This is a genomic window from Kitasatospora indigofera (assembly GCF_014655955.1).
GTDB lineage: Bacteria > Actinomycetota > Actinomycetes > Streptomycetales > Streptomycetaceae > Kitasatospora > Kitasatospora indigofera.
The window spans coordinates 113,678-171,348 of the sequence record NZ_BNBO01000005.1 but is presented as its reverse complement, the minus strand read 5'-3'; the positions used below and the strand labels follow the sequence as shown (position 1 = coordinate 171,348).

48 protein-coding genes, 3 tRNA genes and 1 pseudogene (2 of these 52 running past the window's edge) are annotated in these 57,671 nt (G+C 73.5%); 37 read left to right on the top strand and 15 right to left on the bottom strand.

Translation table 11 applies throughout. The features are described 5' to 3' along the window. The 5 genes from IE329_RS07415 to IE329_RS07395 all read left to right on the top strand — a co-directional run. A protein-coding gene (locus IE329_RS07415; RefSeq protein WP_190210005.1) for an LCP family protein crosses the window boundary here: on the top strand, positions 1–971 show its final stretch. The gene continues 997 nt to the left of window position 1, outside the view; 971 of the gene's 1,968 nt are visible here — the last part of the coding sequence; the start codon falls outside the window, past its left edge; its stop codon occupies positions 969–971. A 202-nt stretch (positions 972–1,173) separates the two neighbouring features. Then, complete coding sequence (gene rsfS / locus IE329_RS07410; RefSeq protein WP_229912535.1) at positions 1,174–1,650, top strand: ribosome silencing factor; 477 nt, start codon at positions 1,174–1,176, stop codon at positions 1,648–1,650. Then, positions 1,647–2,294 carry a histidine phosphatase family protein gene (locus tag IE329_RS07405; protein WP_190210102.1) on the top strand — a complete coding sequence of 216 codons (648 nt, stop codon included), beginning with the start codon at positions 1,647–1,649 and terminating at the stop codon, positions 2,292–2,294. Before rsfS ends, IE329_RS07405 begins: the two co-directional genes overlap by 4 nt. 116 nt (positions 2,295–2,410) lie before the next feature. Then, positions 2,411–2,483, top strand: a tRNA-Ala gene (locus IE329_RS07400). Positions 2,484–2,520: 37 nt separating this feature from the next. Beyond that, positions 2,521–2,593: transfer RNA gene (locus IE329_RS07395), tRNA-Ala, on the top strand. Between the two features lie 87 nt (positions 2,594–2,680). On the opposite strand, the gene IE329_RS07390 is transcribed toward IE329_RS07395, so the two are convergent. Then, positions 2,681–3,595, bottom strand: coding sequence for a helix-turn-helix transcriptional regulator (locus IE329_RS07390; protein WP_190210004.1), 915 nt, complete (start codon positions 3,593–3,595; stop codon positions 2,681–2,683). A gap of 101 nt (positions 3,596–3,696) precedes the next feature. On the opposite strand from IE329_RS07390, the gene IE329_RS07385 reads away from it, so the two are divergent. The 8 genes from IE329_RS07385 (at position 3,697) to IE329_RS07350 (ending at position 16,795) form a co-directional block, all read left to right on the top strand. Then, positions 3,697–5,148 carry an MFS transporter gene (locus tag IE329_RS07385; RefSeq protein WP_229927238.1) on the top strand — a complete coding sequence of 484 codons (1,452 nt, stop codon included), beginning with the start codon at positions 3,697–3,699 and terminating at the stop codon, positions 5,146–5,148. 314 nt (positions 5,149–5,462) lie between these two features. After that, positions 5,463–5,535, top strand: a tRNA-Ala gene (locus IE329_RS07380). A gap of 198 nt (positions 5,536–5,733) precedes the next feature. Beyond that, complete coding sequence (locus tag IE329_RS07375) at positions 5,734–7,023, top strand: hypothetical protein (protein ID WP_190210003.1); 1,290 nt, start codon at positions 5,734–5,736, stop codon at positions 7,021–7,023. Between the two features lie 244 nt (positions 7,024–7,267). Further along, the gene (leuS, locus tag IE329_RS07370) at positions 7,268–10,207 is read left to right on the top strand and encodes a leucine--tRNA ligase (protein WP_190210002.1); all 2,940 of its coding nucleotides are present in this window, start codon (positions 7,268–7,270) and stop codon (positions 10,205–10,207) included. 429 nt (positions 10,208–10,636) lie between these two features. After that, entirely contained in the window at positions 10,637–11,407 is a 771-nt protein-coding gene (locus IE329_RS07365; RefSeq protein WP_190210001.1) for a hypothetical protein, read from the top strand. A 193-nt stretch (positions 11,408–11,600) separates the two neighbouring features. Further along, complete coding sequence (locus IE329_RS07360) at positions 11,601–12,446, top strand: DegV family protein (protein ID WP_190210000.1); 846 nt, start codon at positions 11,601–11,603, stop codon at positions 12,444–12,446. Positions 12,447–12,959: 513 nt separating this feature from the next. Next, positions 12,960–13,634, top strand: coding sequence for a ComEA family DNA-binding protein (locus IE329_RS07355; protein ID WP_190209999.1), 675 nt, complete (start codon positions 12,960–12,962; stop codon positions 13,632–13,634). A gap of 434 nt (positions 13,635–14,068) precedes the next feature. Continuing rightward, the gene (locus IE329_RS07350; protein ID WP_373311104.1) at positions 14,069–16,795 is read left to right on the top strand and encodes a ComEC/Rec2 family competence protein; all 2,727 of its coding nucleotides are present in this window, start codon (positions 14,069–14,071) and stop codon (positions 16,793–16,795) included. 42 nt (positions 16,796–16,837) lie between these two features. On the opposite strand, the gene IE329_RS07345 is transcribed toward IE329_RS07350, so the two are convergent. Continuing rightward, positions 16,838–17,074 carry a hypothetical protein gene (locus IE329_RS07345; RefSeq protein WP_229927250.1) on the bottom strand — a complete coding sequence of 79 codons (237 nt, stop codon included), beginning with the start codon at positions 17,072–17,074 and terminating at the stop codon, positions 16,838–16,840. 223 nt (positions 17,075–17,297) lie between these two features. Here IE329_RS07345 and holA point away from each other — a divergent pair, with 223 nt between their 5' ends. Continuing rightward, entirely contained in the window at positions 17,298–18,293 is a 996-nt protein-coding gene (holA, locus tag IE329_RS07340; protein ID WP_190209997.1) for a DNA polymerase III subunit delta, read from the top strand. A 93-nt stretch (positions 18,294–18,386) separates the two neighbouring features. Here the strand turns inward: holA and IE329_RS07335 are convergent, their stop codons facing one another. Together IE329_RS07335 and IE329_RS07330 are read right to left on the bottom strand one after the other, a co-directional pair. Continuing rightward, positions 18,387–19,157, bottom strand: a complete 771-nt coding sequence (locus IE329_RS07335; RefSeq protein WP_190209996.1) for a hypothetical protein — start codon at positions 19,155–19,157, stop codon at positions 18,387–18,389. Positions 19,158–19,441: 284 nt separating this feature from the next. Next, on the bottom strand, positions 19,442–20,506 hold the full coding sequence (locus IE329_RS07330; RefSeq protein WP_190209995.1) for a cobalamin-independent methionine synthase II family protein: 1,065 nt from the start codon (positions 20,504–20,506) through the stop codon (positions 19,442–19,444). Positions 20,507–20,937: 431 nt separating this feature from the next. Here IE329_RS07330 and IE329_RS07325 point away from each other — a divergent pair, with 431 nt between their 5' ends. After that, positions 20,938–21,345 (top strand): YciI family protein, encoded by a 408-nt coding sequence (locus IE329_RS07325; RefSeq protein ID WP_190209994.1) that lies wholly within the window; start codon positions 20,938–20,940, stop codon positions 21,343–21,345. A gap of 8 nt (positions 21,346–21,353) precedes the next feature. Continuing rightward, a pseudogene (locus IE329_RS07320) lies at positions 21,354–22,542 on the top strand (RNA polymerase sigma factor). 584 nt (positions 22,543–23,126) lie between these two features. Here IE329_RS07320 and rpsT read toward each other — a convergent pair. Together rpsT and IE329_RS07310 are read right to left on the bottom strand one after the other, a co-directional pair. Continuing rightward, positions 23,127–23,396: a 30S ribosomal protein S20 gene (rpsT, locus tag IE329_RS07315; RefSeq protein WP_190209993.1), complete on the bottom strand. Its 270-nt coding sequence runs from the start codon at positions 23,394–23,396 to the stop codon at positions 23,127–23,129. A 223-nt stretch (positions 23,397–23,619) separates the two neighbouring features. Beyond that, positions 23,620–23,925 (bottom strand): antibiotic biosynthesis monooxygenase family protein, encoded by a 306-nt coding sequence (locus IE329_RS07310; RefSeq protein WP_190209992.1) that lies wholly within the window; start codon positions 23,923–23,925, stop codon positions 23,620–23,622. A gap of 200 nt (positions 23,926–24,125) precedes the next feature. On the opposite strand from IE329_RS07310, the gene lepA reads away from it, so the two are divergent. Beyond that, entirely contained in the window at positions 24,126–25,994 is a 1,869-nt protein-coding gene (lepA, locus tag IE329_RS07305) for a translation elongation factor 4 (protein WP_190209991.1), read from the top strand. Between the two features lie 120 nt (positions 25,995–26,114). Here the strand turns inward: lepA and IE329_RS07300 are convergent, their stop codons facing one another. The 3 genes from IE329_RS07300 to IE329_RS07290 all read right to left on the bottom strand — a co-directional run bounded on the left by IE329_RS07300 (position 26,115) and on the right by IE329_RS07290 (position 30,805). Beyond that, positions 26,115–26,708: a hypothetical protein gene (locus IE329_RS07300; RefSeq protein ID WP_190209990.1), complete on the bottom strand. Its 594-nt coding sequence runs from the start codon at positions 26,706–26,708 to the stop codon at positions 26,115–26,117. A 267-nt stretch (positions 26,709–26,975) separates the two neighbouring features. Then, entirely contained in the window at positions 26,976–28,877 is a 1,902-nt protein-coding gene (locus tag IE329_RS07295) for an ABC transporter ATP-binding protein (protein WP_190210099.1), read from the bottom strand. A 194-nt stretch (positions 28,878–29,071) separates the two neighbouring features. Continuing rightward, complete coding sequence (locus IE329_RS07290; protein WP_190210098.1) at positions 29,072–30,805, bottom strand: ABC transporter ATP-binding protein; 1,734 nt, start codon at positions 30,803–30,805, stop codon at positions 29,072–29,074. A 276-nt stretch (positions 30,806–31,081) separates the two neighbouring features. Here IE329_RS07290 and IE329_RS07285 point away from each other — a divergent pair, with 276 nt between their 5' ends. After that, complete coding sequence (locus IE329_RS07285; protein ID WP_229927237.1) at positions 31,082–33,004, top strand: AMP-dependent synthetase/ligase; 1,923 nt, start codon at positions 31,082–31,084, stop codon at positions 33,002–33,004. A gap of 77 nt (positions 33,005–33,081) precedes the next feature. Then, positions 33,082–34,311: a radical SAM family heme chaperone HemW gene (hemW, locus tag IE329_RS07280; protein ID WP_190209989.1), complete on the top strand. Its 1,230-nt coding sequence runs from the start codon at positions 33,082–33,084 to the stop codon at positions 34,309–34,311. A gap of 145 nt (positions 34,312–34,456) precedes the next feature. Here hemW and IE329_RS07275 read toward each other — a convergent pair whose 3' ends face one another. The 3 genes from IE329_RS07275 to htpX all read right to left on the bottom strand — a co-directional run bounded on the left by IE329_RS07275 (position 34,457) and on the right by htpX (position 37,056). Next, positions 34,457–35,293: a DUF3097 domain-containing protein gene (locus IE329_RS07275; RefSeq protein ID WP_190209988.1), complete on the bottom strand. Its 837-nt coding sequence runs from the start codon at positions 35,291–35,293 to the stop codon at positions 34,457–34,459. Between the two features lie 193 nt (positions 35,294–35,486). Further along, positions 35,487–36,071 carry a PspA-associated protein PspAB gene (gene pspAB, locus IE329_RS07270; RefSeq protein WP_190209987.1) on the bottom strand — a complete coding sequence of 195 codons (585 nt, stop codon included), beginning with the start codon at positions 36,069–36,071 and terminating at the stop codon, positions 35,487–35,489. A gap of 64 nt (positions 36,072–36,135) precedes the next feature. Next, positions 36,136–37,056: a zinc metalloprotease HtpX gene (gene htpX, locus IE329_RS07265; protein WP_190209986.1), complete on the bottom strand. Its 921-nt coding sequence runs from the start codon at positions 37,054–37,056 to the stop codon at positions 36,136–36,138. 253 nt (positions 37,057–37,309) lie between these two features. On the opposite strand from htpX, the gene hrcA reads away from it, so the two are divergent. The 4 genes from hrcA (at position 37,310) to IE329_RS07245 (ending at position 44,112) form a co-directional block, all read left to right on the top strand. Then, on the top strand, positions 37,310–38,401 hold the full coding sequence (gene hrcA, locus IE329_RS07260) for a heat-inducible transcriptional repressor HrcA (protein WP_079198337.1): 1,092 nt from the start codon (positions 37,310–37,312) through the stop codon (positions 38,399–38,401). A 73-nt stretch (positions 38,402–38,474) separates the two neighbouring features. Further along, a complete protein-coding gene (gene dnaJ, locus IE329_RS07255) occupies positions 38,475–39,617 on the top strand; it encodes a molecular chaperone DnaJ (RefSeq protein ID WP_190209985.1) in 1,143 nt (380 codons plus the stop codon). 329 nt (positions 39,618–39,946) lie between these two features. Next, positions 39,947–40,696, top strand: a complete 750-nt coding sequence (locus tag IE329_RS07250; protein ID WP_190209984.1) for a 16S rRNA (uracil(1498)-N(3))-methyltransferase — start codon at positions 39,947–39,949, stop codon at positions 40,694–40,696. Positions 40,697–40,884: 188 nt separating this feature from the next. Then, positions 40,885–44,112, top strand: a complete 3,228-nt coding sequence (locus IE329_RS07245; RefSeq protein ID WP_190209983.1) for a S41 family peptidase — start codon at positions 40,885–40,887, stop codon at positions 44,110–44,112. A 110-nt stretch (positions 44,113–44,222) separates the two neighbouring features. Here the strand turns inward: IE329_RS07245 and IE329_RS07240 are convergent, their stop codons facing one another. Beyond that, complete coding sequence (locus IE329_RS07240) at positions 44,223–44,510, bottom strand: hypothetical protein (RefSeq protein ID WP_190209982.1); 288 nt, start codon at positions 44,508–44,510, stop codon at positions 44,223–44,225. A 48-nt stretch (positions 44,511–44,558) separates the two neighbouring features. Here IE329_RS07240 and IE329_RS41420 point away from each other — a divergent pair, with 48 nt between their 5' ends. The 13 genes from IE329_RS41420 (at position 44,559) to IE329_RS07175 (ending at position 54,529) form a co-directional block, all read left to right on the top strand. Then, the gene (locus tag IE329_RS41420; RefSeq protein ID WP_190209981.1) at positions 44,559–44,948 is read left to right on the top strand and encodes an RDD family protein; all 390 of its coding nucleotides are present in this window, start codon (positions 44,559–44,561) and stop codon (positions 44,946–44,948) included. 42 nt (positions 44,949–44,990) lie between these two features. Continuing rightward, on the top strand, positions 44,991–45,350 hold the full coding sequence (locus tag IE329_RS07230) for a histidine triad nucleotide-binding protein (RefSeq protein WP_190209980.1): 360 nt from the start codon (positions 44,991–44,993) through the stop codon (positions 45,348–45,350). 4 nt (positions 45,351–45,354) lie between these two features. Further along, the gene (locus tag IE329_RS07225; protein WP_190209979.1) at positions 45,355–46,272 is read left to right on the top strand and encodes a ribonuclease Z; all 918 of its coding nucleotides are present in this window, start codon (positions 45,355–45,357) and stop codon (positions 46,270–46,272) included. Between the two features lie 229 nt (positions 46,273–46,501). After that, on the top strand, positions 46,502–47,641 hold the full coding sequence (locus IE329_RS07220) for a PhoH family protein (protein ID WP_190209978.1): 1,140 nt from the start codon (positions 46,502–46,504) through the stop codon (positions 47,639–47,641). A 14-nt stretch (positions 47,642–47,655) separates the two neighbouring features. Continuing rightward, positions 47,656–48,150 (top strand): rRNA maturation RNase YbeY, encoded by a 495-nt coding sequence (gene ybeY, locus IE329_RS07215; RefSeq protein WP_073927627.1) that lies wholly within the window; start codon positions 47,656–47,658, stop codon positions 48,148–48,150. A gap of 19 nt (positions 48,151–48,169) precedes the next feature. After that, complete coding sequence (locus IE329_RS07210) at positions 48,170–49,510, top strand: hemolysin family protein (RefSeq protein ID WP_190209977.1); 1,341 nt, start codon at positions 48,170–48,172, stop codon at positions 49,508–49,510. A 99-nt stretch (positions 49,511–49,609) separates the two neighbouring features. Further along, complete coding sequence (locus IE329_RS07205; protein WP_190209976.1) at positions 49,610–49,846, top strand: hypothetical protein; 237 nt, start codon at positions 49,610–49,612, stop codon at positions 49,844–49,846. A gap of 149 nt (positions 49,847–49,995) precedes the next feature. Continuing rightward, positions 49,996–50,535 (top strand): DUF4383 domain-containing protein, encoded by a 540-nt coding sequence (locus tag IE329_RS07200; protein WP_190209975.1) that lies wholly within the window; start codon positions 49,996–49,998, stop codon positions 50,533–50,535. 127 nt (positions 50,536–50,662) lie between these two features. Continuing rightward, positions 50,663–51,016, top strand: coding sequence for a cytidine deaminase (locus IE329_RS07195; protein ID WP_073927916.1), 354 nt, complete (start codon positions 50,663–50,665; stop codon positions 51,014–51,016). A gap of 118 nt (positions 51,017–51,134) precedes the next feature. Further along, the gene (locus IE329_RS07190; protein ID WP_190209974.1) at positions 51,135–51,296 is read left to right on the top strand and encodes a hypothetical protein; all 162 of its coding nucleotides are present in this window, start codon (positions 51,135–51,137) and stop codon (positions 51,294–51,296) included. Between the two features lie 53 nt (positions 51,297–51,349). Then, the gene (gene era, locus IE329_RS07185) at positions 51,350–52,300 is read left to right on the top strand and encodes a GTPase Era (protein WP_373311101.1); all 951 of its coding nucleotides are present in this window, start codon (positions 51,350–51,352) and stop codon (positions 52,298–52,300) included. Positions 52,301–52,410: 110 nt separating this feature from the next. Beyond that, entirely contained in the window at positions 52,411–53,889 is a 1,479-nt protein-coding gene (locus IE329_RS07180; RefSeq protein ID WP_190209972.1) for an insulinase family protein, read from the top strand. A 52-nt stretch (positions 53,890–53,941) separates the two neighbouring features. Next, complete coding sequence (locus IE329_RS07175; protein ID WP_190209971.1) at positions 53,942–54,529, top strand: hypothetical protein; 588 nt, start codon at positions 53,942–53,944, stop codon at positions 54,527–54,529. Between the two features lie 79 nt (positions 54,530–54,608). Here IE329_RS07175 and IE329_RS07170 read toward each other — a convergent pair whose 3' ends face one another. Then, complete coding sequence (locus IE329_RS07170; RefSeq protein WP_190209970.1) at positions 54,609–54,875, bottom strand: protealysin inhibitor emfourin; 267 nt, start codon at positions 54,873–54,875, stop codon at positions 54,609–54,611. Positions 54,876–54,943: 68 nt separating this feature from the next. Continuing rightward, positions 54,944–55,963: a M4 family metallopeptidase gene (locus IE329_RS07165; protein WP_190209969.1), complete on the bottom strand. Its 1,020-nt coding sequence runs from the start codon at positions 55,961–55,963 to the stop codon at positions 54,944–54,946. Between the two features lie 311 nt (positions 55,964–56,274). Between IE329_RS07165 and leuA the strand changes: the two genes are divergently transcribed. Further along, positions 56,275–57,671, top strand: partial view of a 2-isopropylmalate synthase gene (gene leuA, locus IE329_RS07160; RefSeq protein ID WP_190209968.1) — the 5' portion only. The gene runs 400 nt beyond the window's last position; the window shows 1,397 of its 1,797 coding nt (coding positions 1–1,397); the start codon lies at positions 56,275–56,277; its stop codon lies off the right edge, out of view.

Below are 57,671 nucleotides of genomic sequence, written 5' to 3'. Positions count from 1 at the left end.
AGGTCTCGACCGCGCTGCTGGTCAACGACGCCTCCGGCCACAAGGGCTCGGTGCTGCTGCTGCCGGAGGGCCTCAAGCTGCCCGGGGTGGGCGACTCGGCGACCGTCGCGCTCGGCCAGGCGATGGACACCATCGGCACCTCCAGCACCCGCGACGGCCTCGGCACCGTCCTCGGGGCCGGCGTGGCCGGCACCTGGCGGCTGGACACCCCGTACCTGCAGCTGCTGGTCTCCCAGCTCGGCGGCGTGCGGGTGGACACCGACGTGGAGCTGCGCGACGGCGGCAAGGCGGACGGCAAGGTGCTGGCGGCGGCGGGCAAGAACGTCCTGCTCAGCGGGCAGGCGGCGGTGCTGTTCGCCACGTACCAGGCGGCCGGCGAGAGCCGGGACGTGCAGCTGGCGCGGTTCGGCAAGGTGCTGGAGTCGATCATCCGGACGATGCCGACCGATCTGGCGGACGCCACCGACGTGGTGAAGCGGGTGGGCGCGGTGCTCGACCCCTCCCTCCCGCGGGACGCGCTGGCCGGCGTGCTGGCGCAGCTCTCCCAGCAGGGCAAGGACGGCCACCTCGCCACCTCGGCGCTGCCGGTCAAGCCCGACGGCACGCTGGACGACGCCACCGCCGGCAAGCAGGTCAAGGAGGTCCTCGGCAGCACGGTGCGCAACGCCGACAGCGCCGGGGCAGCCGCCCGGGTCGCCATCCAGGACGCCTCCGGCAACGACCAGGCGGCCGCCGCGGCCCAGGTCCAGGTGCTCAACGCGGGCCTGACCTTCGTCCCCGGGACGGCGAAGAGCACCCCGCAGGCGGCCACCGAGATCCGGTACAGCGACGACGCCCGGCTGGAGGCCGCCAAGTCGCTGGCGACCAGCCTGAACCTGCCCGCCACGGCCGTGAAGAAGGTCACCGAGGCGCAGAACGCCGACCTCCTGGTGGTGCTCGGCAAGGACTACCAGGTGCCCAAGCCGCAGTAGCGCCCGCACGGCAGCCGCACCGGCGCCCGCAGGGCGCGCCGCTCCGGCCACGCTCCGCACCGCCGCGGCCCCACCGTTAATCGGTCCGGGGCCGCGGCGGCGGCGTGAGATCCTGGACTGGGGTCCTCCTGCCCTGGAGCCGGCGCAGCCGCCGGCGGGCGGGGCGAGGGCGCCATCTCTGCAGCCGAGCCGGAAGAACACAGTGACCGTCACCGACCACAGCCAGGAACTCATCAACGTCGCCGCCCAGGCGGCGGCCGACAAGCTGGCCCACAACATCATCGCGTTCGACGTCAGCGAGGTGCTGTCGATCACCGACGCCTTCCTGATCGCCTCCGCGAACAACGACCGCCAGGTGAAGTCCATCGCCGAGGAGATCGAGGACCAGCTGCGCGAGCAGCTGGACGTCAAGCCGGTGCGCCGCGAGGGCGAGCGCGAGGGCCGCTGGATCCTGCTCGACTACCTGGACATCGTGGTGCACGTCCAGCACTCCGAGGAGCGTTCCTTCTACTCCCTCGACCGGCTCTGGAAGGACTGCCCCGAGCTGGCCCTGCCCGAGGACGCGCTGGCCTCCCGAAACCGCCCCGAGGGTGCCGAGACCGACGCGGCCGGCAACGTCACCGCCCCGCCGGCCGACGACTTCGGGGTGGGCATCTACGTCGCCGAGGACCACAGCTGAGCCGGGAGGCGCGGGGACCGCGCATCGTCTTCTGGCGGCACGGCCAGACCTCCTGGAACCTCGAATCGCGCTTCCAGGGCACCACGGACATCGAGCTGACCGGCCAGGGCGTGCAGCAGGCGCAGCGCGCCGCCCGGCTGCTCGCCGGGCTCCACCCGGACCTGCTGATCTCCTCCGACCTCCAGCGGGCCGCTCGTACGGCCGCGGAGCTGTCCCAGGTGACGGGTCTGGAGGTGCACCACCACGAGGGCCTGCGCGAGACGTACGCGGGGGAGTGGCAGGGCCTGACCAACGCCGAGATCCGGGCCCGCTTCCCGGAGCAGTACGAGGCCTGGGCACAGGGCGAGCCCGTCCGGCGCGGCGGCGGCGAGCTGTCCACCGAGGTCGCGGACCGGTCCGTCCCGGTGGTGCTGGAGGCGGTCCAGAAGCTGCCGGAGAACGGCACCCTGGTGGTGGTCAGCCACGGCGGCACCATCCGCACCATGCTGGGCCGGCTCCTGGGCCTGGACCCGGAGCTCTGGGAGTGCTTCGGGGGCCTGTCCAACTGCTGCTGGTCGGTCCTCGGCCGGGGCGCGCGCGGCTGGCGCCTGCTGGAGCACAACGCGGGCACCCTGCCGCAGCCGGTGATCGGTGACGACACCTGAGGCCGGCGGGTCTGCCGCAGGCGGGATTTCGCAGTTCCGGGCCTGACCAGCTAGAGTCTTCCTCGTTCGCAGGTGAGAACGCGGCCCGGAAGGGAAGCGGGAAAACCCACGAGTGCGGGGCTGTAGCTCAGTTGGTAGAGCGCTTGCATGGCATGCAAGAGGTCCGGGGTTCAATTCCCCGTAGCTCCACTCCGCACCACCGGTCCGCGAGGGCCGTACGTGTCGCGGGGCTGTAGCTCAGTTGGTAGAGCGCTTGCATGGCATGCAAGAGGTCCGGGGTTCAATTCCCCGTAGCTCCACAACAGTTCGGAAGGCCGTCACCCCCGGGGTGACGGCCTTCGGTGCGTCCGGGGCCCGGACGCCCCCGGAGCCCCGTGTGCGGAGCCTCAGTGCGGGCAGCGGGCCGACGGGCGCGGGGGGAGCGCCGCCATCCGCTCCACCCGCTCCCGGTCCTGCGGCCCCTGCGGCGTGTAGACCACCATGTAGTGCTCGGGGACGGCCGGCAGCGTCAGGTAGGCCGCGGTGAAGCGCAGCTCCCCCACCACGGGGTGCCGGAACACCTTCAGCGCGCTCCTGGCCGGGGCCACCTGCTGCCGGGCCCACAGCTCTCGGAACTCCTCGCTCGCCAGCGTCAGCTCCCGGATGTAGCACTCCCAGACCGGCTCGCCCACGTGCTTGCCGTACGCGGCCCGCAGCACCCCGACCATCCGGGGCAGCTCCTCGTCGCGGTTGAGGAACGGATTGCAGCAGACCGGCGCGGTGACGGTGCACCACAGGCTGTTGAACGTCCCGTGCGGGGCGGTCGGGCGGTCCGCCCCGAACAGCGACTCGTACGGCGCGTTGTGCAGCAGCACGTCGTAGCGGGTGTTGCAGACCGCGGCCGGCAGCGGCGCCAGCGCGTCCAGGATCACCTGCACGGACGGGTCGAGGTTGGGGTGCGCCGGGGACGGCCGCAGCTCGACCCGCACCCCCGCCAGCCGGAACATGTGGTCCCGCTCGGTGGCGTCCAGCCGCAGCGAGCCGGCCACCGCGGCCAGCACCTGCTCGCTGGCGTTGATCGGCCGCCCCTGCTCCAGCCAGGTGTACCAGGTGACCCCCACCCCGGCGAGCTGCGCCACCTCCTCGCGCCGCAGCCCCGGGGTGCGGCGGCGCAGGCCCGGCGGCAGGCCCACCTCCTCCGGGGTGACCCTGGCCCGGCAGGCCTTCAGGAACCCGGCGAGTTCGGTCCGGCGGCGGTCCTGCGGCTGCGGCCGGACCTGCGGGCCGCGGGCCGGCGGGGCGCTCTCCTCGAAGGTGGTCATCCCGTCATGGTGCCCCAACCCGGGCCGCGGTCCCAGGTGTTGCCAGTACCAGGATCAGCAGGCTCTAACCACCAGTACCCGTACCCGCGCACGCTGGCCCCATGACGGACCTTCAGACCCGACCCGCCGGCTCCGGCGGGCCCGCCCGGCCCCCGGCCCGGGCCACCCGGCCCGGGCTGCTCCTCGCCCTGGTGCTGAGCGGCCAGTTCATGGCCGTCCTCGACATCTCCATCGTCAACGTGGCGGTGCCCACCATCCGCACCGACCTGCACGCCTCCGGCGCCTCGCTCCAGCTCGTCATCGCCGGCTACACCATCGCGTACGCCGTGCTGCTGATCACCGGCGCCCGGCTGGGCGCCCGCTACGGGTACGACCGGCTGTTCCGGGCCGGCCTGGCGGCCTTCACCGCCGCCTCGCTGGCCTGCGGGCTGGCCCCCGGCACCGGCTGGCTGATCGCGTTCCGGGTGCTCCAGGGGCTCGGCGCCGCGCTGATGGTCCCCCAGGTGATGAGCCTGATCCAGCGCACCTTCACCGGCGCCGCCCGGACCAGGGCGCTGGGCCTGTACTCGGCGGTGCTGGCCGGCGGGCTGGCGGTCGGCCAGGCGGCCGGCGGGCTGCTGGTCAGCGCGGACCTCTTCGGGACGGGCTGGCGCCCGGTGTTCCTGGTCAACGTGCCGCTCGGGCTGGCCCTGCTGGTGGCCGGCGCCCGCCTGCTGCCCCGGCTGCCGGGCGACCGCGGCCGCGGCTTCGACCTGCCCGGCCTGGTGGTGCTCGCGGTGGCCCTGGGCCTGCTGGTGGTGCCGCTGGTGCTCGGGCACGAACTCGGCTGGCCGGCCTGGGGCTGGGCGATGCTGGCCGGGAGCGGGCTGATGCTGGGCGTGTTCCGGTCGGTCGAACGGCGGGTCGCGGCGCGCGGCGGAGAACCGCTGATCTCCGGCCGGGTGCTCGCGGCGCCCGGGCTGCTGCCGGCCGCCGGGGCGATCTTCACGATCATGGCGGCCTTCTCCGGCTTCATGTTCGCCTTCGCCCTGCACCAGCAGGCCGGCCTCGGCAACAGCGCCCTGCGGGCCGGGCTGCTCTCCGTGCCGGTCTCGGTCGGCTTCGGGGTCTCCAGCCTGCACTGGCAGCGGCTGCCGGCCCGCCTGCACCCCGTGCTGCCGCTGCTGGCCACCGTGGTGGTCGCGCCCGGGTACCTGCTGCTCGGCCTGCTGCTGCGCGGCGGTGCCCCGATCGGGCCGCTCGCGCTGGCCCTGACCACGGTGCTCGGCCTGGCGGCGGGCTGCGCGTACGCCCCGCTCTTCGCCCGGGCCCTCGGCCGGGTGGCGCCGCAGGACGCGGCCGACGCCAGCGGGGTCGTCGTCACCGTCATCCAGCTGGGCCAGGTGGTCGGGGTGGCCCTGCTCGGCACGGTCTTCCTCGGGGCGGCGCACCTGCCGGCGACGGCCCGGGAGTCCGGGCACGCGCTGCTGGTCACCAGTGGTGCGATCGCCCTGGTGGTGGCGGCCGCGGGCGTGCTGGCGGCCCGCACCCGGCGGGTGGCGGACGACGGGTGACGGGCGATGGGCGGGTGGCGGGTGGCGGGTGGCGGACCGCGGTGGACGGGGCCGCTCGGTCGTCCGACGCCTCGTCCCGGGCCCCGTCCCGCCGCTGCGACTTTCGCTCCGGCTGTCACTCGCCGCGCCGTCGTCCGGTCCGCCCGCCCCGGCGCTCACTGCGCCCCCGGGGTGGCGGCGCAGGGCGGGCATCCGGCCGTGGCGGGCGGCCCCGGGATATGGATTCGTGGAGCACCCCTTCGACCGTGTAAAGTGGGCGATGTCGCCGAGGGAAACCACCGAAAAGTGGGGCCAGCGGTGACATCGCAGGTCAAGGGGCTGTAGCTCAGTTGGTAGAGCGCTTGCATGGCATGCAAGAGGTCCGGGGTTCAATTCCCCGTAGCTCCACAGCAACAAGGGCCGCCTCCCGCACAGGGAGGCGGCCCTTGGCGTTTCCCCGGCCGGGCCGCGTTTCTTCGACCGCGCAGCACCGGCCGCACCGTTTCCCGTTTCCCGCCTCCCGTCGCCCGCCACGTCCGGTGGCCGCGCCGTCCCGGGGAGAACCGGCCTACCGGGCGGCGCGCACCGCCCGCTACCGTCGTGCCCATGGCCGACCTGGCGCGCAAGCGGAACGAAGAGCTGGCCCGGATACTCCACCAACTCGGCTGGAGCCCGGAACGGCTCTCCCGCGAGGTCAACCTCACCCTCCCGAACGGGCTCGCGATCAGCTCCACCGCGCCCTACAAGTGGCGCGACCGGGGCATGGTGCCCCGCGCCCCGCACGACCAGACGGTGTGCGAGGTGCTCAGCCGCACCCTCGGCATCGCCGTCACCTACGAGCAGCTCTGGGGCCGGATGGGCGGCAACCGGGGTGCCAAGATCCTCTCCCCGGGCCTGCTCACCGACCCGTGGACGGCCGACACCGCGCAGACCGCGCTGCGCGAGGCCGGCGTGCACGGCGGTCCGGTCCGCCTCACCGCCCTGTTCCGCGGCGACGAACTCGAACAGGCCGCCCGGCTCTGGGCCTCGCCCCCGCCGCCCGTCACCGGGGGCGAGGGCGCCCTGCGGATCGCCCCCGAGCAGCTCGTCGACCTCAGGCTCGGCTACGACAGCAAGCAGCGGCTGGAGCGGGCCTGCGGCGGCGGGCTGATCCTCGACCCGGCCCGGGCCGAGCTGGCCATGGTCGGCAAACTCCTCGAACTCGGCTCGTACGGCGAGCCGCTCGGCCGCGAGCTCTACGCCGCCGCCGCCCGGCTCGCCCGCCTGGTCGGCTGGGCCGCCCACGACATGGGCTACGAGGCCGCCGCCCAGAGCGCCTTCGTCGCCGCCCTGCGGGCCGCGCACGTCTGCGGCGACCCCCGCCTGGGCGTGAGCGTGGTCGGCTGCCTGGTCGTCCAGGCCACCCACAGCGCCGGCGGGCGCGGCCTGGACGCGGTGGCGATGCTCGCCGCCGCCCTGCGGGCCGCCGACGGCCGGCTGAGCCCGTCCGAACTCGCCCTGCAACTCGGCCGGATCGCCCGCGCGCACGGCCGCCGGGGGGAGCGCGCGGAGGCCGAGGCCGCCGCCGACCGGGCGTTCCGGGCACTGGACGGCGTGCCGGGCCACCGGCAGGAACGCGCCGACCTGGACGGCATGGTGGGGGAGGCGTACCTCTACCTCGGGGAGCACGAGCGGGCCCGCGTCCTGCTGGCGGGCGCGGTGGCGGTGCTGGAGCCGGCCCGGGCCCGGGCCCGCGCCCTGCTGATGGTGCGGCTGGCCGACTCCTACCGGCGGACCGGCGACCAGGAGGACGCCGCGCGGACGGCCGACCGGGCCCGGCGGCTGGCGGCCGGCATGCAGTCCGAACGGGTCGCCCGGGCGCTGCGCGACTTCGACTCGGCGACCAGGGCGGGATAACCGCCGGGCCGCCGACGGGCTTGCGGTACCCTGAGCCCATGCGAACCGTGTGCCTGCTCCTTAGCCGGCCGCGCTGACCAGAGCCGGCCGCGCCCCCGGGCGGGTGCCGGAGTCGGCGTGGCGTCCCCTCCTGCGAGGGGCCTTTTTGCTTTCCGGGGCCGTTTCCGGCGGACACAGCCCGATTTCGCAGCAGCCGAGACCGGCCGCTGGTTCGCGCACCGACATCGATGGAGCCTGAAGGACCATGAGCGAGACGACACCTGCCTCCGGCCCGGCCGAGGACGCAACCGAGCCCTTCCGCGCGGAGTCTGCTTTCAAGTACACCGCCGCGCTGGCGGCCGACATCGAGTCCCGCTGGCAGGACGTCTGGGAGAAGGAGGGGACGTTCAACGCCCCCAACCCGGTCGGCGCGCTGGCCGACCCGGCCGCCGGTGACGTGGCGGCGAAGCCGCACAGCTTCATCATGGACATGTTCCCGTACCCGTCGGGCTCCGGCCTGCACGTCGGCCACCCGCTGGGCTACATCGCCACCGACGTGTTCGCCCGCTACCAGCGGATGACCGGCCACAACGTGCTGCACACGCTGGGCTACGACGCCTTCGGCCTGCCCGCCGAGCAGCACGCGGTCGCCACCGGCGAGCACCCCCGGGTCTCCACCGAGGCGGCGATGGCCAACATGCGCCGCCAGCTGCGCCGGCTGGGCCTGGGCCACGACTCGCGCCGCTCGATCGCCACCATCGACCCGGACTACTACCGCTGGACGCAGTGGATCTTCCTGCAGATCTTCAACTCCTGGTACGACGGCGAGGCCGGCCGGGCCCGCCCGATCGCCGAGCTGGTCGCGCAGTTCGAGGCCGGCTCGCGGCCGGCCCCCGACGGCCGGCCCTGGGCCGAGCTGACCGGCGCCGAGCGTGAGGACGTGCTGGGCGAGTACCGGCTGGCGTACTCCAAGGAGGTGCCGGTCAACTGGTGCCCCGGGCTGGGCACGGTGCTGGCCAACGAGGAGGTCACCGCGGACGGCCGCTCCGAGCGCGGCAACTTCCCGGTGTTCAAGTCCAACCTGCGCCAGTGGATGATGCGGATCACCACCTACTCGGACCGCCTGATCGCCGACCTGGACCTGCTGGACTGGCCGGAGGCCATCAAGCAGCAGCAGCGGAACTGGATCGGCCGCTCCGAGGGCGCCCGGGTCGAGTTCGCGGTCGACGGGCAGGGCGCCGGAGGCCGGGCGATCACCGTCTTCACCACCCGCCCCGACACCCTGTTCGGCGCCACCTACATGGTGCTGGCCCCCGAGCACGCGCTGGTCGACGCGATCGTCCCGGCCGCCTGGCCGGCCGGCACCCACGACGACTGGACGGGCGGCGCCGCCACCCCGGCCGAGGCCGTGGCCGCCTACCGCGCGACCGCCGCCGCCAAGTCGGACGTCGAGCGCCAGGTCGACGCCAAGGTCAAGACCGGTGTCTTCACCGGTGCCTACGCGACCAACCCGGTCAGCGGCGAGCCCGTCCCGGTGTTCATCGCCGACTACGTGCTGATGGGCTACGGCACCGGCGCCATCATGGCCGTCCCCGCCCACGACCACCGCGACTTCGCCTTCGCCCGCGCCTTCGACCTGCCGATGCGCTGCGTCGTCAGGCCCACCGACGGCCGCGACCAGGACCCGCACACCTGGGACGACGCCTTCGACACCTACGACTCCGTCATCGTCAACTCGGCCCATTCCACCGACGACGTGGCCACCGAGGACCGCATCTCGCTGGACGGCCTGAGCGTCGTCGAGGCCAAGCAGGCCGTCACCGCCTGGCTGGCCGGCCGGGGCATCGGCGAGGGCACCGTCAACTACCGCCTGCGCGACTGGCTGTTCAGCCGCCAGCGCTACTGGGGCGAGCCCTTCCCGATCGTCTACGACGAGGACGGCGTGATGCACGCGCTGCCCGACTCGATGCTGCCGGTCGAGGTGCCCGAGGTCGAGGACTACTCGCCGCACACCTACGACCCGTACGACTCCACCTCGTCGCCGAAGACCCCGCTGTCGCGCAACGAGGACTGGGTCAACGTCGAGCTGGACCTGGGCGACGGCGTCAAGAAGTACCGCCGCGAGACCAACACCATGCCCAACTGGGCGGGTTCCTGCTGGTACGAGCTGCGCTACATCGACCCGGCGAACGGCGAGAAGGTCGTCGACCCGGCCAACGAGCGGTACTGGCTGGGCGCGACCGCCGAGAAGCCGGCCGGCGGCGCCGACCTGTACGTCGGCGGTGCCGAGCACGCCGTGCTGCACCTGCTGTACGCGCGGTTCTGGCACAAGGTGCTGCACGACCTGGGCCACGTCTCCTCGGTCGAGCCGTTCCACAAGCTGTTCAACCAGGGCATGATCACCGCCGACGTCTACCGCGACGAGCGGGGCTTCCCGGTGCCCGCCGCCGAGGTCGAGGACGACGGGCACGGCGGCTACACCTGGAACGGCGAGGCGGTGAAGCGCGAGGCCGGCAAGATGGGCAAGTCCCTGAAGAACGCCGTCGCACCGGACGAGATCGCCGACCAGTACGGCGCCGACACCCTGCGCCTGTACGAGATGTCGATGGGCCCGCTGGACGTCTCCCGCCCCTGGGACGACCGCGCCGTGGTCGGCTCGTACCGCTTCCTGCAGCGGCTGTGGCGCAACATCGCCTCCGAGTCCACCGGTGAGCTGGTGGTCACCGACGAGCCCGCCGACGAGGCGACCCTGCGGGCCCTGCACAAGGCCATCGACGGCATCCGCGGCGACATGGCCGGCCTGCGCTTCAACACGGCCGTCGCCAAGGCCATCGAGCTGAACAACTTCCTGGTGAAGCGCGGTTCCACGCCGCGCGAGGTGGCCGAGCAGATCGTCCTGCTGGTCGCGCCGCTGGCCCCGCACATCGCCGAGGAGCTGTGGCGCAAGCTGGGCCACGCCGAGTCGCTGGCGTACGCCGACTACCCGGTCGCCGACCCGGCGTACGTGGTCGACGAGTCGGTCACCTGCGTCGTCCAGATCAAGGGCAAGGTCAAGGCCCGGCTGGAGGTCTCCCCGGAGATCACCGACGCCGACCTGGAGACCCTGGCGCTGGCCGACCCGGCCGTGGTCGCCGCGGTCGGCGACGCCGCGGTGCGCAAGGTGATCGTGCGGGCGCCGAAGCTGGTGAACATCGTCACCGGCTGACGGACCGTCAGTGAGGTCGGCCCCGCCGGATGTCCGGCGGGGCCGGCCTTTTTCGTCGGCGCCTCGGGTTTGCGGTGCGGGTCCGCTGCTCGGGTCCGCTGCTCCGGTTCGCGGTGCGGGTGCGGGTGCGGCACCTTGCCGCTTCCGGGAGTCCGGCGGTCTTCCGTGCCTGGGCCTGTGCCCGCGTCCAGCCCGTGCCTGTTCCGGAGCCCTCGCCCGGGGCGAACCGCCCCTGACGGCCCCGGCCGGGGCTGGGGGAGAACCCCGATCTGTCCCTGATCTCGGCCGGGGTGCCCGGTTTGCCCCGCCGGAGGACGGGCCGGGCGGTTACCGTGGAAACCTCGGTGACCGCTGCGGGCCGTGGCCCGGCGGCGGGCGGTCCGGTGCGGCCGGGTCGGCGTGCTCGGTTTCGGTGGAAGGTGGCTCGTGATGGACGCGGTCGGAGTGGTGCTGGGCCTGGTCCTGCTGATCGGTGTCGGCCTGCTGAGCCTTGCCGTGGTCGGCACGGTCAAGGCGGCCAAGGCGATGGCGGCCAAGGTCGAACGGCACGAGGCGAACGCCCGGCGCGCCGTGGAGAACGTCGCGCTGAAGGCGAAGACGTACACCAAGCCGGGCGCGCAGGGGCAGATCTCCGCCACCCGGCTCTCCCTGCGGACCTCGCTCGACGGCACCCGCCTGGTGCTGGAGTCCGGCCTGGCCGAGGACGGCCAGCTCGCCGAGTCGCTGCAGCTGCTGGGCCGGCTGGACGTGCACGCGGCCGAGCTGGACGGGGAGTTGCGCATCCTGGAGCGCGAGCCCGACGCCGGCCGGATCAGCGCGAAGCTCCCCGAGCTGCGGGAGCGCGCCGAGCGGATCACCCACTCCGCCGAGACCATGCGCTGGGCCGCGCAGGACCGCATGCACCGCTTCGCCGAGGACGAACTGACCAGGCTCAGCAAGGAGTGCGAGAGCGAGGCGGGCGCCCTGCGGCACTGGGACGCGGCACCGCAGGGGCCGGGCGCCGCCGGCTCCCCGGCGGGCGGGTCCGGGGCGGCCCCGGGGGCCGGTCCCGGGGCGGGGGCCGGTGCGCAGCCGCGCCGGGCCGGGCTGACCTCGGGCCCGGGCGGCCCGGGCGCGGAGGAACTCCTCGGCCTGGGCGACCCGCTCTCGCGCCTCGCGCAGCGTCTGCGCAAGCCGTCGACGGGGTCCTCGGCCGGCTGAGGCGTCCGGGGGCTCATGGGCCCCGGAAACGGACAGGGGCTTGCGGTGGGCTTGCGGTCTCCCGTCCCTGCCGGGGCGTCGCCACGTCCTCGGGACAGGCCGATACGGCTCGTTCGAGCACGAAGGCCGGACAGGACGGCCAGAGCCGGTACGGCGCTGTCCTCCGGGGCGTACGGGGAGTAACCTCCGGCTCATGCCCGCTGACCTCGCCATCGTCACCGATTCCACGGCCTACCTGCCGCAGGACGCAGTCGACCGCCACGGGATCACCGTGGTGCCGCTCAGCGTCGCGGTCGGTGACGAGGTGCTCGACGAGGGCGTGGAGATCTCGCCCAAGGACGTCGCGGAGGCGCTGCGCGGCAAGCGCCGTGTGACGACCTCCCGGCCCAACCCGGAGACCTTCGCGGCGGCGTACCGGGCGGCCGCCGAGTCGGGTGCCGCCGGCGTGGTCTCGCTGCACCTGTCGGCCGAGCTGTCCGGTACCTGCGAGGCCGCCCGGCTGGCCGCCGCCGAGGCGCCGATCCCGGTCCGGGTGGTGGACAGCCGCCTGGTCGGCATGGCCCTGGGGTACTGCGTGCTGACGGCCGCCCAGGGCGCCGAGTCCGGCCTGAGCCTGGACGAGGTGGCCGCCTCGGCCACCCGGCGGGCCGGTCTGACCAGCGGCTTCTTCTACGTCGACACCCTTGAGCACCTCCGCCGGGGCGGCCGGATCGGGGCCGCCCGGGCGCTGCTCGGCTCCGCCCTCGCGGTCAAGCCCCTGCTCCACCTCTCGGGCGGCCGGATCGAGCCCCTGGAGAAGGTCCGCACCGCGTCCAGGGCGATCGCCCGGCTGGAGGAGATCGCCGTCGAGCGGGCGGCCGACCGTGAGGTGGACATCGCCGTCCACCACCTCGCCTCCGCGGACCGGGCCGAGCCCCTCGCCGAGCGGCTGCGCGAACGCGTGCCGGGGCTCCGCGAGCTCTACGTGGGTGAGGTGGGCGCGGTGATCGGCGCGCATGCCGGTCCGGGCCTGCTCGCGGTGGTGCTCTCGCCGCGCTGAGCGGTCCTCGCGTTACACCCGGGGCCGCGATTCCCTCCTGTGGGTGACACCGGATATCCACAGGCCGGGGTTGTCCACAGGCTACGGACGGTTTCCCCGCAGGCACCGGTGCGGTGCGTACCGTCCTGGGCCATGAGAACCCTGACCCCCGGCGCCACCAGGCGCCGCGAGACCGCCGAGACCGTCCGCGCCCGGATGGCGCAGCTCCTCGCCGCCGGGCCGCCGGGCGGGCCTTCCGCCTCCGCCTCCGTCCCTGGCCCTGACCCGGACCGCGGGCCCGATCCGGCCCCCGCCTCCGCACCCGCTTCCCCCGACGGGGCCGGTGCGGCCGGGCTTCCGCCGCCCCACCTGGACCCGCTCCGCCGGATCTCTCCTGGCGGGCTGCCTCCACCCGTCCTTCCGCCGGGCCTTCCGCGGGCGCCGTCGGCAGCGCCTTCTCCGGTGCCCCCGGCGGAGCCGGGCGCGGCGGAGCACCCGGCCTGGGCAGACGACGCGCCGGACGGGACGGCAGCCATGACTCCTCGTCCCCCGCTTCGCCTGACCCTGCGTCCGGCCTTCGGGTTCGACCGCCGGGCGGTGCTGGGCCTCGCGGTCCTGCTCGCGCTGGCCGTCGCGTACGCGGTGCAGCACTTCTGGTTCGGCCGGCCCGAGGCCGTCCAGGTCCCGGCGGCGTCGCCGTCGGTGCGAGCGGGCCCCGAACTCACGGCCGCCCCGGCGCAACCCGGGCCGTCCGCGCAGTCCGGCGGGGCAGCCGCCGAGCCGGGGCCGTCCGAAGGGGGCGGCTTGGTGGTGGTGGACATCGCCGGCAAGGTCCAGACCCCGGGGATCCGCTCCCTGCCGGGCGGCTCCCGGGTGGCCGACGCCCTGAGCGCGGCAGGCGGCGCGCTGCCCGGCACCGACACCAGCGCACTCAACCTGGCCCGTGTCCTGACGGACGGTGAGCAGGTCCTGGTCGGCGGGCCACCTCCGCCGCCGGCCACGGGCCCCACCACCAGGAGCCCGGTCAGTCTCAACCGTGCGACGACCGAGCAACTCGACGCACTGCCCGGCGTCGGGCCGACGCTCGCCCAGCGCATCCTCGCCTACCGGGAGGCGCACGGCGGGTTCCGCTCCCTGGACCAGCTCCGCCAGGTGAGCGGCATCGGCGAGCGGACGTACGCCGAGTTGAAACCGTTGCTGACCCTCTGACCCGGGCCCGGTGCCGGGCGGGGCCCCGGCCGCCGCACCCGGCCGCCACATCCGGCCGCCGCACCCGGCCGCCACATCCGGCCGCCGCACCCGGGCGATCCGGCAGCAGCTGTCCGGCAGCGAGGAGGTGCACCATCGTCGATCCCGCCGTACGTCCAGACCCCGCCCGCGCGGCCGGCCCGGGTGATCCCGTACCCCGTCCCGCCGCTGCTCCTGCCCCCGGCCCCGCCCTTCCTCCTGCTCCCTCTCCCGCCGTTCGTCCCGCCCCCGAACCCACCCTTCGTCCCGTCCCCGAACCCGCCGCTCCTCCCGGTTCCGCTCGCGGCGGCGACGGCCCACTGCGCCGCCCACCCGAGGGAGCACCCGTTCCGGCACCTGCGGCGGACCTCCGGCTGCTGCTCCCGGCCGCCTCGGCCTGGGGCGCCGCTGCGCTGGTGCTCCGCCTGGGCCCCGGCCAGCGCCCGGCCGCCGCCGTCGCCGCCTGCCTGGTCGCGGCGGGCGCGACCGTCCTGCTGCTCGTCCGCCGCGGTGGCCACGGCCGGGCAGGTGCGACCCTGGCCGGCATCCTCCTCACCGCCGCCGCGGCGACCGCCACCACCCTGCTGCACACCGCCGACCTCCATCGGGGCCCGCTCCCCGCACTGGCCCGCCCCGAGTCCGTCGCGGCCCCGCCCCGGGCCGCGCCAGGAGCCGCCACCGCGACACCGCTTCCGCCGCCTCCGTCCACGGCTCCCACACCGGGGCCCTCAGCGGCCGTCCCCTCCGGGCCATGGGTCGAGCTCACTGTCACGGGCGATCCCAAGTCCCGTACCTCGCGGGCCCGGGGAACGGCCCCGGGGCAGTCCCTGGTCACCGTCGACGCCGTCGCCGATCAGGTGGCCGTCCCGGACACGGCCGGCCGGGTCACCGTCACCCGGGGCAGAACCCCCGTCCTCGTCATGGTGCGCGCCCAGGACGCGGGCCCCTGGCTGGATCTGCTGCCGTCGACGCGGCTGGCCGCCGAAGTCCGGGTGCTGCCGGCGGGGGAGGGGTTCCACGACAGTGCGGCGGTCCTGCTGGCCCACGGCCCGCCCCGGCTGATCGAGGGGCCGGGCCTTTCCCAGCGCATCGCCGGGCGGCTCCGGTCAGGTCTCCGGTCCGCCTGCGACGGTCTGTCCGCCGACGCCCGGGGCCTGCTCCCCGGCCTGGTGGTGGGGGACACCTCCCGCCTCCCGGACGACCTCCGGGAGGACTTCCGGGCCACCGACCTGGCCCATCTGACGGCGGTCAGCGGGGCGAACCTGGCAATCCTGTTGGCGGTGCTGCTCGGTCCTCCCGGCCGGGCGGGCACACCCGAACGCCGTGGGCTGGCCGCGCTGCTCGGGCTCTCCCTGCGCAAGACCGCGCTGCTGGGGACGGCTCTGACACTCGCCTTCGTCACCGTCTGCCGCCCCGACCCGAGCGTGCTCCGGGCCGCCGCCACCGGCCTGATCGGGCTGCTGGCCCTGGCCTCGGGCCGCCCCCGGCACGCCCTGCCGGCGCTGTCCGGCGCGGTGCTCGTCCTCGTCCTGCTGGACCCCGACCTCGCCCGCTCCTACGGGTTCCTGCTCTCGGTGCTCGCCACCGCCGGCCTGCTGGTGCTGGGCCCGCGCTGGGCGGCGGCCCTGCGTGCCCGGGGCTGGCCGGGCCCGCTGGCGACGGGTGTCGCGGCCGCCACGGCCGCGCAGGCGCTCTGCGCCCCCGTCACGGTGCTGCTGGCGCCACGGGTCAGCCTCGTCGCCGTGCCCTGCAACCTGCTCGCCGAGCTGGCCGTCGCGCCGGCCACCCTGCTCGGCTTCGCCGTCCTGGCACTCGAACCGCTCGCACCCCCGGTGGCACGACTGCTGGCGGGCCTGGCCTCGGGCCCGGCCGGGTGGCTGGCCACGGTCGCCCGGGTCGGCGCCTCCCTCCCCGGGGCCCAGCTCGCCTGGCCAGGCGGACTGTTCGGCGCGGGCACCCTGGTGGTGGCGACCCTGGCCGCCTGCTGGGCGGCGCCGCTCCTGCTGTCACCGCGCACCGCCCCGGGCGGCGGGCCGGGACCACGGGCCGTCCGCTCGCGCCGGGTACGGGCGCTGTCGGCCGCGGTCCTCGCGCTCACCCTGCTGCTCGTCCTGCTGCGCCCGCCGGCCCTCACCAGGATCGCCACGGGCTGGCCGCCCGACGGATGGCGGCTCGCCATGTGCGACGTCGGCCAGGGAGACATGCTGGTGCTGCCGATCCTCCCGGACGACCGCGCGGCCGCCGTGCCCGCCGTGCCCGAAGGCGGACCGTCCGCCGGCGCGGTGTCCGACCCTGCGGTGTCCGACCCTGCGCTGTCCGACCCTGCGCTGTCCGACACGGGGCCGTCCGGCATTCCGATGCCCGGCAGTCCGGTGTCCGGCGGTGCCCCGCCCGACAGCGCCGTCGTGGTCGACGCCGGACCGGATCCGCACGCCGCCGACGCCTGCCTGCGCAGCCTCGGTATCACCCGCGTCCCGCTCCTGCTGCTGACCCACTTCCACGCGGACCACGTGGAGGGCGTGCCCGGCGTGCTGCGCGGACGCCAGGTGGGGGCCGTCCAGACCACCGTCCTGGACGAGCCGCCGGCCGAGGCCGCCAGGGTGCGGGGGTGGGCCGCGGCGGCCGGCGTGCCACTCCTCCGGGCCGGGCCCGGGGAGCACCGCACGGCAGGGCCGGGGCTCTCCTGGGACGTGCTCTGGCCCGCCGGGGCGCCCGGCTACGCCACGCCGGGGGCCAACAACGCCAGCGTCGCGCTGCTGGTCACAGTCGGGCGCGCCGGTGGCGGGCCGGCCGGGGAGCTGCGCGTCGCACTCCTGGGCGACCTGGAACCCCCGGCGCAGGCGGCCCTGCTCACCGGTCGCAGGACCGGCCGGGTGGACGTCCTCAAGGTGGCCCACCACGGCTCCGCCCATCAGGACTGGGACCTCGCCGCAGCCCTGCGCCCCCGGCTGGCCCTGATCTCCTGCGGTCGGGACAACCCCTACGGCCACCCGGCGCCCCGCACGGTCGACCACCTCCGGGGCCTCGGCGCGACCGTGCTCCGGACCGACCTGTCCGGTGACGTCGCGGTCGTCGGCGACAGCTCCGCCACCCTCGGCGCGCTCACCCGTCCCCACGACCGGGAGGCGGGTGCCCGCCGATGAGGATGTGCCGGCGATGAGGACTCACCGGCCCGGTCCGGCCGCTCAGCCTTCCTCGCGCCAGCCCTGGTACTCGACCGCGAGGGCGTCGAGCTCGGCCAGCAAGTCTGTCGTCCACCCGGTCTCCGGCGGCTCCACGACCACCAGCCACTGCGCGTCCTCGGCGTCGTCCTCGCCGGCCAGGGCGTCCCGGACGACGTCGAGGTCCCCGAGCGAGGGGCGACGGGCGGAGAGGTCCTCCGCCACCTCGTCGGCGGCGTCACGGTCGGGGAGCACGAGCAGTTGGCGGGTGTGGAGATCGGTGTCGTTGTCGTTCACGCCCCCATTGTCCAGATCCCGTCCGGAGGCCTTGCAGCCCGTACCCCGTACCCCGCCCGGACCCCGGACCGGCCGTCCCGGCTCCGCACCCGGCACCCGGCACCCCGCACTTTGTGCACCGGCACCCCGCCGCCGCTCCCACTGCTCCCGCCGGGATTGTCCGGGGCCCGTGGGATGCTGGTACGCGATGGCCAGGAAGAGTGCACCCGACGATCTGCTCGCCCCGCTGACCCTCGTGGTCGGCCAGGAGGAGCTGCTGCTCGACCGCGCCGTCGCCCAGGTGGTGGCGGCGGCCAAGGCGGCCGACCCCGACACCGACGTACGCGATCTGGCGCCCGGCGCCCTCCAGCCCGGCAGCCTGGCCGAGCTCACCACGCCCTCGCTGTTCGCCGAGCGCAAGGTCATCGTGGTCCGCGCGGCCCAGGACCTCTCCGCCGACTCGGTGAAGGAGGTCAAGGCGTACATCGAGAACCCGGCCGAAGAAGTGATCGTGGTCCTGGTGCACGCCGGCGGCGTGAAGGGCAAGGGCCTGCTGGACGCCGGGCGCAAGGCGGGCGGACGCGAGGTCACCTGCCCGAAGCTGACCAAGGCCGGCGACCGGCTGGCGTTCGTCCGCGGCGAGTTCCGCACCCTCGGCCGCTCAGCGAGCCAGGAGGCCTGCCAGGCCCTGCTGGACGCGCTCGGCAGCGACCTGCGCGAACTCGCGGCCGCCTGCAGCCAGCTGACCGCCGATGTCGAGGGCACCATCGACGAGACCGTGGTGGCCCGGTACTACAGCGGCCGGGCCGAGGCGACCGGCTTCGAGGTGGCCGACCTCGCCGTCACCGGCCGGGCCGCCGAGGCGCTGGAGCGACTGCGCTGGGCGCTGGCGGTCGGGCAGCCGCCCACCGGGATCACCTACGCCCTGGCCTCCGGCGTCCGCAGCATCGGCCGCCTCGCCACCACCGGCCGGAACATGCGTCCGGCCGATCTCGCCCGGGAGTTGGGCATGCCGCCGTGGAAGGTGGACCGGGTCCGCCAGCAGATGCGCGGCTGGACGGGCGACGCTGTCGCCACCGCCCTGACCGCCATCGCCCAGGCCGACGCGGCGGTCAAGGGCGGATCGGACGACCCCGCCTACGCACTGGAGCGCGCGGTGGTCGCGGTCGCCAAGGCAGCCCGCGCCGGCGCCCGCTCCTACTGACTCACCGGGCACGGCGCACCGCCACCCGCGGCCGATGCCTCCGGGCCGGATCACCCGGGCGGGCCCCGCCAGGAAGCCGCTACGTCCGGACGGTCAGCGCCCGCCGATCGCCTTCAGCAGGTCCCGGCTGTCGGCGAGCAGCGCCTGGCGGATCGTCTCCTGCTCGGGCACGCCGGTCTTCCCGTCCTGGTAACTTCCCGACCAGGACAGGTAGTAGGTCATTCCGCCTTCGCGGAGCAGCAGTTCGTGCGTGACGCTGTGCCAGCTCTTGTCCGAGCCGCTGGTTTCGTCCCGGTAGGCGGTGTAGGCCGAGTCGCCGAACCCGGGCACGTCGGTGATCCGGTACCCGGCCTGCCGGCGTCCGGCCTTCTCGGCATCGAACTCGGCGCTCACGTTGACCGCCTTGTGCAGACCGACCTGCGCGTACAACGAGGCGTAGTCGGCGTCGTCGCCGCTGCCGCCGACCGACCCCTGCTGCAGGGTGAGCACGCAGCTCATCGAGTCGAGGGCGGGGGCCCGGTCGGTGCGGTGGTTCGGGGTGTCGTCCGGCTTGCGGTAGATCTGGCTGAACTTGACCAACTTGGCCTTGGCACACAGGTCGTCGACGGCCTGGTAGCCGCGCAGGCCCAGTGGCGAGCCCTTGGTGGTGATCATTCCGGGTACGGCCAGCACGACGGCCGTCCACACGACGGAGGCCAGCGCGGCGCCCACGAAGGCCCAGCCCGCGTTGCGTCGCAGGTTCCCCCGACGGCCCTCGGACGCCGGCTGCGCCGGCGGGGGAGCGGGGTGGCCGTACCCGGGCGCCGAGGTCTGCTGCGCCGGGAAGCCTCCGTAGCCCGTGCCGGTCCGCGGTGGCGTCGTCATGAAATCCCCCTGAGGTGTCCAGCGTCGTGGGGCATCGGTGATGCCGGTTCGACGACGATAGCGGCAGCCTCCGCCGGCCCCCGGGGGAAGGGCGGCGGCTTCGGGCACCGGCCTCGCGGCCTCGCACATGGCGCCCCGCTCGCGCCTCCGGCCCGGCACGCGGGTGGGGCCGGGCCCACGGGCCCGGCCCCACCGTCAGCAGGCGGCGACGGTCACGGTCGTGATCACCGGCGCGGTCAGGACCCCGGTCGCGACCCTGGTCAGGACCCCGATCGCCGCCGTGGTCAGACCCCCAGCGCGACGGCGGCCAGGGCGGTGCCCTCGATCCGCGCGGCGATCTTGGCGAAGGCGGTCTCCCTGGAGGTGGAGAGGTCGTCGGCGAACGGCGCGAACCCGCAGTCGTCGCAGGTGCCGAGCCGCGTCGGGTCGATGTACTCGGCCGCCGTCAGCACCCGGTCCCGGACCTGCTCGGCGGTCTCGACCACCGGGTCGATCGGGTCGGTCACCCCGACGAAGATCTGCTGGTCCTCGCCCGCGTGCTTGGCCACCAGGTCCAGCACGCGCCGCGGCTCCGCCTCCGCCGCGAGCTCCAGGTAGAACGCGCCCGCCCGGAGCGTGAAGAGCCGGGGCAGCAGCAGGGCGTAGTCCACGTCCGCGCTGTGGGTGGAGTCCTGGTCGCCGCCGGGGCAGGTGTGCACGCCGATCCGGGCCCGGTCCTCGTCGGAGAACCGCTCCAGCACGCTGTTGTTGAGCGCGACGAAGGAGTCGAGGAGCCCGCCCGAGGGGTCGAGCTTCAGGGCGAGGCGCCCCTCGGTGAAGTCGATCTGGACGCGCTGGGCACCCGCCCGCAGGCAGCGGCGGATGTCCTGTTCCGCCTGGTCCACCAGGTCGGCGACGAACTGCTCGCGCGGGTACCCGGCGATGCCGTCCGCGGGGTAGATCAGGCTGATCGCCGACGGCGCGATGACGGCCTGCTTCACCGGCACCCTGGCGAACTGCTGGGCGGCGAGCAGGTAGCTGTCGGCGTACGTCCCGTAGCGGAACGGTCCGGCGGTGAGCAGCGGCAGTTGACGCGTGTGCCCGTCCGCGAACGGGATCACGGCGCCTTCCGGGGCGAGGTTGGTGAGCCCCTCCAGCGGGTACGTGGCAAAACTTGACTTGGCCTGCTCGCCGTCGGTCACGACGGGTGAGCCGAGGGCTTCGAGGCGCGCGATGGTGTCCCGTACGGCGTCCTGTCGCTGCTGTGCCAGCGAGGCGTCGTCGATCTGGCCTGCGGCGTGCTGCTCGACCGCCGCCAGCAGTTGGGCGGACCGGGGGAGACTTCCGATGAGTTCCGTGGGGAGCGTCATGAGCAGCACACTATCGATACGCAGCGCATCCGGTCCATCACCAAGAGCATTCAAGGTGTGCTGTGCGTCGACCAGTTGACGGCCCGAAGTGGCGGTGCCCGGCGAAGGGGCCTTGGTCGGAGCCCGATGGGGACGGCCGCGCCACCGGCTCGTTCCGACCACCGGATCTCATGTTCGTAGTAGGAGGATTGACGAAGCGTCATGAGTGTCTGTCGCCGGCCCTCCGGTCACCCGCGAGGGCGGTCGTCACGAAACGGGTCCGTGGACGCCCCGGTGCCCGGGCCCTGAGGGCCCTGCCGCCCTGCTCGGCCCGCCCCGCTCCGCCGGAAAGGCGAAAAAATCTTGGCCGGTGATGTCGAGAACCCGTGGCCGGCTCCGTCCCAGGGGTGAATGCGACCACAATGGGTCGCACCAGCCCGAGGAGTTGCACCATGGCCAAGTACCTGCTGCTCAAGCACTACCGCGGCGCTCCGGACCCGGTGAACAACGTGCCGATGGAGAAGTGGACGCCGGAGGAGATCACGGCCCACGTGCAGTACATGCGCGACTTCGCGGACCGGCTGGAGGGTACGGGCGAGTTCGTCGACGGCCAGGCGCTCGCCCCCGGCGGCACGTTCGTCCGGTACGACGGCGAGGGGCGCCCGCCGGTGACCGACGGCCCGTTCGCCGAGACCAAGGACCTCATCGCCGGCTGGATGGTGATCGACGTCGACAGCTACGAGCGCGCGGTCGAACTGGCCGGGGAGCTGTCGGCCGCCCCCGGGGCGGGCGGGGAGCCGATCCACGAGTGGCTGGAGCTGCGCCCCTTCCTGACCGAGCCGCCCACCGTCACGGAGTGACCCTGCCCATGGACGAGGCACTGCTGCGCAGCCTCACCCCTGGCGTGCTCGGCATCCTCGTCCGCCGCGGAGCAGACTTCGCGGCGGCCGAGGACGCCGTGCAGGACGCCCTGGTCGAGGCGGCCCGCGTCTGGCCGTCCGACCGTCCGCGGGACCCGAAGGGCTGGCTGGTCACCGTGGCCTGGCGCCGGTTCCTCGACGCGACCAGGGCGGACGCCGCCCGCCGCCGGCGTGAGCTCCTCGTCGACGAGGAGCCGCCGCCCGGGCCCGCACCGGCGGTGGACGACACGCTCCAGCTCTACTTCCTGTGCGCCCACCCGTCGCTGACGCCGTCGTCCGCCGTCGCGCTCACGCTGCGGGCGGTCGGCGGGCTGACCACCCGCCAGATCGCCGACGCCTACCTGGTGCCGGAGGCGACCATGGCGCAGCGCATCAGCCGGGCCAAGCGGACCGTCTCCGGCGTGCGGTTCGACCGGCCCGGCGATGTCGCGACCGTGCTGCGCGTCCTCTACCTGGTGTTCAACGAGGGCTACTCCGGCGACGTCGACCTCGCCGCCGAGGCCATCCGGCTCACCCGCCGGCTCGCGGCCGCGATCGACCATCCCGAGGTGGCGGGGCTGCTCGCCCTGATGCTGCTCCACCACGCCCGGCGCGACTCCCGGACGGCGCGCGACGGCAGCCTGGTGCCGCTCGCCGAGCAGGACCGCACCCGGTGGGACACCGGGTCGATCGCCGAGGGGGTCGAGATCCTCCAGGCGGCCCTGGCCCGCGACCAGCTGGGCGAGTTCCAGGCGCAGGCCGCCGTCGCGGCCCTGCACGCCGACGCTCCCACCGCCGAGGAGGACCGACTGGGTGCAGATCGTCGAGTGGTACGACGAACTCGTCCGCCTGACCGACAGCCCGGTCGTCCGGCTCAACCGCGCGGTGGCCGTCGGCGAGGCCGACGGACCGCGCGCCGGGCTGGCGGCGCTCGCGGCACTGGAGGACTCCTCTCCGCGCTCCCGGAACGGGGGACACCCCGTCCCGCGCCGCACCGCGGTGGCGGCGTACCTCCACGAGCGCGACGGCGACCTGGCCACAGCGGCCCGGCTCTATGCCGAGGCGGCCCGGGAGGCGTCGAACCTCGCCGAGCGCGACCACCTGACGCGCCAGGCCGCCCGCCTCAACACCCGCCTCGACGCCCACCGGCCCCGCTGACATCTCGCGCCCGGTCCGCAGCGCCCCGCCGCACGCCGGAGGGCGCGAAGCTCACGCTGGGTGTCGTCGGTGCACCGGTACTGGTCGGTGGCCCCGGTGCACCGGGTACTGGTCGGTGGCCGCGGTGCACCGGTCCCGGACGGCAAGGGCGCCGACGGCGCGCCGGCCCGGCCGCGACGCCCGCCGCCACCGTGACGGCCACCGTGACGGAGCCCGGGTGAGGTGGTTCCGCCGGTGCAGGTGAGGTCGCTCCCCGGCTCCCGTCCGCCCGGCGAAGCCGGTCCCGACATCGCCCCGACATCGTCCCGACACCGCCCCGGCCGTCCCGGCTCGCCAGGGGGCCGACCCGTCCGCCCGGCGGGCCGCCCCGACCGGCGTCGGGCCCGCAGAACGCGCACTGCCCGCCAGGGAATCCCTGGCGGGCAGTGGTGGAGGCGCCGGCGGGCCGGCGCTTCGGTCGAGCTGTGTGCACCGCACCCGCGTGGCGAACGCAGGCCGCGTGCGGTACGAGTCTGTGCGCCTCAGGGTCCCGGGTAGAGGGCCGGTTCGACCTGAGGGAGTGGGGCCGTGACGGCCCCGGGGCGTCAGGCCTGGGCGGCCGCGTTGACGCGCTTGGTGATGGCCGACTTCTTGTTGGCGGCCTGGTTGGCGTGGATGACGCCCTTGCTGACGGCCTTGTCGAGGGCCTTGGAGGCCTCGCGGGCCAGCACGGTGGCCTTCTCGGTCTCGCCGGCGGCAGCGGCCTCGCGGGCCTTGCGCAGGGCGGTCTTGAGCGAGGACTTGACGGCCTTGTTGCGCAGGCGCGCCTTCTCGTTGGTCTTGTTGCGCTTGATCTGGGACTTGATGTTCGCCACGAAGGAGCCTCAGTCTTGTTCGTAATGGTTCTGGAGGTACCTCCCGGCCGAGACCGGGGGAGGCAGCACCGCACGGTCCGGTCTGCTGAGAGGGCATGCCAGGGCCAGGTGCAGCGGCCAACGCTACCAGGGGCGGGGGGCTCGCCCCAAACCGGCGGGGCCCGCGGGACGTGCCGGGCCCCGCCCGTCCCGGTCCGGCGGGCTCCGCACCGGCGGTGCCGCGCTACGCCGTGAGCACGGGCTCCCCGTAGTGCTCGACCTCGGGGAACGGCGAGTAGTAGGGGTGCAGCAGGGTGCGCCAGCGCTCGTACTCGGCGGAGCGGCGGAAGCCCTCGGTGTGGTCGGCCAGAGTCTCCCACTCCACCTGGAGCAGGAAGCGCGAGCCCCGGCCCTCGTCCAGGCAGCGGCGCAGCTCCAGCGAGCGGAATCCCGGCTGGACCGCGATCAGGGGCCTGGCCTCGGTGAACGCCGCGAGGAAGTCCTCCTCGCGGCCGGACAGGACGTCGAGCCGTGCGCTTTCCAAGATCATGGGAGGCAGTCTAGGAGCGGCTGCGGCGACGGGTTCCCGGCTGGACGGTGACCCGATGCCCGGTCGTGGGAAGATGGTCGGAGCCATATCGATCGGACGAGACCGTCCGGTCCCCGGGAAGCGGCTCCTCAGCCCGACGTCGAGTGCGACGGCGAGGGGGCGAGCGCCCGGCCCCCGGACCAACGGAGAATCGGACCAAGGTGCCCGCGACCCCCAGCAATGTGCCACAGCCCAGCCGTACCGACCCGGCGCTGATCCGCAACTTCTGCATCATCGCCCACATCGACCACGGCAAGTCGACCCTCGCCGACCGGATGCTGCAGATCACCGGCGTCGTCGACCCCCGGCAGATGCGTGCCCAGTACCTCGACCGCATGGACATCGAGCGCGAGCGCGGTATCACCATCAAGTCGCAGGCGGTCCGCCTCCCCTGGGCGCCGACGGTCGGGGAGGGTGCGGGGAAGACCCACATCCTCAACATGATCGACACCCCGGGCCACGTGGACTTCACCTACGAGGTGTCCCGTTCGCTCGCCGCCTGCGAGGGCACCATCCTCGTGGTGGACGCCGCCCAGGGCATCGAGGCGCAGACCCTCGCCAACCTGTACCTGGCGCTGGAGAACAACCTCACCATCGTCCCGGTGCTGAACAAGATCGACCTGCCGGCCGCCCAGCCGGAGAAGTACGCCGCCGAGATCGCGCACATCATCGGCTGCGAGCCGGAGGACGTCCTCAAGGTCAGCGCCAAGAGCGGCCTCGGCGTGCCGGAGCTGCTCGACCACCTGGTCGAGAAGATCCCGGCCCCGGTCGGCGTCAAGAACGCCCCGGCCCGCGCGATGATCTTCGACTCGGTCTACGACACCTACCGCGGCGTGGTCACCTACGTCCGGGTGGTCGACGGTGAGCTCACCAAGCGTGAGCGGATCGAGATGATGTCCACCGGCGCGACCCACGAACTGCTGGAGATCGGCGTCATCTCGCCCGAGCCCAAGGTCGCCGACGGCCTCGGGGTCGGCGAGGTGGGCTACATCATCACCGGTGTGAAGGACGTCCGGCAGTCCAAGGTCGGCGACACCATCACCTCGATGCACAAGGGCGCGACGGAGGCGCTGGGCGGCTACAAGGAGCCGCGCCCGATGGTGTTCTCCGGCCTCTACCCGCTGGATGGCAGCGACTACCCGCTGCTGCGCGACGCCCTCGACAAGCTCCAGCTCAACGACGCCGCCCTGGTGTACGAGCCGGAGACCTCGGTCGCGCTGGGCTTCGGCTACCGCTGCGGCTTCCTCGGCCTGCTGCACCTGGAGATCGTCCGGGAGCGGCTGGAGCGCGAGTTCAACCTGGACCTGATCTCCACCGCCCCCAACGTGGTCTACCGGGTGGTGATGGAGGACGGCACCGAGCACACCGTCACCAACCCGAGCGAGTTCCCGACCGGCAAGATCTCCGAGGTGCACGAGCCGGTGGTCCGCGGGTCCATCCTGGTGCCGAACGAGTTCGTCGGTGCCGTCATGGAGCTCTGCCAGAGCCGCCGCGGCAACATGCAGGGCATGGACTACCTGTCCGAGGACCGGGTGGAGCTGCGCTACACCCTGCCGCTGGCCGAGATCGTCTTCGACTTCTTCGACATCCTGAAGTCCAAGACCCGTGGCTACGGCTCCTTCGACTACGAGCCGATCGGCGAGCAGACGGCCGACCTGGTCAAGGTCGACATCCTGCTGCACGGCGACGCGGTGGACGCGTTCTCCGCGATCGTGCACAAGGACAAGGCCTACAACTACGGCATCATGATGGCCGGCAAGCTGCAGAAGCTCATCCCGCGCCAGCAGTTCGAGGTGCCGATCCAGGCCGCCATCGGCTCGCGGGTGATCGCCCGTGAGACCGTCCGCGCGATCCGCAAGGACGTCCTCGCCAAGTGCTACGGCGGTGACATCTCGCGTAAGCGCAAGCTGCTGGAGAAGCAGAAGGAGGGCAAGAAGCGGATGAAGATGGTCGGCCGGGTGGAGGTCCCGCAGGAGGCCTTCATCGCCGCGCTGTCCACCGACGCGGACGCCCCGAAGGAAAAGAAGTAGCCCGCGGGCCGGTGTCCGTCGGCGGACCCCGGTAGCGCGCGAGGGCGCCGTCACCCCGGCCAGGGGCGGCGGCGCCCTCGTCCGTTGCCCGGGCGGTCCTGCCCGTGGCCCCGGCCGCGCTCAGGCACCACCGGGGAAGGCCGGGTCGACGGTGATCACCACCTGCGGCGCGTGCCGCGCGATGGTGGTCAGCAACTGTCGGACGTCGAGTTCCCAGTGGTGGATCGGACGGCTGGCGGTCACCAGCGCGATCGGCCTCCCGGCGGCCCGTTCGGTGACCTGGAGGGCCCTGGGGTCGGTCGTGGCGTCCGGCAGGTCCGGGGCGCCCTCGATCCGGTGCAGGCCCACGTACGACATGGTGCCGGTCCGCTGGACCCAGAGCTCCACCCCGACGATGTCGCCCCAGGGCACCAGCGCGCTGGTGCCCTGGTACCGGAGGGGGTAGCCGCCCAGCAGGATGCCGTCGCGGTCCACCCGCAGGGCGGTCCGGCCGCCGCGGACCGCGGCCGTGGTGAGGGCGAGCGAGGCGCCCGCGGTGAGCAGGGCGAGGGCACCGAGGGCGACCAGCACCAGCCCGGCCGTGCCTCTGACGACCGCGCCGATCGCGATCGCGACCAGGCCGGTCAGCGCGCAGACGGCGTTGGTGACGGCCTTGCGGGTGCTCCTTCCGGTCCAGCCGAAGTGGGTCTCGTAGACGTCCTGGGGTGTTGGCACGGGTGCGAGTGTGGCAGTGCCGGGGGCGGCACGGAAGATCTTTTTCAGGCCCCGGTTGGGTCGGGCCCGCGTCCGGTCGCCGAGGCGGTCCCGGGCCGGGGGAGGCCCCACGCGGGTAGGGGTTCCCCCACCCGGGGGAGTGGGCCGCACGCGAGGAGGGGCCGGCCCCCGAGGTGGCGAGCCCGCACACGACGAGGGGGAGACCGGTCGTACCGGCCTCCCCCTCGCTCCCCGGTCGCGGGACGCGGCCCGCGACCGCCGCCGCGGTCAGTCGACCTCGGCCACCGCCTCGGCGAACTGCGCCTTGTACAGGCGGGCGTAGGCGCCGCCGACGGCGATCAGGTCGTCGTGCGAGCCCTGCTCGACGATCGAGCCGTTCTCCATCACCAGGATCACGTCGGCGTCCCGGATGGTGGAGAGCCGGTGGGCGATCACGAAGCTGGTCCGGCCGCTGCGCAGGCGGGCCATGGCCCGCTGGATCAGCACCTCGGTGCGGGTGTCGACGGAGCTGGTCGCCTCGTCCAGGACGAGGATGCTCGGCTCGGCCAGGAAGGCCCGGGCGATGGTGATCAGCTGCTTCTCGCCGGCGCTGACGCCGGTGCCCTCGTCGTCGATGACGGTGTCGTAGCCGTCCGGCAGGGTGCGGACGAAGCGGTCGACGTGCGCGGCCTTCGCCGCCTCGACGATCTGCTCGCGGGTGGCGCCGCCGTCGGCGCCGTACGCGATGTTCTCCGCGATGGTGCCGCCGAACAGCCAGGTGTCCTGGAGCACCATGCCGATGCCGGCCCGCAGCTCCTCACGGGTCATCGCGGCGATGTCCACCCCGTCCAGGGTGATCGTGCCGCTGCTGACCTCGTAGAACCGCATCAGCAGGTTCACCAGGGTGGTCTTGCCGGCGCCGGTCGGGCCGACGATGGCCACCGTGTGGCCGGGCTCCACCTTCAGCGAGAGGTCCTCGATGAGCGGCTTCTCCGGGTCGTAGCGGAACGCCACGTCCTCGAAGGCGACCCGCCCGCGCAGCTCGGCCGGGCGCTCCGGCCGGACGGGCTCGGCGGACTGCTCGGGGGCGTCCAGCAGCTCGAAGACCCGCTCCGCCGAGGCGACGCCGGACTGCACCAGGTTGGCCATGCTGGCGACCTGGGTGAGCGGCTGGCTGAACTGCCGGGAGTACTGGATGAACGCCTGCACGTCACCGATGGACAGCGCGCCGCTCGCCACCCGCAGGCCGCCGACCACGGCCACCAGCACGTAGTTCAGGTTGCCGATCAGCATCATCGCGGGCTGGATGATCCCGGAGATGAACTGGGCCCGGAAGCTCGACGCGTACAGCGCCTCGTTGTGCTCGCGGAAGGTCTCGGCGGACTCCTTCTGCCGGCCGAAGACCTTCACCAGCGCGTGGCCGGTGTACATCTCCTCGATGTGGCCGTTCAGCTGGCCGGTGGTCTTCCACTGCGAGACGAACTGCGGCTGCGCCCGCTTGCCGACCTTGGTCGCCACCACGATCGAGGCCGGGACGGAGATCAGCGCGATCAGGGCCAGCAGCGGCGAGATCCAGAACATCATGGCCAGCACGCCCACGACGGTGAGGGTCGAGTTCACCACCTGGCCGGTGGTCTGCTGCATCGACTGGGCGATGTTGTCGATGTCGTTGGTGACCCGGCTGAGCACCTCGCCGCGCGGCTGCTTGTCGAAGTAGCTCAGCGGCAGCCGGGACAGCTTGGCGTCCACCGACTCGCGCATCCGGAAGACCGTGCGCTGGATGGCGTTGGCCGCGATCCGGCCCTGCACGATGCCGAACACGGCGGAGGCGACGTAGATCGCCAGCACCCAGAGCAGCACGGTGCCGATGGCACCGAAGTCCATGCCCTGGCCGGGGGTGAAGTCGACCGAGTTGAGCATGTCGGCGACGCCGCCCTGGCCGTTCGCGCGCAGGCCGTCCAGGACCTGGGCCTTGGTCTCGCCGGCCGGGGCCTGCCGGCCGACCACGCCGGCGAAGATCAGGTCGGTCGCGTTGCCGAGCACCTTGGGGCCGACCACGGCGCAGCCGATGCTCAGCACCCCGAGGCCCAGCACGCCGACGATGGCCGCCCGCTCGGGGCGCAGCAGGTTCAGCAGCCGCTTGCCGGAGCCCTTGAAGTCCATCGACTTCTCGGCGCCCTGGCCGCCCATGAACCGGCCGGGGCCGGCCGGGCCGCGCCGGGCGGCGGCGGTCTGCGAGTCGCTGACGGCGATCTTCGGCGCCGCGCCGTCCGCCGCGCCGCTCCCGGTCGCGCCGTTCGCCCCGCCGCTCGCCGCCGGGCCGGTGCCGCCGGGGACCTCGCCCCCGGGGCCTCCGTCCTGCGGGCCCTTGTTCATCGGGGTGGTCACGCCGCCTCCTGCTCGGTGAGCTGGGAGAGCACGATCTCCCGGTATGTCGGGTTGTCGGCCATCAGCTCCTGGTGCGTGCCGACGCCGACCACGGCGCCCTCGTCCAGGACGATGATCCGGTCGGCGTCGCGGATGGTGCTGACCCGCTGGGCGACGATCAGCACCGTCGCCTCGGCGGTCTCCCGGGCGAGCGCCTTGCGCAGCTTCGCGTCGGTGGCGTAGTCGAGCGCCGAGAACGAGTCGTCGAAGAGGTACACGCCGGGCTTGCGGACGAGGGCGCGGGCGATCGCCAGGCGCTGGCGCTGGCCGCCCGAGACGTTGCCGCCGCCCTGGGCGATCGGGGCGTCCAGGCCCTCGGGGAACTTCTCCACGAACTCCTTCGCCTGGGCGACCTCCAGCGCGTGCCAGAGCTCCTCGTCGGTCGCGTCCGGCCGGCCGTAGCGGAGGTTTCCGGCCACCGTGCCGGAGAACAGGTACGGCTTCTGCGGGACCAGCCCGACGGTCTCGGCGATCAGCTCGGGTGCCAGCCGGCGGACGTCCACGCCGTCCAGCAGCACCTCGCCGCCGGTGGCGTCGATCAGCCGCGGGACGAGGCCGAGCAGGGTGGACTTGCCGCTGCCGGTGGAGCCGATCACGGCGGTGGTCTCGCCGGGCCGGGCCAGGATGTCGATGCCGCGCAGCACCGGTGCCTCGGCGCCCGGGTAGCGGAACTCGACGTTGCGCAGCTCCAGGTTGCCGCGCCGCAGCAGCTCGGTGACCGGGTCGGCGGGCGGGACGACGCTGGACTCGGTGCCCAGCACCTCCTCGATCCGCTCCGCGCAGACCTCGGCCCGCGGCACCATCATGAACATGAAGGTGGCCATCATGACGCTCATCAGGATCTGCATCAGGTAGGACAGGAAGGCGGTGAGGGCGCCGATCTGCATCCCGCCGCTGTCGATCCGGTGGGCGCCGAACCACATCACGGCGACGCTGGAGAGGTTCACCACGAACATCACGCTGGGGAACATGAACGCCATCAGCTTGCCGACCCGCAGCGAGACGTCGGTCAGCTCCTGGTTGGCACCGGCGAAGCGTTCCTGCTCGTGCCCGTCCTTGACGAAGGCGCGGATCACCCGGATGCCGGTGATCTGCTCGCGCAGCACCCGGTTGACCGTGTCGATCTTCGTCTGCATGCTGCGGAACTGCGGCCGCAGCCGGCGCACCAGCAGGACGACCACGGTGCCGAGCAGCGGCACCACGACCAGCAGCAGCGCGGACAGCGGGACGTCCTGGTTGAGGGCCATCAGCACGCCGCCGAAGCACATGATCGGCGCGGCGACCATCAGGTTGAAGCCCATCAGGACCAGCATCTGGACCTGCTGCACGTCGTTGGTGGTGCGGGTGATCAGGGAGGGCGCGCCGAACTGCCCGAGTTCGCGGGCCGAGAAGCTCTGCACCCGGTCGAAGACCGAGGCGCGGATGTCGCGGCCGACCGCCATCGCGGTGCGCGCGCCGTAGTACACCGCGCCGATCGAGCAGGCCGCCTGGACCAGGGTGACGGCGATCATCACCGCACCGATCTGCAGGATGTAGCCGGTGTCGCCCTTCACCACGCCGTCGTCGATGATGTCGGCGTTCAGGGTCGGCAGGTAGAGCGCTGCGATGGTGGAGACCAGCTGGAGCAGCACCAGCAGGGAGATCGGTCGGGAGTAGGGCTTCAAATGGGCCCTGAGCAGTCTGATCAGCACTGGCAACACTCTCATGCTCGACAGTGGGATTCGCATCCCAATTTTGGGTCCTCGGGGGACTCGTACAACGGCATTGCCTCGGTCCGACCCTGAGACTAGTGGCGCACATTGCACTTGCGGCGCGCCGGTGTGCCAGCTGGAGTCACCCTCTTACGGAACGGCTGGTTTCCCCCTAGGCTGCTGCCATCCCCTTGTTACTTGTCGGTTAACAAGACGGCCCGGCGGCCGCCCCCACGGTCACCGTTCACCCTCGGCCACCCGCCCCCGGAGGTCTCGTTGAGTTCCGCGCAGTCCCTGATCGGCTCCGGCAGTGTCGACATCGTCGCCGGGCGCCCCGCCTCCGTCGCACACCTGTTCCTCGACCGGGTGGCGGCGACACCCAACGGTGAGGCCTACCGCTACCCCGTGCCGGTCGACGAGCACGCCGCGGACGGCGCCCCGGGCGCCGAGCAGTGGCGCTCGCTGACCTGGGCGCAGACCGCCGCCCGGGTGAAGGCCGTGGCCGCCGGGCTGATGTCGCTCGGCATCGAGGCCGAGGACCGGGTCGCGCTCTCCTCGTCCACCCGGGTCGAGTGGATCATCGCCGACCTCGGGAACATGTGCGCCGGTGCGGCCACCACCACCGTCTACCCGAGCACCAACGCCGACGAGACGGCGTTCATCCTGTCGAACTCCGGCTCGAAGGCCCTGTTCGCGGAGAACGCGGCCCAGCTGGACAAGGCGGTCAGCCAGCAGGAGCACCTGCCGGAGCTGAAGACCGTCATCCTGTTCGACGCGCCCGCCGAGGTCCCCGAGCCGGCCGGCCTGACCGTGCTCACCTTCGCGGAGCTGGAGCGGCTCGGCAACGAGTACCTGGCCGAGCACGCCGACGCCGTGGACAAGGCCGTCGCGGCGATCGACAAGGAGCAGCTGGCCACCCTCATCTACACCTCCGGCACCACCGGCCGCCCCAAGGGCGTGCGCCTGGTGCACGACTGCTGGGCGTACGAGGGCCGGGCGCAGGAGGCCAGCGGGCTGCTGCGGGCCGAGGACATCCAGTTCATGTGGCTGCCGCTGTCGCACGTGTTCGGCAAGACCCTGATCTCCGGGCAGATCGCCACCGGTCACGTGATGGCCCTGGACGGCCGGGTCGACCGGATCATCCACAACCTGCCGGTGATCCGCCCGACCCTGATGGCCTCGGCGCCGCGGATCTTCGAGAAGGTCTACAACGGCATCGCCGGCAAGGCCCGGGCCGAGGGCGGCGCCAAGTACAAGATCTTCCAGTGGGCGGCGAAGGTCGCCCGCGAGCACGCCAGGATCTCCCAGGCCAGCCGGATCGCCACCGGCCGGGAGTCGGTGCCGTTCGCGCTGGGCCTGCAGCACGCGCTGGCCGACAAGCTCGTCTACGCCAAGATCCGCGCGGCCTTCGGCGGCCGGATGCGCGGCTCGGTCTCCGGCAGCGCCGCGCTGGCGCCCGAGATCGGCTACTTCTTCGCCGGGGCCGGCGTCCCGATCCTGGAGGGCTACGGCCTCACCGAGACGAGCGCCGGGTCCTGCGTGAACCGTGCGGAGGACTTCCGGATCGGTACCGTCGGCCTGCCGTTGCCGGGCACCGAGGTCCGGATCGCCGAGGACGGCGAGATCCTGCTGCGCGGCCCGGGCGTCATGCGCGGCTACCACAACCTGCCGGAGAAGACCGCGGAGGTGCTGGAGCCGGACGGCTGGTTCCACACCGAGGACATCGGCGAGCTGACCGAGGACGGCTTCCTGCGGATCACCGACCGCAAGAAGGACCTGTTCAAGACCTCCGGTGGCAAGTACGTCGCGCCCAGCGAGGTCGAGGGCAAGTTCAAGGCGATCTGCCCGTTCGTCAGCAACATCCTGGTGATCGGCAACGGCCGCAACTACTGCACCGCGCTGATCGCCCTGGACGAAGCGGTGATCATGCCGTGGGCCGCCGAGCACGAGCTGGCCGGCCGGTCCTACGCCGAGGTGGTCTCCTCGCCGCAGGTGCGCGAGCTGATCGAGGGCTTCGTGCAGCGGCTGAACACCGATCTCCAGCGCTGGCAGACGGTGAAGAAGTTCACCCTGCTCCCGCGCGACCTGGACATCGAGCACGGCGAGCTGACCCCGAGCCTCAAGATCAAGCGGCCGGTGGTCGAGAAGACCTACGCCGACGCGGTGACCCAGATGTACGCGGGCGCCGTCGAGGCCTGACCGGCCCGTCCGCCGCTCCGCCGCCGCTCCTCCGTCGTCCCGTACGGCACACCCGTGCCGTACGGGACAATGGACCAATGCCCTCCGCACTCCCCGACGGCGAACCCGTGCCGTCCGACGGTTCCCTGCCCGCCCACGCCCTCGACGGACTGGGTGCGCGGCCCTTCGGGTTCTACGTGCACGTGCCGTACTGCGCCACCCGCTGCGGCTACTGCGACTTCAACACCTACACCGCCACCGAGCTGCGCTCCTCGGGCACGGTCGCCTCGCAGGAGACCTACGCCGACAACCTGGTGGCGGAGATCCGGCTCGCCCGGACGGTGCTCGGCGACGCCGACCTCCCGGTGCGGACGGTCTTCCTCGGCGGCGGCACCCCCACCCTGCTGCCCGCCCGTGACCTGGTGCGGATGCTCGCGGCGATCCGGGAGGAGTTCGGCCTGGCGCCCGGCGCCGAGGTCACCACCGAGGCCAACCCGGAGTCGGTCGATCCCGCCTACCTCGCCGAGCTGCGCGAGGGCGGCTTCAACCGGATCTCCTTCGGCATGCAGAGCGCCCGCCCGCAGGTCCTGGAGCTGCTCGACCGCCACCACACCCCGGGCCGGCCCGAGGCCTGCGTCGCCGAGGCCCGGGAGGCCGGCTTCGAGCACGTCAACCTCGACCTGATCTACGGCACCCCCGGCGAGTCCGACGACGACTGGCGGGCCTCGCTGGACGCCGCCATCGGCGCCGGCCCCGACCACGTCTCCGCGTACTCGCTGATCGTCGAGGACGGCACCAAGCTGGCCGCCCGGGTCAAGCGCGGCGAGCTGCCGATGATCGACGACGACGTGCACGCCGACCGTTACCTGATCGCCGACGAGGCGCTCGGCAAGGCCGGGTTCGGCTGGTACGAGGTCTCCAACTGGGCCACCTCCGAGGCCGCCCGCTGCCGCCACAACGAGCTCTACTGGACCGGCGCCGACTGGTGGGGCGCCGGCCCCGGCGCGCACAGCCACGTCGGCGGCGTCCGCTGGTGGAACGCCAAGCACCCCGCCGCGTACGCCCAGGCGCTGGCCGAGGGCCGCACGCCCGGCCAGGGCCGCGAGGTGCTCCCGGCGGCGGACCGCCGGGTCGAGCGGATCCTGCTGGAGCTGCGGCTGGTCGAGGGCTGCCCGCTCTCCCTGCTGGCCCCGGCCGGCCTGGAGGCCGCCCACCGGGCGCTCGACGACGGCCTGCTCGACCCCGCCGCCTTCGAGGCCGGCCGCGCCGTGCTGACCCTGCGGGGGCGGCTGCTGGCGGACGGCGTCGTGCGTGACCTCGTGGACTGAGTCCCGTCAGCGTGGGAGCAGCCGTCGCCCCGGGCCTGTCCGATTAGCGCTCCGAGCGGACCAGCAGGTTCGGGGCCCCGTTCCGCCGGCCGTGCTCGGGGTGACGCTCGACACCGCGGAGTTCCAGACCTACGTCCGAGGGCGCTCAGTCCTCCGTGAGCGTCACGAAGTCGATCAGTTCCTCGACCCGGCCCAGCAGGGCCGGGTCGAGGTCCCGGTAGGAGTTCACCGAGGCGAGGATCCGCTTCCAGGCGGCGGGGGTGTCCACCGGCCAGCCGAGCCGGCGGCAGACGCCCTCCTTCCAGGACTCCCCGCGCGGCACCTGCGGCCAGCCGGGGATGCCGACGCTGGCGGGCTTCACGGCCTCCCAGACGTCGATGTACGGGTGGCCGACGACGAGCACCGAGGAGCCGGTGACCTGGCCGGCGATCCGGTGCTCCTTGGTGCCCGGCAGCAGGTGGTCGACCAGCACGCCCAGGCGCCGGCCCGGGCCGGGGGAGAACCCGGCCACGATCGCGGGCAGGTCGTCGATGCCCTCCAGGTACTCCACCACCACGCCCTCGATCCGCAGGTCGTCGCCCCAGACCCGTTCGACCAGCTCGGCGTCGTGCCGGCCCTCCACGTAGATCCGCGACTCGCGGGCGACCCGGGCCCGGGCCCCGGGCACGGCCACCGAGCCGGAGGCCGTCCGGCCCGGCCCCTTCGCCGGCGCGGGCGCCGCGCCGGCCGGCCGGACCAGGGTGACCACCCGGCCCTCCAGCAGGAAGCCGCGCGCGCCCATCGGGAACACCCGGTGCTTGCCGAAGCGGTCCTCCAGGGTGACCGTCAGCCCCTCCGCCGTCTTCTCGCACCGCACCACCGCCCCGCAGAAGCCGGTGGCCGCCTCCTCCACCACGAGGCCCCGCTCGGCGGGCACCTCGGGGGCGGGCTGCTGCCGCTTCCACGGCGGGGTCAGGTCCGGGCCGTAACTCCTGCTGCGCATCCTCGGACTATACGAAACCCTCCGTCACCCCACCGCCGGGCACGCGCACCCGGCGCCTCACCCGAGGAACGGCGCGACCACCGACAGCACCTCGGCGAGCCGCGCGAGCAGCGCCGTACGGTGCGTCAGCGGTACGGCGTCGCCGACGCCGTGGGGGCCCGGACGGCGCCCGTGCCAGGGAATCCGGGCCGGCTCAGAGCCCCGGCGCGCCCCAGACCGGGAACCAGCGGGAGAGGTCCGACTCCACCCGCAGGTCGTTGCCGAGCATCGCCTTGATCTGGAGCTCCAGCGGGCTGTTGCGCTTCTCGCCGCCGCCGGGCATCGGCGCGAACGGGTAGAAGGTCCCGCGCTTGTAGAGGTAGACCAGCGCGAGTGCCTGGCCGGCGTCGTTGCGGAACCCCACGAGCGAGCAGAGCAGCTGCGGGCCGAAGCCGTTCGCCTCCAGCTCGCTGTTGACCGCGTGCAGGTCGTTGACCAGCTCCGGCAGCTCCTCGGGGGTGTGCCGGGCCAGCAGCCAGGAGTAGCCGTAGCCGTCCTGGCTCGCCTCCACCGGGACGCCGCCGCGGTCGGTGTCGGCGTCCAGCAGTTCGCGCACCTGCCGCTCCACCTCGCCGAAGGCGCCGCCCTCGACGGCCGCGAAGCAGACCGAGCCGAGCCCGGTGGGCCGGAACCCGGCGGCGGCCTCCAGGGTCAGCGCCGCCGACGGCACGCCGAAGAGCTGGTCGAGGTCGGGCCGGACGGGCTTGCTGCGGCCGAACAGGGTGTCCAGGAATCCCATCGGGCTCCTCCACGGTCGATCGGGCGAGGGATCGGGCCTTACGGGATCCGCTGCTCCCGGGCGGTCAGCGGTTGAGGTCGGTCGAGATCCGCGCGAGCTGCTCCAGCCGCTTCTCCAGCGACGGGTGGGTGGAGAGCAACTGGCCGGCGGCCTCCCGGGCGCTCAGCGCGGGGGCGAAGTAGAAGGCGTTGTACGGCTGCGCCTGGCGCAGGTCCCTGGTGGGGATGGCGGCGATCTGGCCGGTCACCTTGGTCAGGGCGGAGGCCAGGGCGCTGGGGCGGCCGGTCAGCTGGGCGGCGGCCCGGTCGGCGGCCAGCTCGCGGTAGCGGGACAGCAGCCGGGTCAGCAGGAAGCTGATCACGTACACGACCATCGAGACCAGCGGGATGATCAGCATCGCGATGGCGGCGTTCTGGTCGTTGCTGTTGCGGTTGCCGCCCATCAGCCCGCTGTACATGGCCATCCGGGTCATCGCGCCGGCCAGCACGCCGAGGAATCCGGCGACCGTCATGACCGCGACGTCCCGGTGGGCGACGTGCGAGAGCTCGTGGGCGAGGACGCCCTCCAGCTCCTCCGGTTCCAGCCGGCGCAGCAGGCCGGTGGTGACGCAGACCACGGACTTCTCGGGTTTGCGGCCGGTGGCGAAGGCGTTCGGCATGTCGTTCTGCGAGACGGCCACCCTGGGTTTGGGCATGTCGGCCAGCGCGCAGAGCCGGTCAATGGTCCCGTGCAGCTGGGGGTACTGCTCGGGGGTGACCTCGTGGGCGCCCATCGCCCGCTCGGTGATCTTGTCGCTGAACCAGAACTGGGCGACGAACAGGCCGCCCGAGATCAGCACGATGATCGGCCAGGCCCCGCGCAGCAGCACGATGAGCACTCCGGTGAAGCCCACGTACAGGAGGCCGATCACGAACATCGTGGCGACCATCCGGCCGGTCAGTCCACGGTCGGGCGCGAAACGGGTGTGCTGGCCTGAGGTCGACATCGCTGCTCCTCGCATTCGCCGGTTGCCTTCGATGCTGCCACCTGGCGGGGCGGGCGGCATCACCCCGCGCGGGGCGGTGCGTGCAGGATCACCACCTACGGGCCGTTCCTGCCGTCGGGCCCGGGCCTTACACTGGCAGGTACGGTTCTGGCACTCGACTGTCCTGAGTGCCAGGCGGACCACAGCGGGTGATCCACCGGGTGACCCAGACCGAGTCATAACGGACAACGTGCGAAGACGGAGGTGCGTGCCCATGGCCAACGACCGCAGGGCGGACGATCGCAAGTCCGACACCAGGCACCTCGACGGCAGGCAGCTCGACGTGCGTCCGCTGGACGACCGCAAGCTCGCGGTGCTGCGCGCGATCGTCCAGGACTACGTCGGCACCGAGGAGCCGGTCGGCTCCAAGGCCCTGGTCGAGCGGCACAGCCTCGGGGTCTCCCCGGCGACCGTGCGCAACGACATGGCGGCCCTGGAGGAGGACGGCTACATCCAGCAGCCGCACACCAGCGCCGGACGGATCCCCACCGACAAGGGCTACCGGCTCTTCGTGGACCGCCTCGCCGAGGTCAAGCCGATGACCGCGCCCGAGCGGCGCGCGATCCGGCACTTCCTGGACGGCGCGGTGGACCTGGACGACGTGGTCGCCCGTACGGTGCGGCTGCTCGCGCAGCTGACCCGGCAGGTCGCCGTCGTGCAGTACCCCTCGCTCTCGCGCTCGACCGTGCGGCACATCGAGCTGGTCGCGCTGGCGCCGGCCAAGGTGATGCTCGTCCTGATCACCAACACCGGCCGGGTCGAGCAGCGGATGGTCGACTGTCCCGGCACGGTGGGCGAGACCGTCCTGGCGGACCTGCGGGCCCGGATCAACGCCCGGGCCGTCGGGCAGCGCCTGCCGGACGTCCCCGAGCTCCTGGAGGCCCTGCCGGCCGCCTTCGAGGCGACCGACCGGCCGACCGTCACCACGGTGCTGGCGACCCTCTTCGAGGCGCTCGCCGAGCAGAACGAGGAGCGGATCATGCTGGCCGGCACGGCCAACCTGACCCGCTTCGGGCACGACTTCCCGCTCACCATCCAGCCGGTGCTGGAGGCGCTGGAGGAGCAGGTCGTCCTGCTCCGCCTGCTGGGTGAGACCGGCGACGCCGGGATGATGGTCCGGATCGGCCGGGAGAACGCGTACGAAGGGCTCAATTCCACCTCGGTCGTCTCGGTCGGTTACGGTTCGGGCGACGAGAGTGTGGCGAAGCTGGGCGTGATCGGTCCGACCCGGATGGACTACCCGGGCACAATGGGGGCGGTGCGAGCGGTGGCACGGTACGTGGGTCAGATCCTGGCCGAGTCGTAGAACAGCGCCGTTGGACCTCCAACGGTGACAACCAGTCGCAGCACTTCTAGAGGCGGAACAAGCGGAGCATTTGGTGGCCACGGACTACTACGCGGTACTCGGCGTCCGACGGGATGCGGGGCAGGACGAGATCAAGAAGGCGTTCCGGCGCCTTGCCCGTGAACTGCACCCGGACGTCAACCCGGACCCGAAGACGCAGGAGCGGTTCAAGGAGATCAACGCCGCCTACGAGGTGCTCTCGGACCCGGCCAAGCGCCAGGTCTACGACCTCGGCGGCGACCCCCTCTCCCCGAACGGCGGCGGCGGCGCGGGCGGGTTCGGCGCGGGCGCGGCCGGATTCGGCTTCTCCGACATCATGGACGCGTTCTTCGGAGCCGCCTCCGGGCAGCGCGGGCCCCGCTCGCGCACCCGGCGCGGCCAGGACGCGATGATCCGGCTGGAGATCACCCTGGAGGAGGCCGCGTTCGGCACCACCAAGGAACTCCAGGTCGACACCGCGGTGACCTGCACCACCTGCTCCGGCGAGGGGGCGGCCCCGGGCACCTCCGCGCAGACCTGTGACATGTGCCGCGGCAAGGGCGAGGTCTCGCAGGTCACCCGGTCCTTCCTGGGCCAGGTCATGACCTCCCGCCCGTGCCCGCAGTGCCAGGGCTTCGGCACCGTCGTGCCCACCCCGTGCCCCGAGTGCGCGGGGGACGGCCGGGTCCGCGCCCGCCGCACGCTCACCGTCAAGATCCCGGCCGGGGTCGACAACGGCACCCGGATCCAGCTGGCCGGCGAGGGCGAGGTCGGCCCCGGCGGCGGCCCGGCCGGCGACCTCTACGTCGAGATCGCCGAGACCGCCCACCCGACCTTCCAGCGGCGCGGGGACGACCTGCACTGCACGGTCACCATCCCGATGACCGCGGCCTCGCTCGGCACCCAGGTGCCGCTGCAGACCCTGGACGGGCTGGAGGAGGTCGACATCCGGCCCGGCACCCAGTCCGGCCAGTCGATCCCGCTGCACGGGCGGGGCATCACCCACCTCCGCGGCGGCGGCCGGGGCGACTTGATAGTGCATGTCGAGGTGCAGACGCCCACCAAGCTCGACCCCGAGCAGGAGGAGCTGCTACGCCGGCTGGCGTTGCTGCGTGGCGAGGAGCGCCCCTCGGGGACCTTCGCCCCCGGTCAGCAGGGCCTGTTCTCGCGGCTGAAGGACGCCTTCAACGGCCGCTGAGCCGTCGAGCCCGTCCGAGCGGCCCGCGCAGGGCGCGGCAGCGGCCCGTGACCCCGTACGACGGGGGCGCGGGCCGCTGTCACCCCCCGCGCGGACCGGCAGGCGCGCGCCCCCGGTGCGCCTCGCCCGCCGGTGCGCCGGTCCGCGCTCCCCGGCGGGCCCGTGAGCGCCCCCGAGCCGCCAGCCGGGTGAACCGTCCGCCCCGTGAGCGGCACCCCGCGGCGCCCCGCCCGCAGCCCCGCCCGCACAGTTCCAGCCCCGCAGCCCCGCCCGCACAGCCCCACGCCCGAGCACCAGCACCGCAGCGCCAGCCCCGGAGGCAGACCCCGATGACCGCACCCGTGTTCGTCACCGACTCCGCACGGCTCGAAGGCGCCGCCGCCGGCACGCTGGTCCGCCTGGACGGCCCCGAGGGCCGGCACGCCGCCGCCGTGAAGCGGCTTGAGCCCGGCGAGGCGGTCACCCTCGCCGACGGTCTCGGCCTCGGCGTCGACGGCACCGTCGCGGCCGTGCACGGCAAGGACGCGATCGACGTCACGGTCGTCGCGGTGCGCCGCGAGCCCGAGCCGTCCCCGCGGATCGTCGTCGTGCAGGCCCTGCCCAAGGGCGACCGGGGCGAACTCGCGGTCGAGACGATGACCGAGGTCGGCGTCGACGTGGTGGTCCCGTGGCCGGCCTCCCGCTGCATCACCCAGTGGAAGGGCGACCGCGGCGCCAAGGCGCTCGCCAAGTGGCGGGCCACCGCGCGGGAGGCGGGCAAGCAGTCCCGCCGGCTGCGGTTCCCCGAGGTCCGCGAGCCGATGACGACCCGCCAGCTGGCGCCGCTGCTGGCCGGGGCCGCGTTCGCCGCCGTGCTGCACGAGGACGGCGCCGCGCCGCTCGCCGCCGCCGCGCTGCCGCCCGCCGGCGACCTGGTGCTGATCGTCGGCCCCGAGGGCGGGGTCTCCCCGGAGGAGCTGGCCGCCTTCGCCGAGGCCGGCGCGGGGCCGTACCGGCTCGGCCCGTCCGTGCTGCGCACCTCGACGGCGGGGGTGGCGGCCGGAGCCCTGCTGCTGGGACGGACCGGGCGCTGGTCCTGAGCCGGTGCCGACCCGGCCCACCGGCCGTCCGGGCGGACACGAACGGCCGCCCGCCGGACGGGCTCCGCCGGTGCTCCGGCCGGGGCCGGGACCGGGAGCGCGACCGGGACCGGGACGGGTCCGCCCGCCCGGGTTCGCTGTCGAAGAAAACGCTTCGCACTGTGCGTGCACATGCATAAAGTGACGCCGTGACCGAACCCCACAGCACCCTCGCGGGCGCGTACCTGCGCCACCCCCACCTGCACGGCGACCTGATCACCTTCGTCGCCGAGAACGACATCTGGCTGGCCCCGCTGGACGGTGGCCGGGCCTGGCGGCTGACCGCCGATCAGGTCCCGGTCTCGCACCCCAGATTCTCCCCGGACGGCCGGCACATCGCCTGGGCGTCGACCCGCGACGGCGCCCCCGAGATCCACCTGGCGCCGGTCGAGGGCGGCCCGGCCCGGCGGCTGACGTACTGGGGCAGCGGCCAGACCAGGATGCGCGGCTGGACGGCGGACGGCCGTCCGATCGCCACCACCACGGCCGGTCAGGCCACCCTGCGGCGCAGCTGGGCGTTCGCCGTCCCGCTGGACGGCGGCGAGCCCGCCCGCCTGCCGTACGGGCCGGTCGGCGGCCTGGCGCCGGAGCCCGGCGGCGACCGGGTGCTGCTGCTGTCGGCCTGGAGCCGCGAGCCCGCGCACTGGAAGCGCTACCGCGGCGGCACCGCCGGCAAGCTGTGGATCGGCACCGAGGAGTTCGCCCGGGTGCACGCCGGGCTGGGCGGCAACATCGAGTCCCCGCTCTGGGTCGGCGGCCGGATCGCCTTCCTCTCCGACCACGAGGGCGTCGGCCGGCTGTACTCCAGCCTCCCCGACGGCGGCGACCTGCGCGCCCACACCACCGCCGAGGACGGCTTCTACGCCCGCAACGCCGGCACCGACGGCACCCGGGTGGTCTGGCACAGCGCGGGCGACCTCTGGATCCTGGACGACCTGGACGGCGCCGAGCCGCGCCGCCTCGACATCCGGCTGGCCGGCCCCGCGACCGGCCGCCGGCCGCGCCCGGTCAGTGCCGCGCACTGGCTGTCGAGCGCGGCCCCGGACCGCACCGGTCGGGCCAGCGCCGTGGTGGTCCGCGGCAGCGTGCACTGGCTGACGCACCGTGAGGGCCCGGCCCGGGTGCTGGACGAGACGCCGGGGGTCCGGGCCCGGCTGGCCCGGGTGGTACCGGGCGAGGACGGCGCCCAGGGCGTGCTCTGGGTGACCGACGCCGAGGGCGACGACGCCGTCGAGTACGCCCCGGCGGTGCTCGGCGCGGAGCGCCGCCGGCTGGCCGCCGGGCAGCTCGGCCGGGTGCTCGGCCTGGTCGTCTCGCCGGACGGCAAGCAGCTCGCGGTGGCCTCGCACGACGGCCGGGTCCTGCTGGTCACGCTCGCCGACGGCGCCGTGCACGAGCTGGCCCGCAGCACCGACGGTGAGGTCAACGGGCTGGTGTTCAGCCCCGACTCGGCCTGGCTGGCCTGGTCGCAGCCCGCGCTCGGGCCGTGGTCGCTGCGCCAGATCGTGCTCGCGAACCTGGCCACCCGGACGGTCGGCGAGGCCACCCCGCAGCGGTTCGTCGACACCTCGCCGGCCTTCACGGCGGACGGCAAGCACCTGGCGTTCCTGTCGGTGCGCAACTTCGACCCGGTGTACGACGCGCACGTCTTCGACCTGTCGTTCCCCAACGGCTGCCGTCCGTACCTGATCACGCTGGCCGCCGACACTCCGTCCCCGTTCGGCCCGCAGCGGGCGGGCCGGCCGTTCGGCGGCGAGGACGACGAGGCGAAGGGCAAGAAGGCGGACGCCGAGGAGGGCGCCGACGCGACCCCCGTCACCCGGGTCGACCTGGACGGCATCGCGGACCGGATCATCCCCTTCCCGGTCGAGGGCGGCCGGTTCGGCAGCCTGCGCGCGGCCAAGGACGGCGTGCTCTGGACCAGGCTGCCGCTGGTCGGCGAGCTCGGCGACGAGGCGGCCTCGCTGGAGGACGAGCGGCCGCGCCCGGTGCTGGAGCGGTTCGACTTCAAGAAGCTGCGCGCCGAGGAGCTGGTCACCGGACTGGACTCGTTCTCCGTCACCGGGGACGGCGGCCGGCTGGCGGTGCTGGACGAGGGGCAGCTGCGGATCGTCCCGGCCGACCACAAGGCGGCGGGGGAGGACGACGAGACCGACGTGGACCTCTCCCGGCTGCGGGTCACCGTCGACCCGGCGGCCGAGTGGCGGCAGATGTTCGACGAGAACGGCCGCATCATGCGCGACAACTTCTGGCGCGCGGACATGGGCGGCTTCGACTGGGCGGGCGCGCTGGCCCGCTACCGGCCGCTGGTGGAGCGGCTCGGCTCGCACGACGACCTGGTCGACCTGCTCTGGGAGGTCCAGGGCGAGCTGGGCACCTCGCACGCGTACGTGACCCCGCACGGCACCGGCACCGAGGCCGCCCGCCGGCAGGGCCTGCTCGGCGCGGACCTGGTCAAGGACGGCGAGGTCTGGCGGATCGAGCGGATCCTGCCCGGCGAGTCCTCCGACCCGCGGGCCCGCTCGCCGCTGGCCGCGCCGGGCGCCGCCGTCCGCCCGGGTGACGCGGTGCTGGCCGTCAACGGCCGCCCGGTGGACCCGGTCACCGGCCCGGCGCCGCTGCTCGCCGGTACGGCCGGCCAGCCGGTCGAGCTGACCGTCGCGGGCAAGGACGGCACCGACCAGCGGTACCCGGTGGTGGTGCCGCTGGCGGACGAGGAGGCGCTGCGCTACCACGACTGGGTCGCCGGGCGCCGGGCCGCCGTCCGGGAGCTGTCCGGCGGCCGGCTGGGCTACCTGCACGTCCCGGACATGGTCAGTGCCGGCTGGGCGCAGCTGCACCGCGACCTGCGGGTCGAGATGGCCAAGGAGGGCGTGGTGGTCGACCTGCGGGAGAACCGCGGGGGCCACACCTCCCAGCTGGTGATCGAGAAGCTCAACCGGAAGATCATCGGCTGGGACCGCGCGCGGGACGTGGCGGGCGCCGACCCGTACCCGGGCGACGCCCCGCGCGGCCCGGTGGTGGCGCTGGCCAACGAGTTCTCCGGCTCGGACGGCGACATCGTCAACGCCGCGATCCAGGCGCTGAAGATCGGCCCGGTGGTCGGCACCCGCACCTGGGGCGGTGTGATCGGCATCGACAGTAAGTACAGCCTGGTCGACGGCACCGGCGTGACCCAGCCCAAGTACGCCTTCTGGCTGGAGGGTTACGGCTGGGGCGTGGAGAACCACGGGGTCGACCCGGACGTCGAGGTGCCGATCGCCCCGCACCAGTACGCGGCCGGCGAGGACCCGCAGCTCGCCGAGGGCGTCCGGCTGGCCCTGGCCGCCCTGGCGGAGAACCCGGCGAAGACCCCGCCGCCGGTGCCCGGGCTGTAGCCGGGCCGGCGGTCCGCCGGGCGGGAGCAGGCCTCCCGCCCGGCGGGCGCCGGTTAGGATGCGTGGCTGATCCATGATCACCGCGCAACGGGGGCAGCGAGATGGCACAGTCACACCCGCAGGGTCAATCCGGCCAGGGTCCGTACCAGTACCCGGCACCCGGCCCGTACGGGCCGCCGGCGCAGCCGTACCTGCCGCAGGCGTACCCCGCACAGCCCTACGCCCAGCAGCCGCAGCCGTACCCCCAGCAGCCGTACGCCGGTCAGCAGCCGTACCCCCAGCAGCCGTACGCCGGTCAGCAGCCGTACCCCCAGCAGTCGTACGCCGGTCAGCAGCCGTACCCCCAGCAGCCGTACGCCGGTCAGCACCCCCACCCCCAGCACCCCCACCCCGGTCACGGCCCGCAGTGCCCGCCGGCGCCGGCCGAGGCCGGGGACGGCCGCCGGATGCTGGCCGCCCTCCTCGACGGGGTCTTCGCCCTGGTGGCCGGGTTCGCGGCGGCCAAGTCCTCCTCGCAGCACGGCGGTTCGGTGGGCGACTACTTCGGCCTGCTGCTCGCGGTGGCGGTCGGCTTCTCCTTCGTCAACCACGTGGTGCTCGCCCGGTTGCTCGGCTTCAGCCTGGGCAAGGGCCTGCTGGCCGCGCGGGTGATCCGGTACAAGGACGTCGGCCGGCCCGGCACCTGGCGCCTGACCAGGCGCTGGCTGCTCGGCTTCGTGCTGATCCCGATCGGCCTGATGGTCGAGGAGCTGGAGCCGGCGGAGGCCTGCGGCGTACGGGTCGTGCGCCGCAAGGACCTGGCCGGGTGGGAGCAGCGGGCCGGACTGCTCGGCTAGCATGCGGCCGTAGCCCCGACCCGATTCCGCGAGGAGACACCGATGTCCGGCGAGCCGCAGTCCGACTGCCTGTTCTGCAAGATCGTGGCGGGGGAGATCCCGGCGACGGTGGTCCGGCAGAACGAGCGCACCATCGCGTTCCGGGACATCAGCCCGCAGGCCCCGACCCACGTCCTGGTGATCCCCAGGGCGCACTACCCGAACGCGGCCGCGCTGGCCGCCGCGGAACCCGCGCTGGCCGCCGAACTGCTGGTCGAGGCGGGCGAGGTGGCGGCCGACGAGAAGATCGACGGGGCCGGCTACCGGCTGATCTTCAACACCGGCGCCGGCGCCGGGCAGACCGTCTTCCACGCGCACGTCCACGTGCTCGGCGGCACGCCGCTGCGTGAGGGCCTGGTCTGACACCGTGTCGCAACGCGAACTCGTCGTCCTGGGCACCGCCAGCCAGGTGCCCACCCGGCACCGCAACCACAACGGCTACCTGCTCCGCTGGGACGGCGAGGGCCTGCTCCTCGACCCCGGCGAAGGCACCCAGCGGCAGATGCTGCACGCGGGGGTCTCCGCCACCCAGATCACCCGGATCGGCGTCACGCACTTCCACGGCGACCACTGCCTCGGCCTGGCCGGGGTGATCCAGCGGATCAACCTGGACCGGGTGCCGCACCCGGTGGACGTCTACTTCCCGGCCTCCGGCGAGGTCTTCTTCCACCGGCTGCGGCACGCCACGGCCTTCCACGAGACGGCCGTGCTGCGCCCGCACCCGGTGGAGGAGGCGGGCCCGCTGCCCGTCCCCGGCGCCCGGTTCACGCTGGACGCCGTCCGCCTCTCGCACCCGGTCGAGTCCTTCGGCTACCGGCTGGCCGAGCCGGACGGCCGCCGACTGGTGCCCGAGCGGCTCGCCGAGTTCGGGATCTTCGGCCCGGCGGTCGGCCGGCTCCAGCACCAGGGCTCCGTCGAGCTGGACGGGCGGACCGTCACCCTGGAGGAGGTCAGCGAGCCGCGCCCCGGCCAGCGCTTCGCCTTCGTGATGGACACCCGGCTCTGCGACGGTGTCGGGGAGCTGGCCGAGGGCGCCGACCTGCTGGTGATCGAGGCGACCTTCCTGGACGCCGACGCCCATCTGGCCCGCGAGCACGGCCATCTCACCGCCGGGCAGGCCGCCCAGGTGGCCGCCAGGGCGGGCGTCCGGACCCTCGTCCTCACCCACTTCTCCCAGCGCTACCCCGACCTCGCCGGGCACCTGGCGGAGGCCCGCCGGTACTTCGACGGCGAGATCGTGGTCGCCACCGACCTCGCCCGGGTGCCCGTCCCGCCGCGCCGTTGACCACCGTCGGCCGCCCGCTGGTGGGTCGCCGGTGCCCGGTGCCCGCCCGGAAAACCAGTCGCATCGGCCCCGGAACTGCCGGACCATCGACCGCGTGCGCGATTCGTCCGCCGAGAGGTGGCGCCGCACCGCCCCGGCGATCACGTGCGCGGCGTACCCTGGTGACCCCGGACCGACCGAGCGGCACCACGAGACACGGATGGGATGAGGCAGGCCTCAGCGCCGACCTATGAGTGACACATCACGTACCCGTACGAACGGACAGTCGCGGCCCGCCGAGGCGGCCGGCTCCGAGCGGGTCGCCAGCGCCAGGATCGTCATTCCCGAGAAGCACCCGATGGTCACCCTGCTCGGTGCCACCGACTCGCTGCTGCGCGTGATCGAGCGGTCGTTCCCGGCCGCCGACATCCACGTCCGGGGCAACGAGGTCACCGCGACCGGGGAGCGTGCCGAGGTCGCCCTGGTGCAGCAGCTGTTCAGCGAGATGATGCTGGTGCTGCGCACCGGCCAGCCCCTGACGGAGGACGCCGTGGAGCGTTCGATCGCGATGCTGCGCAGTGCCGGGGACAACCCGGACGACCCGTCGCCGTCGCAGGTGTTCACCGCGAACATCCTGTCCAACCGCGGCCGGACGATCCGCCCCAAGACCCTCAACCAGCAGCGCTACGTCGACGCGATCGACAAGCACACGATCGTCTTCGGCCTCGGCCCGGCCGGTACCGGCAAGACCTACCTCGCGATGGCCAAGGCCGTCCAGGCCCTGCAGGCCAAGGAGGTCAACCGGATCATCCTGACCCGGCCCGCCGTCGAGGCGGGGGAGCGGCTGGGCTTCCTGCCCGGCACCCTCTACGAGAAGATCGACCCGTACCTGCGCCCGCTCTACGACGCGCTGCACGACATGATGGACCCGGACTCGATCCCGCGGCTGATGGCCGCCGGGACGATCGAGGTCGCCCCGCTCGCGTACATGCGCGGGCGCACCCTCAACGACGCCTTCATCATCCTGGACGAGGCCCAGAACACCTCGCCCGAGCAGATGAAGATGTTCCTCACCCGCCTGGGCTTCAACTCCCGGGTGGTGGTCACCGGTGACACCAGCCAGATCGACCTCCCCGGCAGCACCCGCAGCGGCCTCAAGGTCGTCCAGGAGATCCTCGTGGACGTCCCCGACATCCACTTCTCCGTCCTCACCAGCACCGACGTGGTCCGCCACAAGCTGGTCGGCCGGATCGTGGACGCGTACGAGGCCTGGGACGCCCGCCAGGAGGCCCAGGAGAACACCCCGCCCGCCCGCAAGCCCTCCCAGCGGCGCACCGTCAAGCCGCCGTCGGCCCGGGCACCCCGCCAGTCCCATCGCACCGAAAGCTGAGTAACAGCCCCTCCATGTCGATCGACATCGCCAACGAGTCCGGTTGGGACGCCGACGAGGACTCCATCCTCGACATCGCCCGCTACGCCCTCGACAAGATGCGGATCCACCCGCAGTCCGAACTGTCCGTGATCCTGGTGGACAGCGCGGCGATGGAGGAGCTCCACATCCAGTGGATGGACCTGCCGGGCCCCACCGACGTGATGTCCTTCCCGATGGACGAGCTGCGTCCGGGCAAGGAGGGCGACGAGCTGCCGCAGGGCCTGCTCGGCGACATCGTGCTCTGCCCGGAGGTCGCCAAGCAGCAGGGCGAGGCGGCGCCGTCCAAGCACTCCATGGACGAGGAGCTGCAGCTGCTCACCGTCCACGGGGTGCTGCACGTGCTCGGCTACGACCACGAGGAGCCGGACGAGGAGCGCGAGATGTTCGGGCTCCAGAAGCGGATCCTGGACGACTGGCGCGCCGGTCGGGGCCTCGGCGGCATCTCGCCGGCCCCCACCACCCACTGAGCGCGGGGTCCGATCCACTGTGAGTGGTGAAAGTACGAGCTTCATCGTCGGTGCCGTGCTGCTCACCGGCGTCGGGTGGCTGGCCGCCTGCGCCGAGGCGGGCATCTCCCGGGTCTCGCGCTTCCGCGCGGAGGAGGCCGTCCGGGCCGGGCGGCGCGGCGCCGACCGGCTGCTGACGCTGGCCTCCGACCCGATCCGCTACCTCAACCTGGCCACCCTGATCCGGGTGGCCAGCGAGGTGGCCGCGGCGGTCATGGTCACCGTGGTCTGCGTCCGCAACGTGGAGCCGACCTGGCAGGCGGTGCTGCTGGCGTTCGGCGTGATGGTGCTGGTCTCCTTCGTCGCGGTGGGCGTCTCGCCCCGCACGATCGGCCGCCAGCACCCGCTCAGCACCGTCACGGCGGCGGCCTTCGTGCTGCTGCCGCTGGCCCGGATCCTCGGCCCGATCCCGCGGCTGCTGATCCTGACCGGCAACGCGCTCACCCCCGGCAAGGGCTACCGCGAGGGCCCGTTCGCCTCCGAGGCGGAGCTGCGGGCGCTGGTCGACCTGGCCGAGAAGGACGACCTGATCGAGGACGACGAGCGCCGGATGGTGCACTCGGTCTTCGAACTGGGCGACACCATCGTGCGCGAGGTGATGGTGCCGCGCACCGACCTGGTGATGATCGAGCGCCACAAGACCGTCCGGCAGGCGCTCACGCTGGCGCTGCGCTCCGGCTTCTCGCGGATCCCGGTGGTCGGCGACAACGAGGACGACGTGGTGGGCATGGTCTACCTCAAGGACCTCGTGCGCCTCACCCACATCAACCGTGACGCCGAGTCCGAGCCGGTCGGCGGCGTGATGCGCCCCGCCGTCTTCATCCCCGACAGCAAGCCGGCCGGGGACCTGCTGCGCGAGATGCAGCAGATGCGCTCGCACGTCGCGATCGTGATCGACGAGTACGGCGGCACGGCCGGCCTGGTCACCATCGAGGACATCCTGGAGGAGATCGTCGGTGAGATCACCGACGAGTACGACCGGGAGATCGCCCCCGTCGAGGACCTCGGTGACGGCTCGTACCGGATCACCGCCCGGCTGCTCGTGGAGGACCTCGGCGACCTGTTCGGCATCGAGCTGGAGGACGAGGACGTCGAGACCGTCGGCGGCCTGCTCGCCAAGCACCTCGGCCGGGTGCCGATCCCCGGCTCGTCCTGCGAGATACCGCTGCCGGAGGACGCCGGCACCGACCTCAGCGCCATCCTGCTGACCGCCGAGAGCTCGGCCGGGCGGCGCAACCGGATCGGCACGGTGGTCGCCGCCCCCGTCCGCCCGGTGGACGACGCCGACGCCGAGGACACCGACCGGCCCGACGGGCGCTGACCGGGACGACGGACACCTGCCGGCCGGGGCGGGCGCGGCCCGCCCCGGAAGGCGCAGCACGAGTTGCCCAGCCGCCCGGCCCGTCACCACGATGTGGTCATGACTCATGAGTTGCGCGCTGAGTACGGCCCGCAGGGCCGGTCCGGCGGCGTCAGGACCTGGCACATCATGCGGACCGTCGGGGCCACCGAGGCGATGTGCGGCCGCACCATCGACGCGGACGCGGAGAGCCGGCCGGAGGACGACTGGGGCAGGACCGAGCGGCCGGCCTGCCAGCAGTGCGGCTCGCTCTACCTGCACGAGGTGCCGCACGGGTCGGGCGACCCGCACCGCTAGGGCCGGACCGGCCCCCGGGCCGTCCGGGCCGCACGGCGCAGCCGCGCCCGCCGCCATGCGGTCCCCGGGATCGGGCGTAGCGTGGAACGCGGGGCGGGGTGTCCGTCCGGGGGGCGGTCCACGGCTTCTGCCGCATCGTGGAGGTCTCCATGAAACTGCAAGACGAACTGCCCGTCGACCACCGGCTGGCCACGGTCTACCGGTACGGCGCGGGGCTGGGCGGCGTGTTCCTGCTGGTCTTCGGGATCCTCGGGCTGCTGAACCACCCGGGCTTCCTGTCCACCAGCGGCGACCACATCGCGGGCATGTCCACCAACGGCGCGCTGAGCGTGCTCTCCGTGGTGATGGGCCTCGTGCTGATCGGCGGTGCGGTGGTGGGCGGCAACTTCGCCTCCAACCTGAACATGATCGTCGGCCTGCTGTTCGTGCTCTCCGGCTTCTACGGCCTGACCGTGCTCGGCCGGCCGGACGCGAACATCCTGAACTTCCGCATGTCCAACTGCCTGTTCGCCTTCATCTTCGGATTCGTCGTCCTCACCTTCGGCATGTACGGCCGGGTGAGCAGCCACCTGCCGCACGACAACCCGTACTGGCAGCAGCGCCACCGCGACCAGCAGCCGTTGCCCTCCGGCCCGCCGGCCTTCGTGAAGGTCCTCAAGCCGGGCCCGCCCAACCCGATCGGGCACTGACCCGCCGCCGGGCGGCCCCGGAGCGGCCGGCCCAGGCCGCCCGGGGCCGCCCCGCGCGCGGCCGCCGGGCGACCGCCGGGCGGAACGCGCCGACGCCCGGCGATCACGGCGGCCTATGCTCTGCGGCATGAGTGATGTCACCGAGCTGGACCCTGAGGACAAGAAGATCATCACCCTGGCCCGTTCCGCCCGCGCCCGCAACGGCGTGGCGGAGGGGGCCGCGGTGCGCGACGAGAACGGCCGCACCTACGTGGCCGGCACGGTCGCCCTGGAGTCGCTGAAGCTCAGCGCGCTGCAGACGGCCGTGGCGATGGCGGTGGCCAGCGGGGCGCGCAGCCTGGAGGCGGCCGCCGTGGTCACCGAGGCCGGGCAGCCCGCCGAAGCCGACCTGGCCGCCGTGCGCGACCTCGGCGGCGCCGGCACCCCGGTGCTGCTGGCGGGCCCGGACGGCGCCCTGCGGGTGGCCGCCGAGGCCCGCTGAACCACGGGCACCGAGGCCGGTCCGGCCGACAGGCGGACGGACGCCCACCACCGTCGCTCCGACGGATAATCTCACCGGGAGAGCTCCGGGGGGAGCTCCTGACCGGGGGAGCCGGACGATGGGGCCGTGGGCGTTCTTCGCCGGTCTGCTGGCCAGCGTGATGGGCATGGGCAAGTGGCAGGAGACCGGCTCGCCCTGGTGGCTGGGCGGCTCGATCGCCCTCTTCGTGATCGTCCTGGTCAGCGGCCTGGCCTCGCTCGGCGGCGGCAAGAAGCCGTAGCGCGGGGCGGGGCTCCGGCGGCCTGTCCGTCCAGACCTTGGTGATCAGGGACAATGGGGCGCATGAGCGTTACTTCCCCCTCCCAGGCCGGCACCTACCGATCCGGCTTCGCGTGCTTCGTCGGCCGCCCCAACGCGGGCAAGTCGACCCTGACCAACGCCCTGGTGGGGACGAAGGTCGCGATCACCTCCGACCGCCCCCAGACCACCCGGCACACCGTACGCGGCATCGTGCACCGCCCGGACGCCCAGCTCGTGCTGGTCGACACCCCCGGCCTGCACAAGCCCCGCACCCTGCTCGGCGAGCGCCTCAACGACCTGGTCCGCAGCACCTGGGCCGAGGTCGACGTGATCGGCTTCTGCCTCCCCGCCGACCAGAAGCTCGGCCCCGGCGACAAGTTCATCGCCAAGGAACTCGCCGAGATCAAGAAGACGCCCAAGGTCGCCATCGTCACCAAGACCGACCTGGTCGACTCCAAGGCACTGGCCGCCCAGCTGATCGCCATCCACCAGCTCGGCCTGGAACTCGGCATCGAGTGGGCCGAGATCGTCCCCGTCTCGGCCGTCGCCGACACCCAGGTCGGCCTGCTGGCCGACCTGCTCACTCCGCTGCTCCCGGCGGGCCCGGCGCTCTACCCGGACGGTGACCTCACCGACGAGCCCGAGCAGGTCATGGTCGCCGAGCTGATCCGTGAGGCGGCCCTGGAGGGCGTCCGCGACGAGCTGCCGCACTCGCTGGCCGTGGTGGTCGAGGAGATGATCCCGCGCGAGGGCCGCCCGGCGGACCGCCCGCTGCTGGACATCCACGCCAACGTGTACATCGAGCGGCAGAGCCAGAAGGCCATCGTGATCGGCGCCAAGGGCGCCCGTCTGAAGCACGTCGGGACCACCGCCCGCAAGCACATCGAGGCGCTGCTCGGCACGCCGGTCTACCTGGACCTGCACGTCAAGGTCGCCAAGGACTGGCAGCGCGACCCCAAGCAGCTGCGCAAGCTCGGTTTCTGACGGACCGGCGGCCCGGTCGTGCCCTCCGGGGCGGGCCGGGCCGTCGGCCGTCCGGGGCCCGCCAGGGGCCCGGTGACCCCCTCTGACCTGGGCAATCGTATGATCGCCCGATGCATCGTGATGTCATCGACGGAGTCCCCGTCCTCTGGGAGCAGGCCCCCGGCCCGCTCGAAGCCGCCCTGGTGTTCGGCTGCGGGGCGAGGGACGAGACCTTCCGCACGCTCGGCGTGACGCACCTCGTCGAGCACCTCGCGATGAGCACCCTGCCCAGGCTGCACCACGAGCACAACGCCATGGTCGACCTGGAGCTCACCCAGTTCACCGCCACCGGGCGGCCCGAGCAGATCACCGCCTACCTGACGCTGGTCTGCCAGGCGCTCGCGGACCTTCCGGTCGAGCGGATCGAGCAGGAGAGCGGCGTCCTGGCGGCCGAGGACGGCTGCGCCAGCCACCCGACCGTCGGCGCCCTGCTCTCGCACCGCTATGGCATCGAGGGCCTCGGCCTGGCCCCCTGGAACGGCCCCGGGCCGGACCGCATCCCGCTGGAGGCGGTCCGCGACGTCGTCGCGCGCTTCTTCCACGCCGGCAACGCCGTCCTCGTCCTCACCGGCCCGCCGCCGGAGGGCCTGCGGCTGCCGCTGCCGGCGGGGCCGCGCCCCGCCCGCGGCGAGGCCCAGCAGGTCCGCACGGCGCACTCCCGCTGGCAGGAGGACGCCGTCCCGGGCCCGGGCCTCGGCCTCGACTGCGACCTGGCCGACCAGCCGCTCCAGCTGGCGCTGGCCGTCCTCCAGGAGCGCCTGCGCAACACCGCGCGCCACCAGCACGGGCTCAGCTACGACGTCTCCTGCGCCTCCGCGGCGGCCGGCCTCGGCCGGGGCGAGCGGGTCGTGCACCTCGACGCGCGGGAGGGCGAGGAGCAGCGGGTCGCCGTACTGCTCTGGGAGGGAGCCCTGAAGCTGGCCGCCGAAGGCCCCTCGGAGGAGGAGGTCGCCGAGGAGGTCGCCGCCGCCCGGGAGCTTTTCCTCGACCCCCGCGCGGTCTCCTTCGAGCTGGAACTCGCGGCCTCGGCCGAACTGTTCGGCACCCCCTACCGGCCGGTGCCGGAGCGGCTCGCACTGCTGGAGAAGGTCACCGCGGAGCAGGTGCACCGGGCCTTCGCCCGGGCGATGGACTCCGCGCTGCTCGTCGTCCCCCCGGGGACCGAGGTCTCGCTGCGCCTGCCGGACGGCTCCCCGCTGCCCGAGGCCCGCTGCACCGCGGCCGGCCTGCCGGCCGACGGGCAGCAGTTCCGCCCCTCGGTCAAGGACCGGCTGTTCCACCCGGCGGCCCGGCGGGCCCGGCTGGTGCTGAACGACGCGGGCGTCTGGCTGCGCAACCCGGACGGCGAGGTGCACCACATCCCGTACCGGGAGGTGGTCGGGGTGGAGATCCAGGGGCCCGGGCGGGTGGTGTTCGGGGCCGCGCCCTGCGTCATCCCCGTCCTGCCGGAGATGTTCGCCGGCCTCACGCCCGGGCTGCGGGCCCTCGACGCGGCCGTGCCCGAGGAGTTGCGCTACGCCGCCTCCGGGTTCCGCAGCGCGGACAACTGACCCACCGCTCAAGCGTTTTCGCCCTCCGCCCAGCGAACGATCGGAACACACCGTGCCCACCTACGCCGCAGTCACCGGCGCCCCGACCGAGCGCACGCTGGCGGCCCTGGGCCGCTCCAGGCTCGGCGGCTACCTCTTCCCCGGGGCGGACGGCCGGGGCAGCGGCGTCCTCTTCGACCCGCCCAGGCCCCGGTTCGGGCGGATCTCGGCGGGCCGCCTGCGGAACCCCGCCTGGGACCTCGCGGTCGAGCTCAAGGAGACGGTCTGGCTGCTCCGGGACGAACAGGGCGGCGCCTGCGCCACGGCCTGCTTCCCCGGCGGCGGCTACCTGGAGCTGGGCTGGGCGGCCGACTGGACCCCGGCCGGGGACCCGCGGCAGCGGGACGCCCAGCGCGCGGGCTGGGACAAGCACTGTGCGGAGATCAGCCGCAAGGCCGGGCTGGTGCCCGGGGCGGCGGGCCCGCTCGCCGAGGTCCGCAACGACCCGGCGCCGGACGGCAGCCGGCCGAGCGGCGAGGACGTGCTGCGGCGGCTCTGCGCGGTGGTGGGCGCGCCGGACACGGTGGTCGGCCAGTCGCTGCTGGAGCAGGCCGGGCCGCGGGGCCGGGACTTCGTCCGGTTCGAGGCGAAGGGCCGCTGACCCGCCGGGGCCGCCCGCCACCGCCGGGCGGCCCCGGCAACCCCTCCGGGCGGCGCCCCCCGGGGGGGCGGCCGGAGGCTCAGGCGCCCTCGCGGAGCACCAGCGAGACCAGTTCGCGCTGGGAGTCGGTCAGTTTGGGATCGGCGCAGTGGACGGTGCGCCCGTCGACGGTGATGGCGTAGTGGAAGCCGTCCGGGACCCCGTACGAGGGCGCGCGCAGCCCGCCCACCACGGCCTCCCGGGCGAGGGCGTGGACGTGCGGGGCGTCCGTGCGCTCGGCGGTGTCCAGCTCCGCTTGGCGTGTGCGGCCCGCGAGGCCGCCGGTCCGGGTCACCTGGATACGCATGGTGTCCATGGTGCTACCCAGGGCTGGGATTTGCGCTCGCTTTCCCAGAGCTTCACATTAACCGGACCTCATCCGACACTGATGCCGACCTTGGCCCAGGCCGCCGTCACCGTGTTGGCGACCGCCTCGTCCTGGTAGCGGGCCGCGGCGGCGGCCACGGTGGCCCGGGCGAAGGCCGTGAACCCGGCGTCGGGGGTCAGCCGGTGGGTGGTCAGGGTGTCGTACCAGATCCGGCCGGCCCGCTCCCAGGCCGGACCGCCGAGGGCGGTGGCGAGCAGGTAGAAGGCGTGGTTGGGGATGCCCGAGTTGATGTGCACGCCGCCCTGGTCCTGCGTGGTCCCGACGTAGTCGCGCAGGTGGGCCGGCTGCGGGTCCTTGCCGAGCCGGGGGTCGTCGTAGGCGGTGCCGGGTGCCTTCATCGAGCGCAGGGCCACGCCCTGCACGCCGGGGGCGAGCAGGCCGGAGCCGATCAGCCAGTCGGCCTCGTCGGCGCTCTGCCGCAGGGCGTACTGCTTGACCAGGGACCCGAAGACGTCGGACAGCGACTCGTTGAGCGCGCCGGACTGGTCGTGGTAGGCCAGTCCGGCGGTGAACTGGGTGACGCCGTGGGAGAGTTCGTGGCCGATGACGTCCACGCAGGCGGTGAAGTCGCCGAACACGACGCCGTCCCCGTCGCCGAAGACCATCCGCTGCCCGTCCCAGAAGGCGTTGTCGTAGTGCTCGCCGTAGTGGACGGTCGCGTCCAGCCGCATCCCGGCGCCGTCGATCGAGGGGCGGCCGTACACGTCGGAGAAGAGCGCGTAGGTGGCGCCCAGGCCGTCGTAGGCCTGGTTGACGCAGGGGTCGGCGACCGGCGGCGCACCCTCCGGTCGCACCGTGCGTCCGGGCAGCCGTTCGGTGTGCCGCGCGTCGCGGACGACGCGCCGGGGACGGTCCGTTCCGGGCGCGGGCACCGGTGCCACCAGCCGGGCCTCGCGGTGCGTGGCGTCGAGGGCGAGCGAGCGGACGGCGGCCGTGTGGCCCTGCTCGGCGAGCCGGTCCAGGACGTAGGGCGGGACGATCGAGCAGCGCGGAGGGAGGGGAGTCATGGCGCCAAGGGTGACGCAGCCGTGACAATTTGTCACCAGGCCGTCACGCAGCCGTTCGTCTCAAAGGGTGAAAAAGTCCGTGGACGCGCTTCGGGCTCGGGAGGGCCTGGGTTACGCTGGTTCACATCATGCGTATCCGGCAGCTTCTTCTTAGCCGCCGCGGCGAGGGCCTGTAGTCCACCGAGGCCGGCTCCCTTGCCGCGGGGGACTGTGCTGTGCGCGTATGAACGCCGAGCGCGGCAGCAGCCGGCCAGTCGGGTGTCCACCACCCCGACCAGCCCGCATCACACACGGAAGCCGAGAGTCACTCCATGACCGAGCAGAGCTCCGCCACGTCGATTCCCGCCGGGCGCCCGTTCGTCGACCGCCCGACCCCGATCACCGCGGCCACCGTCCAGCAGAAGCCCTCGGGCATGCCGTACGGGCGCTACGTACCCTTCGGGACCATCGACCTGCCGGACCGCACCTGGCCGAGCAAGGTGATCACGCAGGCACCGCGCTGGCTCTCCACCGACCTGCGCGACGGCAACCAGGCGCTGATCGACCCGATGTCGCCGGCCCGCAAGCGCAAGATGTTCGACCTGCTGGTGAAGCTGGGCTACAAGGAGATCGAGGTCGGCTTCCCGTCCTCCGGCGCCACCGACTTCGAGTTCGTCCGCTCGCTGATCAACGAGGACGCGATCCCCGAGGACGTCACCATCTCGGTGCTGACCCAGGCCCGCGAGGACCTGATCGAGCGCACCGTGGAGTCGCTGGTCGGCGCCCCGCGCGCCACCGTCCACCTGTACAACGCCACCTCCCCGCTGTTCCGCCGGGTGGTCTTCAAGGGCAGCAAGGACGACATCAAGGGCATCGCCGTGGACGGCACCCGCCTGGTGATGGAGTACGCCGAGAAGATCCTGCGCGACGAGACGGTCTTCGGCTACGAGTACTCGCCGGAGATCTTCATCGACACCGAGCTGGACTTCGCCCTGGAGGTCTGCGAGGCGGTGATGGACGTCTGGCAGCCCGGTGAGGGCCGCGAGATCATCCTGAACCTGCCGACCACGGTCGAGCGCTCCACGCCGAACGTCTACGCCGACAAGATCGAGTGGATGTCGCGCAACCTGTCGCGCCGCGAGTTCGTCGCGCTGTCCACCCACCCGCACAACGACCGCGGCACCGGTGTGGCCTCGGCCGAGCTGGCCATCATGGCCGGCGCCGACCGGGTCGAGGGCTGCCTGTTCGGCCAGGGCGAGCGGACCGGCAACCTGGACCTGGTCAACGTCGGGATGAACCTGTTCTCGCAGGGCGTCGACCCGATGATCGACTTCTCCGACATCGACGAGATCCGCCGCACCGCCGAGTACTGCAACCAGATGGGCGTCCCCGAGCGCCACCCCTACGCCGGCGACCTGGTCTACACCTCGTTCTCCGGTTCGCACCAGGACGCCATCAAGAAGGGCTTCGACGCCCTGGAGGCCGACGCCAAGGCGGCCGGCGTGCCGGTCGGCGAGCACACCTGGGGCGTCCCGTACCTGCCGATCGACCCGAAGGACGTCGGCCGCAGCTACGAGGCGGTCATCCGGGTCAACAGCCAGTCCGGCAAGGGCGGCATCGCGTACGTCCTGAAGAACGACCACAAGCTGGACCTGCCGCGCCGGATGCAGATCGAGTTCTCCAAGATCATCCAGGCCAAGACCGACACCGAGGGCGGCGAGGTCACCCC

What these genes read in the sequence shown, in the direction of transcription:
- IE329_RS07250 (WP_190209984.1), top strand. Translation starts at nt 39,947, where the DNA reads ATGACCGCACCCGTGTTCGTCACCGACTCCGCACGGCTCGAAGGCGCC.
- IE329_RS07165 (WP_190209969.1), bottom strand. Translation starts at nt 55,963, where the DNA reads ATGACTCCCCTCCCTCCGCGCTGCTCGATCGTCCCGCCCTACGTCCTG.
- holA (WP_190209997.1), top strand. Translation starts at nt 17,298, where the DNA reads ATGGCCAGGAAGAGTGCACCCGACGATCTGCTCGCCCCGCTGACCCTC.
- IE329_RS07200 (WP_190209975.1), top strand. Translation starts at nt 49,996, where the DNA reads ATGAAACTGCAAGACGAACTGCCCGTCGACCACCGGCTGGCCACGGTC.
- IE329_RS07330 (WP_190209995.1), bottom strand. Translation starts at nt 20,506, where the DNA reads ATGACGCTCCCCACGGAACTCATCGGAAGTCTCCCCCGGTCCGCCCAA.
- era (WP_373311101.1), top strand. Translation starts at nt 51,350, where the DNA reads ATGGGGCGCATGAGCGTTACTTCCCCCTCCCAGGCCGGCACCTACCGA.
- IE329_RS07335 (WP_190209996.1), bottom strand. Translation starts at nt 19,157, where the DNA reads ATGACGACGCCACCGCGGACCGGCACGGGCTACGGAGGCTTCCCGGCG.
- IE329_RS07180 (WP_190209972.1), top strand. Translation starts at nt 52,411, where the DNA reads ATGCATCGTGATGTCATCGACGGAGTCCCCGTCCTCTGGGAGCAGGCC.
- ybeY (WP_073927627.1), top strand. Translation starts at nt 47,656, where the DNA reads ATGTCGATCGACATCGCCAACGAGTCCGGTTGGGACGCCGACGAGGAC.
- IE329_RS07360 (WP_190210000.1), top strand. Translation starts at nt 11,601, where the DNA reads ATGCCCGCTGACCTCGCCATCGTCACCGATTCCACGGCCTACCTGCCG.
- pspAB (WP_190209987.1), bottom strand. Translation starts at nt 36,071, where the DNA reads ATGGGATTCCTGGACACCCTGTTCGGCCGCAGCAAGCCCGTCCGGCCC.
- IE329_RS07275 (WP_190209988.1), bottom strand. Translation starts at nt 35,293, where the DNA reads ATGCGCAGCAGGAGTTACGGCCCGGACCTGACCCCGCCGTGGAAGCGG.
- IE329_RS07230 (WP_190209980.1), top strand. Translation starts at nt 44,991, where the DNA reads ATGTCCGGCGAGCCGCAGTCCGACTGCCTGTTCTGCAAGATCGTGGCG.
- IE329_RS07170 (WP_190209970.1), bottom strand. Translation starts at nt 54,875, where the DNA reads ATGCGTATCCAGGTGACCCGGACCGGCGGCCTCGCGGGCCGCACACGC.
- IE329_RS07195 (WP_073927916.1), top strand. Translation starts at nt 50,663, where the DNA reads ATGAGTGATGTCACCGAGCTGGACCCTGAGGACAAGAAGATCATCACC.
- IE329_RS07325 (WP_190209994.1), top strand. Translation starts at nt 20,938, where the DNA reads ATGGCCAAGTACCTGCTGCTCAAGCACTACCGCGGCGCTCCGGACCCG.
- IE329_RS07365 (WP_190210001.1), top strand. Translation starts at nt 10,637, where the DNA reads ATGGACGCGGTCGGAGTGGTGCTGGGCCTGGTCCTGCTGATCGGTGTC.
- htpX (WP_190209986.1), bottom strand. Translation starts at nt 37,056, where the DNA reads ATGTCGACCTCAGGCCAGCACACCCGTTTCGCGCCCGACCGTGGACTG.
- IE329_RS41420 (WP_190209981.1), top strand. Translation starts at nt 44,559, where the DNA reads ATGCTGGCCGCCCTCCTCGACGGGGTCTTCGCCCTGGTGGCCGGGTTC.
- IE329_RS07190 (WP_190209974.1), top strand. Translation starts at nt 51,135, where the DNA reads ATGGGGCCGTGGGCGTTCTTCGCCGGTCTGCTGGCCAGCGTGATGGGC.
- IE329_RS07375 (WP_190210003.1), top strand. Translation starts at nt 5,734, where the DNA reads ATGGCCGACCTGGCGCGCAAGCGGAACGAAGAGCTGGCCCGGATACTC.
- hemW (WP_190209989.1), top strand. Translation starts at nt 33,082, where the DNA reads ATGCCCTCCGCACTCCCCGACGGCGAACCCGTGCCGTCCGACGGTTCC.
- hrcA (WP_079198337.1), top strand. Translation starts at nt 37,310, where the DNA reads ATGGCCAACGACCGCAGGGCGGACGATCGCAAGTCCGACACCAGGCAC.
- IE329_RS07310 (WP_190209992.1), bottom strand. Translation starts at nt 23,925, where the DNA reads ATGATCTTGGAAAGCGCACGGCTCGACGTCCTGTCCGGCCGCGAGGAG.
- IE329_RS07295 (WP_190210099.1), bottom strand. Translation starts at nt 28,877, where the DNA reads ATGGGCGGCCAGGGCGCCGAGAAGTCGATGGACTTCAAGGGCTCCGGC.
- IE329_RS07205 (WP_190209976.1), top strand. Translation starts at nt 49,610, where the DNA reads ATGACTCATGAGTTGCGCGCTGAGTACGGCCCGCAGGGCCGGTCCGGC.
- IE329_RS07220 (WP_190209978.1), top strand. Translation starts at nt 46,502, where the DNA reads ATGAGTGACACATCACGTACCCGTACGAACGGACAGTCGCGGCCCGCC.
- IE329_RS07385 (WP_229927238.1), top strand. Translation starts at nt 3,697, where the DNA reads ATGACGGACCTTCAGACCCGACCCGCCGGCTCCGGCGGGCCCGCCCGG.
- IE329_RS07390 (WP_190210004.1), bottom strand. Translation starts at nt 3,595, where the DNA reads ATGACCACCTTCGAGGAGAGCGCCCCGCCGGCCCGCGGCCCGCAGGTC.
- leuS (WP_190210002.1), top strand. Translation starts at nt 7,268, where the DNA reads ATGAGCGAGACGACACCTGCCTCCGGCCCGGCCGAGGACGCAACCGAG.
- IE329_RS07355 (WP_190209999.1), top strand. Translation starts at nt 12,960, where the DNA reads ATGACTCCTCGTCCCCCGCTTCGCCTGACCCTGCGTCCGGCCTTCGGG.